Origin of the sequence: Cryobacterium sp. MP_M3 (assembly GCF_015752155.1) — a bacterium.
GTDB lineage: Bacteria > Actinomycetota > Actinomycetes > Actinomycetales > Microbacteriaceae > Cryobacterium.
The window spans coordinates 511,484-567,379 of record NZ_JADOVI010000001.1 but is presented as its reverse complement, the minus strand read 5'-3'; the positions used below and the strand labels follow the sequence as shown (position 1 = coordinate 567,379).

General features: G+C 69.1%; 56 protein-coding genes and 1 pseudogene (2 of these 57 only partly in view). 14 read left to right on the top strand and 43 right to left on the bottom strand.

The annotated features are described in order from the left end of the window. From IWX89_RS02600 to IWX89_RS18740, 4 genes are all read right to left on the bottom strand, one after another. Positions 1-68: the 5' portion of a DUF6350 family protein gene (locus IWX89_RS02600; RefSeq protein ID WP_231382758.1), read on the bottom strand. 1,186 nt of this gene lie to the left of the window's left edge; 68 of the gene's 1,254 nt are visible here — the first part of the coding sequence; the start codon lies at positions 66-68; its stop codon lies beyond the left edge, outside the window. Between the two features lie 227 nt (positions 69-295). Continuing rightward, positions 296-1,183, bottom strand: a complete 888-nt coding sequence (gene sucD, locus IWX89_RS02595) for a succinate--CoA ligase subunit alpha (protein ID WP_196901989.1) — start codon at positions 1,181-1,183, stop codon at positions 296-298. Positions 1,184-1,196: 13 nt separating this feature from the next. Next, positions 1,197-2,366: an ADP-forming succinate--CoA ligase subunit beta gene (sucC, locus tag IWX89_RS02590; protein WP_196901988.1), complete on the bottom strand. Its 1,170-nt coding sequence runs from the start codon at positions 2,364-2,366 to the stop codon at positions 1,197-1,199. Between the two features lie 112 nt (positions 2,367-2,478). Next, positions 2,479-2,604 (bottom strand): hypothetical protein, encoded by a 126-nt coding sequence (locus tag IWX89_RS18740; RefSeq protein ID WP_255548457.1) that lies wholly within the window; start codon positions 2,602-2,604, stop codon positions 2,479-2,481. On the opposite strand from IWX89_RS18740, the gene IWX89_RS02585 reads away from it, so the two are divergent. Beyond that, positions 2,603-3,313 carry a VIT family protein gene (locus IWX89_RS02585; protein WP_196901987.1) on the top strand — a complete coding sequence of 237 codons (711 nt, stop codon included), beginning with the start codon at positions 2,603-2,605 and terminating at the stop codon, positions 3,311-3,313. The genes IWX89_RS18740 and IWX89_RS02585 overlap by 2 nt on opposite strands. Positions 3,314-3,348: 35 nt before the next feature. After that, on the top strand, positions 3,349-3,738 hold the full coding sequence (locus tag IWX89_RS02580; protein WP_196901986.1) for a DUF3054 domain-containing protein: 390 nt from the start codon (positions 3,349-3,351) through the stop codon (positions 3,736-3,738). A gap of 66 nt (positions 3,739-3,804) precedes the next feature. Here the strand turns inward: IWX89_RS02580 and IWX89_RS02575 are convergent, their stop codons facing one another. Then, a complete protein-coding gene (locus tag IWX89_RS02575; RefSeq protein ID WP_196901985.1) occupies positions 3,805-4,455 on the bottom strand; it encodes a DUF6518 family protein in 651 nt (216 codons plus the stop codon). A 71-nt stretch (positions 4,456-4,526) separates the two neighbouring features. Here IWX89_RS02575 and IWX89_RS02570 point away from each other — a divergent pair. Further along, positions 4,527-5,895 (top strand): annotated as a pseudogene (locus tag IWX89_RS02570) (MFS transporter). A gap of 125 nt (positions 5,896-6,020) precedes the next feature. On the opposite strand, the gene IWX89_RS02565 reads toward IWX89_RS02570, so the two are convergent. The 7 genes from IWX89_RS02565 to IWX89_RS02535 all read right to left on the bottom strand — a co-directional run bounded on the left by IWX89_RS02565 (position 6,021) and on the right by IWX89_RS02535 (position 13,747). Then, positions 6,021-6,257, bottom strand: a complete 237-nt coding sequence (locus IWX89_RS02565; RefSeq protein WP_196901983.1) for a hypothetical protein — start codon at positions 6,255-6,257, stop codon at positions 6,021-6,023. Between the two features lie 97 nt (positions 6,258-6,354). After that, the gene (locus tag IWX89_RS02560; RefSeq protein WP_196902130.1) at positions 6,355-7,077 is read right to left on the bottom strand and encodes an FAD:protein FMN transferase; all 723 of its coding nucleotides are present in this window, start codon (positions 7,075-7,077) and stop codon (positions 6,355-6,357) included. 82 nt (positions 7,078-7,159) lie between these two features. After that, positions 7,160-7,669 carry an FMN-binding protein gene (locus IWX89_RS02555; protein WP_196901982.1) on the bottom strand — a complete coding sequence of 170 codons (510 nt, stop codon included), beginning with the start codon at positions 7,667-7,669 and terminating at the stop codon, positions 7,160-7,162. Beyond that, positions 7,666-9,081, bottom strand: coding sequence for a ferric reductase-like transmembrane domain-containing protein (locus IWX89_RS02550; RefSeq protein ID WP_231382757.1), 1,416 nt, complete (start codon positions 9,079-9,081; stop codon positions 7,666-7,668). Before IWX89_RS02550 ends, IWX89_RS02555 begins: the two co-directional genes overlap by 4 nt. Before the next feature lie 87 nt (positions 9,082-9,168). After that, positions 9,169-10,218 (bottom strand): FUSC family protein, encoded by a 1,050-nt coding sequence (locus IWX89_RS02545; protein WP_307836359.1) that lies wholly within the window; start codon positions 10,216-10,218, stop codon positions 9,169-9,171. 1 nt (position 10,219) lies between these two features. Next, on the bottom strand, positions 10,220-12,673 hold the full coding sequence (locus tag IWX89_RS02540; protein WP_196901981.1) for a UvrD-helicase domain-containing protein: 2,454 nt from the start codon (positions 12,671-12,673) through the stop codon (positions 10,220-10,222). A 57-nt stretch (positions 12,674-12,730) separates the two neighbouring features. Next, a complete protein-coding gene (locus IWX89_RS02535) occupies positions 12,731-13,747 on the bottom strand; it encodes a glycerophosphodiester phosphodiesterase family protein (RefSeq protein WP_196901980.1) in 1,017 nt (338 codons plus the stop codon). Between the two features lie 38 nt (positions 13,748-13,785). Here IWX89_RS02535 and IWX89_RS02530 point away from each other — a divergent pair, with 38 nt between their 5' ends. Both IWX89_RS02530 and IWX89_RS02525 read left to right on the top strand, forming a co-directional pair. Beyond that, positions 13,786-14,316 (top strand): hypothetical protein, encoded by a 531-nt coding sequence (locus IWX89_RS02530; protein WP_196901979.1) that lies wholly within the window; start codon positions 13,786-13,788, stop codon positions 14,314-14,316. A gap of 68 nt (positions 14,317-14,384) precedes the next feature. Next, positions 14,385-15,194, top strand: coding sequence for a Bax inhibitor-1/YccA family protein (locus tag IWX89_RS02525; protein ID WP_196901978.1), 810 nt, complete (start codon positions 14,385-14,387; stop codon positions 15,192-15,194). Between the two features lie 66 nt (positions 15,195-15,260). Here IWX89_RS02525 and IWX89_RS02520 read toward each other — a convergent pair whose 3' ends face one another. After that, the gene (locus tag IWX89_RS02520) at positions 15,261-15,698 is read right to left on the bottom strand and encodes a hypothetical protein (protein WP_196901977.1); all 438 of its coding nucleotides are present in this window, start codon (positions 15,696-15,698) and stop codon (positions 15,261-15,263) included. A 127-nt stretch (positions 15,699-15,825) separates the two neighbouring features. After that, a complete protein-coding gene (locus IWX89_RS02515; protein ID WP_231382756.1) occupies positions 15,826-17,625 on the bottom strand; it encodes a polysaccharide deacetylase family protein in 1,800 nt (599 codons plus the stop codon). A gap of 391 nt (positions 17,626-18,016) precedes the next feature. Between IWX89_RS02515 and IWX89_RS02510 the strand changes: the two genes are divergently transcribed. Next, the gene (locus IWX89_RS02510; protein ID WP_196901976.1) at positions 18,017-19,246 is read left to right on the top strand and encodes an NAD(P)/FAD-dependent oxidoreductase; all 1,230 of its coding nucleotides are present in this window, start codon (positions 18,017-18,019) and stop codon (positions 19,244-19,246) included. Positions 19,247-19,284: 38 nt separating this feature from the next. Here the strand turns inward: IWX89_RS02510 and guaA are convergent, their stop codons facing one another. The 7 genes from guaA to IWX89_RS02475 all read right to left on the bottom strand — a co-directional run bounded on the left by guaA (position 19,285) and on the right by IWX89_RS02475 (position 27,137). Next, positions 19,285-20,874 carry a glutamine-hydrolyzing GMP synthase gene (guaA, locus tag IWX89_RS02505; protein ID WP_196901975.1) on the bottom strand — a complete coding sequence of 530 codons (1,590 nt, stop codon included), beginning with the start codon at positions 20,872-20,874 and terminating at the stop codon, positions 19,285-19,287. Further along, a complete protein-coding gene (locus IWX89_RS02500; RefSeq protein WP_196901974.1) occupies positions 20,871-21,314 on the bottom strand; it encodes a DUF3817 domain-containing protein in 444 nt (147 codons plus the stop codon). The genes guaA and IWX89_RS02500 overlap by 4 nt, the downstream gene beginning before the upstream one ends. 9 nt (positions 21,315-21,323) lie before the next feature. After that, positions 21,324-22,085, bottom strand: coding sequence for an SURF1 family protein (locus IWX89_RS02495; protein ID WP_231382834.1), 762 nt, complete (start codon positions 22,083-22,085; stop codon positions 21,324-21,326). Positions 22,086-22,090: 5 nt separating this feature from the next. Next, the gene (locus tag IWX89_RS02490) at positions 22,091-23,521 is read right to left on the bottom strand and encodes a cation:proton antiporter (RefSeq protein ID WP_196901972.1); all 1,431 of its coding nucleotides are present in this window, start codon (positions 23,519-23,521) and stop codon (positions 22,091-22,093) included. A gap of 3 nt (positions 23,522-23,524) precedes the next feature. Beyond that, positions 23,525-24,052 carry a cation:proton antiporter regulatory subunit gene (locus IWX89_RS02485; protein ID WP_134505768.1) on the bottom strand — a complete coding sequence of 176 codons (528 nt, stop codon included), beginning with the start codon at positions 24,050-24,052 and terminating at the stop codon, positions 23,525-23,527. A 194-nt stretch (positions 24,053-24,246) separates the two neighbouring features. After that, positions 24,247-25,977 carry a glycerol-3-phosphate dehydrogenase/oxidase gene (locus tag IWX89_RS02480; RefSeq protein WP_196901971.1) on the bottom strand — a complete coding sequence of 577 codons (1,731 nt, stop codon included), beginning with the start codon at positions 25,975-25,977 and terminating at the stop codon, positions 24,247-24,249. A 41-nt stretch (positions 25,978-26,018) separates the two neighbouring features. After that, positions 26,019-27,137 carry a GuaB3 family IMP dehydrogenase-related protein gene (locus tag IWX89_RS02475; protein ID WP_134508146.1) on the bottom strand — a complete coding sequence of 373 codons (1,119 nt, stop codon included), beginning with the start codon at positions 27,135-27,137 and terminating at the stop codon, positions 26,019-26,021. Between the two features lie 112 nt (positions 27,138-27,249). Between IWX89_RS02475 and IWX89_RS02470 the strand changes: the two genes are divergently transcribed. Further along, positions 27,250-28,392, top strand: a complete 1,143-nt coding sequence (locus IWX89_RS02470; protein WP_196901970.1) for a MalY/PatB family protein — start codon at positions 27,250-27,252, stop codon at positions 28,390-28,392. A 113-nt stretch (positions 28,393-28,505) separates the two neighbouring features. Here IWX89_RS02470 and guaB read toward each other — a convergent pair whose 3' ends face one another. Further along, positions 28,506-30,008 carry an IMP dehydrogenase gene (guaB, locus tag IWX89_RS02465; RefSeq protein ID WP_196901969.1) on the bottom strand — a complete coding sequence of 501 codons (1,503 nt, stop codon included), beginning with the start codon at positions 30,006-30,008 and terminating at the stop codon, positions 28,506-28,508. Between the two features lie 309 nt (positions 30,009-30,317). On the opposite strand from guaB, the gene IWX89_RS02460 reads away from it, so the two are divergent. The 4 genes from IWX89_RS02460 to IWX89_RS02445 are packed head-to-tail and all read left to right on the top strand — an operon-like array spanning position 30,318 to position 34,266. After that, positions 30,318-31,595, top strand: a complete 1,278-nt coding sequence (locus IWX89_RS02460; protein ID WP_196901968.1) for a branched-chain amino acid ABC transporter permease — start codon at positions 30,318-30,320, stop codon at positions 31,593-31,595. A gap of 14 nt (positions 31,596-31,609) precedes the next feature. Further along, on the top strand, positions 31,610-32,590 hold the full coding sequence (locus tag IWX89_RS02455) for a branched-chain amino acid ABC transporter permease (RefSeq protein ID WP_134508358.1): 981 nt from the start codon (positions 31,610-31,612) through the stop codon (positions 32,588-32,590). After that, complete coding sequence (locus tag IWX89_RS02450) at positions 32,580-33,503, top strand: ABC transporter ATP-binding protein (protein WP_196901967.1); 924 nt, start codon at positions 32,580-32,582, stop codon at positions 33,501-33,503. The genes IWX89_RS02455 and IWX89_RS02450 overlap by 11 nt, the downstream gene beginning before the upstream one ends. Further along, the gene (locus tag IWX89_RS02445; protein WP_196901966.1) at positions 33,490-34,266 is read left to right on the top strand and encodes an ABC transporter ATP-binding protein; all 777 of its coding nucleotides are present in this window, start codon (positions 33,490-33,492) and stop codon (positions 34,264-34,266) included. Before IWX89_RS02450 ends, IWX89_RS02445 begins: the two co-directional genes overlap by 14 nt. Before the next feature lie 213 nt (positions 34,267-34,479). Here the strand turns inward: IWX89_RS02445 and IWX89_RS02440 are convergent, their stop codons facing one another. From IWX89_RS02440 to groES, 4 genes are all read right to left on the bottom strand, one after another. Next, on the bottom strand, positions 34,480-35,775 hold the full coding sequence (locus IWX89_RS02440) for an ABC transporter substrate-binding protein (RefSeq protein ID WP_196901965.1): 1,296 nt from the start codon (positions 35,773-35,775) through the stop codon (positions 34,480-34,482). A gap of 126 nt (positions 35,776-35,901) precedes the next feature. Continuing rightward, entirely contained in the window at positions 35,902-36,627 is a 726-nt protein-coding gene (locus IWX89_RS02435) for an ABC transporter substrate-binding protein (protein ID WP_196901964.1), read from the bottom strand. 38 nt (positions 36,628-36,665) lie between these two features. After that, positions 36,666-37,607 (bottom strand): EamA family transporter RarD, encoded by a 942-nt coding sequence (gene rarD / locus IWX89_RS02430; protein WP_196901963.1) that lies wholly within the window; start codon positions 37,605-37,607, stop codon positions 36,666-36,668. Positions 37,608-37,693: 86 nt separating this feature from the next. Beyond that, positions 37,694-37,990 (bottom strand): co-chaperone GroES, encoded by a 297-nt coding sequence (gene groES, locus IWX89_RS02425; RefSeq protein ID WP_066597535.1) that lies wholly within the window; start codon positions 37,988-37,990, stop codon positions 37,694-37,696. A 129-nt stretch (positions 37,991-38,119) separates the two neighbouring features. Here groES and IWX89_RS02420 point away from each other — a divergent pair, with 129 nt between their 5' ends. Next, positions 38,120-39,319 carry a class I SAM-dependent methyltransferase gene (locus tag IWX89_RS02420; RefSeq protein ID WP_196901962.1) on the top strand — a complete coding sequence of 400 codons (1,200 nt, stop codon included), beginning with the start codon at positions 38,120-38,122 and terminating at the stop codon, positions 39,317-39,319. 43 nt (positions 39,320-39,362) lie between these two features. Here the strand turns inward: IWX89_RS02420 and IWX89_RS02415 are convergent, their stop codons facing one another. From IWX89_RS02415 to glmS, 10 genes are all read right to left on the bottom strand, one after another. Continuing rightward, a complete protein-coding gene (locus IWX89_RS02415) occupies positions 39,363-39,791 on the bottom strand; it encodes a hypothetical protein (protein ID WP_196901961.1) in 429 nt (142 codons plus the stop codon). 8 nt (positions 39,792-39,799) lie between these two features. After that, entirely contained in the window at positions 39,800-40,384 is a 585-nt protein-coding gene (locus tag IWX89_RS02410; RefSeq protein ID WP_196901960.1) for a DUF4190 domain-containing protein, read from the bottom strand. A 55-nt stretch (positions 40,385-40,439) separates the two neighbouring features. Next, the gene (locus tag IWX89_RS02405; protein WP_231382754.1) at positions 40,440-40,835 is read right to left on the bottom strand and encodes a DUF4190 domain-containing protein; all 396 of its coding nucleotides are present in this window, start codon (positions 40,833-40,835) and stop codon (positions 40,440-40,442) included. 142 nt (positions 40,836-40,977) lie between these two features. Further along, positions 40,978-42,045: a tRNA (adenosine(37)-N6)-threonylcarbamoyltransferase complex transferase subunit TsaD gene (tsaD, locus tag IWX89_RS02400; protein ID WP_196901958.1), complete on the bottom strand. Its 1,068-nt coding sequence runs from the start codon at positions 42,043-42,045 to the stop codon at positions 40,978-40,980. Beyond that, positions 42,042-42,557 carry a ribosomal protein S18-alanine N-acetyltransferase gene (gene rimI / locus IWX89_RS02395; RefSeq protein ID WP_307836356.1) on the bottom strand — a complete coding sequence of 172 codons (516 nt, stop codon included), beginning with the start codon at positions 42,555-42,557 and terminating at the stop codon, positions 42,042-42,044. The genes tsaD and rimI overlap by 4 nt, the downstream gene beginning before the upstream one ends. 1 nt (position 42,558) lies before the next feature. Then, the gene (gene tsaB / locus IWX89_RS02390) at positions 42,559-43,191 is read right to left on the bottom strand and encodes a tRNA (adenosine(37)-N6)-threonylcarbamoyltransferase complex dimerization subunit type 1 TsaB (RefSeq protein ID WP_196901957.1); all 633 of its coding nucleotides are present in this window, start codon (positions 43,189-43,191) and stop codon (positions 42,559-42,561) included. A gap of 9 nt (positions 43,192-43,200) precedes the next feature. Next, on the bottom strand, positions 43,201-43,752 hold the full coding sequence (tsaE, locus tag IWX89_RS02385) for a tRNA (adenosine(37)-N6)-threonylcarbamoyltransferase complex ATPase subunit type 1 TsaE (protein ID WP_196901956.1): 552 nt from the start codon (positions 43,750-43,752) through the stop codon (positions 43,201-43,203). Between the two features lie 8 nt (positions 43,753-43,760). Beyond that, positions 43,761-44,906: an alanine racemase gene (gene alr, locus IWX89_RS02380; protein ID WP_307836355.1), complete on the bottom strand. Its 1,146-nt coding sequence runs from the start codon at positions 44,904-44,906 to the stop codon at positions 43,761-43,763. Between the two features lie 13 nt (positions 44,907-44,919). Further along, the gene (locus tag IWX89_RS02375; protein WP_196901954.1) at positions 44,920-45,276 is read right to left on the bottom strand and encodes a holo-ACP synthase; all 357 of its coding nucleotides are present in this window, start codon (positions 45,274-45,276) and stop codon (positions 44,920-44,922) included. Positions 45,277-45,310: 34 nt separating this feature from the next. Beyond that, the gene (glmS, locus tag IWX89_RS02370; protein WP_196901953.1) at positions 45,311-47,161 is read right to left on the bottom strand and encodes a glutamine--fructose-6-phosphate transaminase (isomerizing); all 1,851 of its coding nucleotides are present in this window, start codon (positions 47,159-47,161) and stop codon (positions 45,311-45,313) included. Positions 47,162-47,194: 33 nt separating this feature from the next. On the opposite strand from glmS, the gene coaA reads away from it, so the two are divergent. Next, complete coding sequence (coaA, locus tag IWX89_RS02365) at positions 47,195-48,151, top strand: type I pantothenate kinase (protein WP_196901952.1); 957 nt, start codon at positions 47,195-47,197, stop codon at positions 48,149-48,151. A gap of 118 nt (positions 48,152-48,269) precedes the next feature. On the opposite strand, the gene glmM is transcribed toward coaA, so the two are convergent. From glmM to IWX89_RS02345, 4 genes are all read right to left on the bottom strand, one after another. Next, positions 48,270-49,631, bottom strand: a complete 1,362-nt coding sequence (glmM, locus tag IWX89_RS02360) for a phosphoglucosamine mutase (protein WP_196901951.1) — start codon at positions 49,629-49,631, stop codon at positions 48,270-48,272. A gap of 20 nt (positions 49,632-49,651) precedes the next feature. Continuing rightward, positions 49,652-50,137: a 30S ribosomal protein S9 gene (rpsI, locus tag IWX89_RS02355; RefSeq protein ID WP_134522619.1), complete on the bottom strand. Its 486-nt coding sequence runs from the start codon at positions 50,135-50,137 to the stop codon at positions 49,652-49,654. 48 nt (positions 50,138-50,185) lie between these two features. After that, positions 50,186-50,632, bottom strand: coding sequence for a 50S ribosomal protein L13 (gene rplM, locus IWX89_RS02350; RefSeq protein WP_196901950.1), 447 nt, complete (start codon positions 50,630-50,632; stop codon positions 50,186-50,188). Between the two features lie 191 nt (positions 50,633-50,823). Continuing rightward, the gene (locus IWX89_RS02345) at positions 50,824-51,657 is read right to left on the bottom strand and encodes a tRNA pseudouridine(38-40) synthase TruA (RefSeq protein ID WP_196902125.1); all 834 of its coding nucleotides are present in this window, start codon (positions 51,655-51,657) and stop codon (positions 50,824-50,826) included. Between the two features lie 143 nt (positions 51,658-51,800). Between IWX89_RS02345 and IWX89_RS02340 the strand changes: the two genes are divergently transcribed. Beyond that, on the top strand, positions 51,801-53,708 hold the full coding sequence (locus IWX89_RS02340) for an acyltransferase family protein (RefSeq protein WP_231382753.1): 1,908 nt from the start codon (positions 51,801-51,803) through the stop codon (positions 53,706-53,708). Between the two features lie 84 nt (positions 53,709-53,792). Here IWX89_RS02340 and rplQ read toward each other — a convergent pair whose 3' ends face one another. The 3 genes from rplQ to rpsK all read right to left on the bottom strand — a co-directional run. Beyond that, positions 53,793-54,323, bottom strand: a complete 531-nt coding sequence (gene rplQ / locus IWX89_RS02335; RefSeq protein ID WP_196901949.1) for a 50S ribosomal protein L17 — start codon at positions 54,321-54,323, stop codon at positions 53,793-53,795. A gap of 47 nt (positions 54,324-54,370) precedes the next feature. Beyond that, a complete protein-coding gene (locus IWX89_RS02330) occupies positions 54,371-55,360 on the bottom strand; it encodes a DNA-directed RNA polymerase subunit alpha (RefSeq protein ID WP_134508190.1) in 990 nt (329 codons plus the stop codon). A 173-nt stretch (positions 55,361-55,533) separates the two neighbouring features. Continuing rightward, positions 55,534-55,896, bottom strand: the 3' portion of a protein-coding gene (rpsK, locus tag IWX89_RS02325; protein WP_055821293.1) for a 30S ribosomal protein S11. Its footprint extends 36 nt past the window's final position; the window shows 363 of its 399 coding nt (coding positions 37-399); its start codon lies beyond the right edge, outside the window; the stop codon is at positions 55,534-55,536.

Genomic DNA, 55,896 nt, shown 5'->3' with positions numbered 1-55,896 from the left:
CCGACGCCGATGGCGACGACAATGACCGCCTCGAGAGCGGCGAGCAGGGCTGTCGTTATGCGGTTCATCGGCCACGAGCCTACTTGGCCGGGCAGGCTGCGGGTTTCGCCCTCGCCGCCCCTGTCGAATTCGACGGAGATTTTGCCCGTTCGGCCGCTGAGCTGACGATTCCGGGCCGTTTCCGGCAATATCTCCGTCGAATTCGACAGGGCGAGAGAGCAACGTGGGCCAGCGCTACCCCGGAGACGACGAAGGGCCCGCCTGGTCTGGCGGGCCCATCGTGCGGATGCTGGTCCTACAGTGCGGCGAGAACCTCGCGCAGCAGGGTGGCGGTCTCGCTCGGCGTCTTGCCGACCCTGACCCCGGCGGCCTCGAGGGCCTCCTTCTTGCCCTGGGCGGTTCCGGCCCCGTTGGAGACGATGGCGCCGGCGTGGCCCATGGTCTTGCCCTCGGGAGCGGTGAAGCCGGCGACGTAGCCGACGACAGGCTTGGTGACGTGGGCCTTGATGTACTCGGCCGCCTTCTCCTCGGCGTCGCCGCCGATCTCGCCGATCATGACGATGGCGAGCGTCTCGGGGTCAGCCTCGAACGCCTCGAGCGCGTCGATGTGCGTGGTCCCGATGATGGGGTCGCCGCCGATGCCGATGGCGGTGGAGAAGCCGAGGTCGCGCAGTTCGTACATCATCTGGTAGGTCAGGGTGCCCGACTTGGAGACGAGGCCGACCGGGCCCTTGCCGGTGATGTTCGCCGGCGTGATGCCCACGAGGGCCTCACCGGGGGTGATGATGCCGGGGCAGTTCGGACCGATGATGCGGGTCTTGTTGCCCTTGGCGATGTTGTAGGCCCAGAACTCGGCTGAGTCCTGCACCGGCACGCCCTCGGTGATGATGACGAGCAGCGGGATGCCGGCGTCGATGGCCTCGATGACGGCGTCCTTGGTGAAGGCCGGCGGGACGAACGCGATGGAGACATCCGCGCCCGTCTTCTCCATGGCCTCGGCGACCGTGCCGAACACGGGCAGCTCGACGCTGCCATGCACGACGGTGGTGCCGGCCTTGCGGGCGTTCACGCCGCCGACGACCTGGGTGCCGGCCTTGAGCATGAGGGCGGTGTGCTTGGTGCCCTCACCGCCGGTGATGCCCTGCACGATGACCTTGGAGTCCTTGTTGAGGAAGATTGACATGTTCGAAAATCCCTTACTTCGCGGCGTGGGCGAGTTCGGCGGCCTTGTCGGCGCCCTCGTCCATGGTGGCGGCCAGTGTGACGAGCGGGTGGTTGGCCTCGGCGAGGATGCGACGGCCTTCCTCGACGTTGTTGCCGTCGAGGCGCACAACGAGCGGCTTGTTGGCGGCGCTGCCGAGTTCGGCGAGCGCACCCACGATGCCCTTCGCGACGGCGTCACAGGCGGTGATGCCGCCGAAGACGTTCACGAAGACGGCCTTGACCTGCGGGTCGCCGAGGATGACGTCGAGGCCCGCGGCCATGACCTCGGCGGATGCTCCGCCCCCGATGTCGAGGAAGTTGGCCGGCTTGACGCCGCCGTGGTTCTCTCCGGCGTACGCGACGACGTCGAGGGTGCTCATGACGAGCCCCGCGCCGTTGCCGATGATGCCGACCTCACCGTCGAGCTTGACGTAGTTGAGGTCGTTCTCCTTGGCCTTCGCCTCGAGCGGGTCGGCGGCGGCCGCATCCTCGAGGAGAGCGTGCTTCGGGTGGCGGAAGCCGGCGTTCTCGTCGATCGTGACCTTGCCGTCGAGCGCGATGATGTCGCCCTCTTCGGTGAGGACGAGGGGGTTGACCTCGACCAGGGTCGCGTCTTCACCCGTGAACACGGTGTAGAGCTGCACGAAGACCGGTGCGACCTTGTCGACGAGTTCGGCCGGGAATTTCGCCGCGATCGCGATCTCGCGGGCCTTCGCCAGGTCGATCCCGGCGATCGGGTCGATCGCCGTGTAGGCGAGCGCTTCGGGCTTCTCGACGGCGAGAACCTCGATCTCCACGCCACCCTCGTAGCTCGCAAGCGAGAGGTAGGAGCGGTTGGTGCGGTCCAGCAGCACGGAGAAGTAGAACTCCTGCTTGATTCGGGCTCCCCCGGCAACCATGACCCGGTTGACGGTGTGGCCCTTGATGTCGAGGCCGAGGATGGCCCGTCCGGCGACTTCGGCATCGTCGGGGGTCTTGGCGACCTTGACTCCGCCGGCTTTTCCGCGACCGCCGACCTTCACCTGGGCCTTGACGACGACGACGCCGCCGAGCTTCTCCGCGGCCGCGCGCACCTCTTCGGGGGTGTCCGCGATGATGCCCGGCAGAACCGGGACTCCATACTGTTCAAACAGGTCTCTGGCCTGGTATTCGTAAAGATCCACGCTGCTCTTTCCAATCCGCGTCTTGGCGTTCCTGCTGGGTACGAGGGGGTGTGGGCACAGTGTGCAGAGCCGAATGTAGCTCGACATCAAGACATACTGGCCAGTTCAAACTCTAGCGTCCCACATCGCCATCGCGAACTCTGGCCGGGGCAGCGGATTCCCGGCCGAGCCGGGCCGCGGGAAAGACCAGCCAGCCCTTGGTAGCGCCGGCGACCGGGGGATGCTTGGATGCAGACATGACTGAACCGGAACACGGCACCGATCCCCACTCCGCGGGCCACGCCTCGCGCCTCAACTGGCTCCGCGCAGGAGTGCTCGGCGCCAACGACGGCATCGTCTCGGTCGCCGCCCTCGTCGTGGGCGTTGCGGCCGCGACTCCGGATGCCGCCGCCATCCTGATCGCCGGCGTCGCCAGCCTCCTCGCCGGCGCCATCTCGATGGCCCTGGGCGAATACGTGTCGGTGAGCAGCCAGCGCGACACCGAGCGCGCCCTGATCGCGAAGGAACGCTGGGAGCTCGAGCACATGCCGGATCAGGAGCTGGCCGAACTGGCCGGCCTTTATCAGGCGAAGGGGCTCAGTTCCGACACCGCCCGGCAGGTGGCGCTCGAGTTGACCGCGCACGACGCGCTCGGCGCCCACCTCGAGGTGGAACTGCACATCGGCACGGAGGAGCTGTCGAATCCGTGGCATGCGGCGTTCGCCTCCGCCCTCGCCTTCACGGTGGGCGCCATCCTGCCGCTGCTCGCGGTGCTGCTGCCGCCGCCCGCCTGGCGGCTGCCGGCCACGTTCCTCGCCGTGGCGATCGCCCTCGTCATCACGGGCTGGCTGAGCGCCTACCTCGGCGGCAGCCCGAAGACCCGCGCGATCTCCCGGGTGGTCGTCGGCGGCCTGCTCGCCCTCGGGGTGACCTGGGCCATCGGCGCCCTGATCGGCACGTCGATCTAGCGCACGCCGCCGAGCCCGGCCCGTAGGCTTGCGGGATGAGCGCACAGCGAGCAGTCCCGGCATCCGTCATCGTGCCGGCATCCATTGACGCCGTTCTCGTGCTGGTCTTCGCCCTGATCGGCCGGGCCAGCCACGGCGAGGGTCTCCTCGGTGTGCTGACGACGTGGTGGCCGTTCCTCGGCGGGCTCGCGATCGGCTGGCTCGTGCTGCGCGTCTGGCGCAGCCCCCGGCGGATCGTCTGGACCGGTATCGGCGTCTGGTTGTGCACGGTGGCCGGCGGGATGCTGTTGCGGCTCGCGAGCGGGCAGGGCGTCCAGCCGACCTTCATCCTCGTGGCCACGATCGTGCTCGGCCTGTTCCTGCTCGGCTGGCGTGCGATCGCGCTCCTCGCGACGAGGCTGCGGCGTACGCCCTCGGGCGCCTGAGCCCGCGCGGCTCGCCCGCGCCGCATCCGGCCCGCAGTCGGCTGCCCGGTCTCCCGCCGCTGGCGGTCAGCCGGCCGCGATCGCGTCGTAGGCCACGAATGCGCCGAACAGGGCTCCGGCCACGAGCACCGCCCCGGCGAGCGCCACCGCCCGGTCACGGGGCGCGGGCCCCCAGGCGAGCGCGAGTGCGGCGCCGACGGCCGCCTCCAGCCACCACTGCGGGCCGCCGATCAGCAGGATGCCGTAGACGCCTTCCCCGAGGACGACCCCGCCGATCGCCGCGGCCGCGGAGCGCCGGAGCACGGGTCCGCTTCGCCGCACCAGTCCGCCGGCGAGGCCGCACAGTGCCCCGGCGACGACCCCGACGACTCCCCACAGGGCCACTTCCCGCAGGGTCGGCGGCGCGGGGGCGAGGAGCACCCAGACGGCGACCATCGCGGCCAGGCACAGTGCTCCGGCGACCGCCGCGCGACGGGCTCGGACCCGAAGGGCTGCCACGGCGAAGAAGGGCACGAGCCCCCACAGGGCGCTCGTGTTCGCGAGGGTGCCCCACGGGCCGGGCAGGAGCAGGAAGAGCAGCCGCGCCGCGCCGCCCGCGAGCGCTCCGCCGGCAACCATCAGCGCCAACTGGGCAGGAAGCCGTGCCCCGGCCGCCGGGGTGCGCGAAGGCTCCGCGGCATCCGTGGCCTGGGGCTCGGGGCGCGGAATCGGGGTCACGGGCCCAGCCTAGGTGCGCCGGATGTCTGGCGCCGGGCCTCGCGCCGGCGCATCATGGTCTGGACGGTGCCCTGACCCGCACAGGAGGATTCCCTGATGGAGGACGACCCCGCCGACCTCGGGCCCGATCCCCGCGCCCGGCGGCTGCCGCGTGCCGCCCAGCCGTTCCGCGAGCCCCGATACCGGGTCCTGGTCGCGTCGATGACGCTGTCGCTCTTCGGCGCGGGCATGTGGATCGTGGCCGTGGCCTGGCAGGTGATCGCTCAGGGCGGCGGGCCGGCGGAGTTGTCGATCGTGGCGACCGGTGCTGCGACCGGGCTCATCGCCGCAGTGCTCGTCGGCGGCGCCCTGGCCGACCGCATCCCCCAGCGGCGGATCATGATCGCGGTCGAGGGAGCCAAGGCCCTCTCCCTCGGGGTGGCCTCCGTGCTGACCCTGACGGGCGGGATCGAGATCTGGCACCTGGCCCTCGTCTCCGTCGTGCTCGGAATCGCCGACGGCTTCTACTATCCGGCCTACTCGGCGCTGCTGCCGGCGATCCTGCCGGCCGGGCAACTGCTCGCCGCGAACGGCGTCGAGGGCATGCTGCGGCCGATCATCATGCAGGCCGCCGGGCCGGCCGTGGCGAGCGCCACGATCGCCGTCGCGTCACCCGGAGCGGCGTTCGCGCTCATCGCGACCGCCCAGGTGCTGGCGATGGGCTTCCTCGTGGTGATGCGGGCGGCCCCGTCGCGCCGCGAACCCGGGGAACCGGCTGGCGGCTCGGCCCGGCGGCATCCGATCATGTCGATGCTCACGGATGTCCGTGACGGCTTCGCCTACATGCTCCGCACGTCCTGGCTGCTGGGAACGCTCTCCTACTTCACGCTGCTCGTGCTCGTGCTGATGGGTCCGATCGAGGTGCTGCTGCCGTTCGCCGTCAAGGACCAGGCCGGCGGCGGACCGGCCGGGTTCGCGCTCGCCCTGGCCGCGTTCGGGATCGGCGGAGCGGCCGGGTCGCTGCTCGTCGCCTCCCGGGTGCTGCCGCGGCGCTACCTCACGGTGATGAACCTGCTCTGGGGGCTCGGTTGCGTGCCGATCGCCCTGATCGGGGTGACGAACGACCTGTGGGTCATGGTCGCCGCCCTGTTCGTGGCCGGCTTCGCCTTCGAGGCAGGCACCGTGATCTGGGGCACCCTGCTGCAGCGCAGGGTGCCCGCATCGCTGCTCGGCCGGGTGTCGAGCCTGGACTTCTTCGTGTCGCTCGCGCTCATGCCGGTGTCGATGGCCGTGGCCGGGCCGGTGGGCGAGGCGATCGGCCTCGCTCCCGCGTTCCTGGTCGCGGGGCTGGTACCGCCGGTGCTCGCGATCGCCGCGATCGTGCTGTTCCGGATGCCGCGCGACGAGATCGCGCATCCGCTCGCCGACACCGGACCGGCCTCCGGCCTCGACACCGACTGACCACGGTGACCCGCCCCAGGCCGCGCCCCGTTCCGCAGCCCGCGGCCGCGGCCGCGGGCGCGCCCTGCCGAAACCGGCGCGCCGAGCCCTGAGTCGCCCCCGCCGGCTCCCGTCGCCCGCCCGAGCTAGCTCCGGTACTCCTCCGCATCCAGGTCGGCGTCCCGGTCGGCATCCCGGTCGTCGGCGTCGTCGAAGTCGACAGCGCGGTCATCGGCGTCGACGGTCCAGTCCTCGGCGTCCGGGTCGATCGGCAGATCCTCGTCGAGGGTGAGGGCGATGTCGTCAAGGTCGCGATCCTCGTCCAGGCCGTCGTTCGCCGCGTCCGCTCGACGCGGCCAGAGCCCATCCGGGTCCATTGTCATGATCGTTTCCTCCCCGCCAGGCGAAGGGCCGGGTGCCCCCGCGCCAGCCACGGTACGCTCTTCGCCAACCCCCGACAAGGGTGCCGGCCGGGCCGGGTCAGGCGCGCAACCCAGGGGTGGCCAGGAGCGACCCGTCCCGGAGCACGGCGAGCACCTCCACGGGCCAGGTCTCGGTGCTCCGGTTCAGGGTCGCCTCCCCGCCGGCGATGATGGACGTGGCCAGCACGTCGGCGGTCACGACGTCACGGGCGAGAACGGAGACCTGCCGGTATGGCGACGGCCCCCCGCCGGCGGAAGACCAGATGTGGTCGCCGCGTTCGGCGCTGCCGGAGGTCGCGACCGCCCGGAGCGGCAGCGCCAGGGGGACGACGGCCAGCGTGCGCGCCCGGTCCTCCGGGTCGACGATGCCGGCCACCCAGTCGAGCCCCGGCGCCTGGTCCCCGGCGACGAGGATGTCCCCGCCCGCATTCAGCGACCAGTCCCCCTGACCGAGGGCGTGCAGCGCTCCCCCGGCCTCGTCGATGGCGAGGGCCTTGACCACTCCGGACAGGTCGAGCACGCCATCCGCCCGGTGCGGGGTGAACACCCCGTCGGTGCGGTCGCGCCAGTCGAGGGCCAGCGCGTAGCAGTCCCGCAGCGCCGGGCTCGCCTGGGTGAGGCGGAGTTCGCCCCGGTTGATCCGGCTCAGCTCCGAGTCGTCGCGGTACAGGCTGAACCGGGCGTCCCACCGTTCGAACACGCGGGCGACCGCCTCGCGGGCGGCCTCGCGGGCGGCAGGGTCGACCGGGCGGCCGAACCGGATGCTCAGCACCGTCCCCATGGACGTCACGGTGAGCGCGCCTGTTCCGGCTCTGTCCTCGGGCGAGACCTGGGCGGCGGACGGCATCACGGTGCCGGACCGGCTAGAACTGGGCGGCGTCGAGGGCCGCCTGCAGTGAGGTGAGATAGCCGCCGGACGTGTAGGTGGCACCGCTCACGTTCTGCACCTGGGCCGACTGGGCGGCGAGCACCTCGCTGCGGAGGATCGGCGCCGCCTGGTTGCTGATCATCACCGAGCGGCCGCCGTCGTTGGTCAGCTGGAGCGCCGTGACCTCGGTGATCGTCCCGTTCGCGATCGTCACGGACACCTGCACGGGTCCGAACCGGGTTTGCACCACCGAGCCGTCGAAGGTGCCGCTCGGCGTGGCCGGGGCGGGCGCCGGAGCGGCGGCGGTGGCCGCCGCCGGGGCGGCCGGCTGCGTGGCAGACGGGGCCGCCGCCGAGCCCGTCGCGGCGGCGGTGCTCGTCGCCGCAGCCGGCACCGACGAGGCCAGGGTCTGCTGGGATGCCGTGAGCTGGGCGCCGAGCTGCCAGCCGATGCCGACCACGGAGACGGAGGCCAGCGTGGCCAGGGTTATCGCGCGGAATCTCACCAGTCGAACCTTTCGAAGTGGATTTGCCGTGTCGGCAGGCCGGCCGCCCGGGCGTCGCGCACGACCTCGTCGGTCCAGCGCCGGGGACCGCAGATGTAGACATCCGCCTCCCGAACCTGGGGCACGAGCGTGGCGAGGGAGACCCTGGCCCGCACGGCGTCCGCCGGGAGCCAGCTGCTCACGCCGGGTGAGCGCTTGCCGGCGACGATGCGCAGTTCGGCGCCCCTGGCGCGGCAGAGGTCGGCCAGTTCGTCGACGAGGTAGGTGTCGTCGGCGGTGCTCGACCGGAGGATCACGGTGGCCTGGCCCGGGGCGAAGGTCGCCGTTTCGAGCAGCGACCTGATCGGGGCCACCCCGATGCCGGCGGCGATCAGCACGATCCGGGGAGAGGTGCGGGCGAAGTCGGTGAAGAGGCCGTAGGGGCCTTCGAAGCTGACCCTGGTGCCCTTGGGCAGCGCCGACAGGGCCGAGGAGGCGTCGCCGAGGCCGCGCACGGTGATCCGCAGCGCGTTGCCGGTCGGTGCGGCCGACAGCGAGAACGGATGCGCCTGCCACCAGAGCTTCGGCGTCCAGAACCTCCAGATGAAGAACTGGCCTGAGCGGGCCTTGAGCCGGCGCAGCTGACGCCCGGACAACCGGATCGAGACGACGCCGCGGGCGACGGGGTCGACCCCTTCGACCACGAGCCGGGACCGGAGCGAGCGCACGATCGGCACGATGAACCGGAACAGCAGGATCGAGCCGGCCACCCCGATGTAGAGGGCGAGCCAGTAGTAGCGCTGCACGGAGCCTTCGCGGAACAGGGTGCCCACGCTCAGCTGATGCGGGATGGACACGAGCACGGCCACGTAGGAGAGCAGGTGCACCAGGTGCCACGCCTCGTACCGGAAGCGGTGCCGCACCACGACGAGGGAGGTGACCACGACGGTCACGAGCAGCCCGAGGCCCACGAACGCGAGCGGCATGTCAGGGAGGGTCGTGAGCATGATCCACACCTCGGCGAACACCGTGGCCGGCTGCACCATCGCGTAGCCGATGGTGAGCAGGACGCCGTGGCCGAGGATCAGGTAGAGGGCAGGCTTTCCCAGCGACTGGTGCAGCTCCATCGCGCTGTCGTGCCCGAAGGCGCGGTCGATCGAGGGGAGCCGCGCGGCCAGCAGCATCATCAGGAGCAGGAGATCGGTGCCGACGAGGCCGGTCACCACGCCGAGTGAGGTGATCGCGTCGGCCGGGGTGCCGAAGCGGGATGCCCCTCCGTCGGCGAGGAAGATCGCGATCACCAGGGCGACCGAGACCACCGCGATGATCTGAAGTCCGTCGGCCAGGCGCATCCGCCGGTGGTAGTTCGGGTGGATGCGCGGCACCGAGGTGTGGCGCTGGACGCGCTGGGTGGGACGGGTGTCGAGGCTCATACTTGGAGCTTTCCGGCCGATTCAGTTGAATCCCTATCGAGAAGCTGAGAACAACCTGTGCGCCTCCAATGCGTCCTGCACGAGCTCTCAGGAAGGCTGCCGGGTTCGCGCGAGGAGCACGATCAGGATGGCGATCCCCCCGCCGAGCGCCGTCTCGACGACCCGGTCGACCAGCAGCTCGGGCACCGGCACCGGGCTGGTCAGGTGCACGACGGCCAGCGCGAGCGGAGTGATGAAGAGCAGGGCGGCACCGTAGTGCTTCCCGATCAGGATTTCGGCGCCGAACTGGCCGATCGCGATGACCAGGATCAGCACGAACACGCCGGGCCCCGGCCACAGCACGAGTCCGGTGACGACGACACCGAGCGCGGTGCCGAGGATGCGGTGCACGGCGCGGGAGATCGAGTGCGCGGCCCGCGGCGGGGGCAGCACGGCGACCACGCTGACCACGGCCCAGTACGGATGCCCGATCCCGGCTGCGACCGCCAGACCGCCGGCGGCCAGCACGCCGGCCACGTTCTGGGCGATGGTGAACCAGACCTGCCGGTCCCGGTACGCGGCGGCGTGCAGGCGCGGCCGGCGCGGGAGCGGCTTGAACAGGTCGGGGGACCGGTCGCCGGCCAGCCGGCGGAGCGCCCAGCCCGACATGGTGAGCAGCCAGGCGAACGCCGCCGCCCCGCCGGCGACGAGCAGCCGGACCCAGACCTCACCGGGCGGGGTGGGCACCTGGGCGCAGACCGCGTAGGCGAACACGAAGAAGATGGGGGTGCCGGGGAACAGTCCCCAGGTGGACGCGACCAGGATCCCGGCCACGATCACGCCGAGCAATCCGAGCACGAGCAGGGGCAGGGCCGCCCCCGTGACGGCCATCAGCACGCCCAGGGCGATGCTGCCGAGCATGCAGGCCGCCGCGACGCTGACCGTGCGGGCCCGCAGCCGGTAGCGTTCGCCGCGGCCGTAGAGGGAGGTCATCGCGCCGAACGACGCGTATGCCGCCCAGTCGACGTGCCCGGCCGCGACGAGCAGCACCAGCGGGATCACGACTGCCGCGCTGGCCCGGGACGCCACTTCGACGTCGAGGGCGCGAAGTGAGCGCAACCGTTCGAGCAGGGTCTCCGGTTTCCCGGCCCCGGGCACTCTAGATCTTCTCGATCGGCGCGATCTTGATCAGGAGCTTCTTCGCGCCCGCGGTGTCGAACTGCACGTGCGCGATCCGTTTGGTGCCGTCGCCGGTGACCTGGTTGACCCGGCCGTCGCCGAAGTCCACGTGGCGGATGCGGTCCCCCGCCGCCAGGGTCAGGTCGCCGTTGTCCCGCACCTGCGACACCCGGTTCGTCCACTCCGTCTTCGGCTTGGGCGCGGGTGGCAGGGCCTGCGGTTCGCCGCGTTTGGCGAACCCGCCGCCGAAACCGTCCCGGCGGGCGTTGAGCGCGCGCGGCTGGGTGCCGCCGCGGGAGTTCGCCATGCCGGGCGACTGCTTCCAGTCGATCAGGTCGACCGGGATCTCCTGCAGGTAGCGGCTGGGCATCGCCACGTTGATGTCGCCGAACTGCGCGCGGGTCATCGCCAGCGACAGGTACAGCCGCTGCCTCGCCCGGGTGATCCCCACGTAGAACAGCCTGCGCTCCTCGGCCGGGCCGCCCGGCTCGTTGGCCGACATCTGGTGCGGCAGCAGCCCCTCCTCGACGCCGGTGAGGAACACCGCCTCGTATTCGAGCCCCTTGGCGGTGTGCAGGGTCATCAGCGAGACCGTGCCGGACGCGTCGTCGAGGTCGTCGGCCGCGGCGACGAGCGACACCTGGGTGAGGAAGTCGACGAGCCCCGAGTCGGGGTTCTCCTTGTTGAAGTCCTTCGTTTGGGCGACGAGTTCCTCGATGTTCTCGGCGCGGGCCTCATCCTGCGGGTCCCGGCTGTTGCGGAGCAGGGTGAGCAGGCCGCTGCCGTCGAGCAGGAAGGTGAGCAGTTCGGAGACGTTCGCCTGCCCGGCCGGGTTTGCCGGGTCGATCTTCAGCGCCGCCTCGTCGAGCAGGGCGGCCAGCTTGAGGATGGCCCCGGTCACCTTCGGCCCGAGGCCGAGAGATGCGCAGTCGCGCATGGCCTGCCGGAAGCTGATCTGGTTGGCTTCGGCGAAGCTGGCGAGCCCGGTCTCGGTGGCCGGCCCGATCCCGCGTTTCGGGGTGTTCAGGATGCGGCGGAGAGCCAGCTCGTCGTTGGGGTTGGCGACGGAGATGAGGTAGGCGAGCGCATCCTTGATCTCGGCCCGCTCGTAGAACTTCGTGCCGCCGACCACCCGGTAGGGCACGGCGGAGCGCACGAGGATTTCTTCCAGCGCACGGGTCTGCGCGTTGGTGCGGTAGAACACGGCCATGTCGCGGTAGGCCATGCCCGCGGAGTGCAGCACCTCGATCTCGTCGGCCACGAACTGGGCCTCGTCATGGCCGGAGTAGGCGGTGAAGCCGACGATCTTCTCGCCGTCGCCGCCCGCGCTCCACAGTTTCTTGTCCTTGCGGTCGAAGTTGTGGCCGATCACCGCGTTGGCGGCGGAGAGGATGTTCTGGGTGGACCGGTAGTTCTGCTCGAGCAGGATCACCTTGGTGCCGGGGAAGTCCCGTTCGAACTCGGTGATGTTGCGGGTGTCGGCGCCGCGGAAGGCGTAGATCGACTGGTCAGAGTCGCCCACCACGGTGAGCGACGCACCGGGGATGCCGCCGGTGGCGTCGCGCAGGTTGCGCACATGCACACCGGTGTCTTCCATCTCGTCGGCGAGTGCGGGTTCGACCGGACGGGTCAGCTCCCGCACGAGCGAGTACTGGGCGTGGTTCGTGTCCTGGTATTCGTCGACCAGGATGTGCCGGAACCGGCGCCGGTAGAGGGCGGCGACCTTGGGGAAGGCCCGGAACAGGTAGACCGTCTCCCCGATCAGGTCGTCGAAGTCGAGGGCGTTGGCGGCGCGGAGGCGCTGGGTGTACTGCCGGAAGATCTCGACGAACATGACCTCCTGCGGGTCGCTCATGTTCGCGTTGCGGGAGTAGGAGTCCACGTCGGCGAGCTCGTTCTTGAGCTTGGAGATCTTCGCGGACGCGTTGCCGGGGGTGAAGCCGAGGGTGTCGGCGTCGAGCGACTTGATGATTCGTTTGAGGGTGACCTTGGTGTCGGCCGAGTCGTAGATGCTGAAGCTGGCGGAGAGGCCGGCGTTCTCCGCCTCGCGGCGCAGGATCCGCACGCAGGAGGAGTGGAAGGTGGAGATCCACATTCCGTCGGCGCCCTGGCCGAGGATGGCCTTGACCCGGTCGCGCATCTCGGCGGCGGCCTTGTTGGTGAACGTGATCGCGAGGATCTGGCTGGGCCAGGCCTCGCGGGTCTCGAGCAGGCTGGCGATGCGCCGGGTGAGAACGCTCGTCTTGCCGGAGCCTGCCCCGGCGATGATCAGCAAGGCGGGGCCGCGGTACTCGACCGCCTCGCGCTGCTGGGGGTTGAGCCCCTCCAGCAGCGGGCTCTCGTAACCGCCGGGCCGTTCGCCGTCCATGATGATCGGCCCCCCGGGCGGGGCCTGGTGGGCGGGCGTGTTGTCCGGGTCGAAAAGCGTCATCATCTCGCTGACAATCCTAGGCGCTGCGTCTGACACCCGGCCGGGCCGGGTGCGGGGCGGTCACTCCTCGGCGGCGAGCTCGTCCCGCACGGTGACCGCGAGGTCGGGGTGGTCGGCGAAGACCCCGTCGATTCCGGTTCCCATGATGGTGCGGAACTCACTCCGCCAGTCGCCGAAGTCGGCCCTGAACCGCCCGCGCCGGAAGGTTTTGGCGAGGAACCGGTTCTCGGGGCGGAGGGTCCAGCAGTAGATCTCCAGGCCGGCGGCGTGGGCGGCGTCGACCAGGTCGGATGCCCCGGAGACGTGGCCGTCGGCATCCGTCTCGAGGATGAGCGATTTGGGCACGCTGATGCCGTCGACCTTACCGCTCAGCGCATAGAGTCCCTGCTCGGACAGGAAATCGGCGTAGTGCGGCGCCTTCGGCCCGTGGAGTGCGACCTCGTCGAACGGTTTGCCACGCGCCTCGAGGAGGAAGATCCGCTTGCCGTAGATGCCGCGGGCGTACACCTTGTCGAGCAGGCTCTGTTCGAAGCTTTCAAGGGTGAGCCGGCCGTCCCCGGCGTTCCAGCCCGCCGTGTTGACCTCGGCCGCGAACAGTTCGTCGAGGGGCAGGCCGATCGACTCGAAATACGAGGCGTGCTTGATCTCGGCGACGACGCCGATCGGGCGCCTGGCCCGGCCGGCGACGCGATCGATGAGTTTGAAGACGTCCCGCAGCCGCAGCAGGGGGAACCGGTCGTCGAAGGTGGCACTGGACTTGCGCAGCTCGGGCAGTCGCTCCCTGGCGCGGAGGGTGCGCAGTTCCGCCCAGGTGAAGTCCTCGGTGAACCAGCCGGCGAGACGGATGCCGTCGATCACCTTGGTCGTGCGGCGTCCCGCGAACTCCGGATGGTCGACGACGTCGGTGGTGCCGGAGATCTCGTTCTCGTGGCGCACGATCAGCACGCCGTCGCGGGTGGCCACGATGTCGGGTTCGACGGCATCCGCCCCGAGGGCGACCGCCAGCTCATAGGCGGCACGGGTGTGTTCCGGCCGGTACCCGCTCGCCCCGCGGTGGCCGATCACAATGGGGTGCATGTGCCCAGAGTACGCGCGCAACTGCCAGACTCGAGGCGATGACACCCTGGATCACCCCTGTCACGCGGCCGACCGCGTGGGGAAACGCGCGCGCCCGCTCCCTCACGGGCCTGGGCCTGATCATGCTCGGCGTCGCCGCGACGGTTTTCACCAGCACCTACAGCATGTTCTTCCTCCTGATCGGGCCTTCGCTTCACCTGCTCGGCTGGCTGGTGATGCCGGGGGCGCTCTGGCGCCGCCTGGTCGTGGTGCTGCCGTGCCTTCTGGCCGGCCTCACCCTGCTCGGCGGGCCCGATTTCGCCGGCGCCTTCGCCGTGCTCCTGGCAGGCTGGCTGCTCGTGCGACACCGGCCGCTGCCGAGCTACCTGGTGCTGCTGTTGCCGATCGGCGTGAGCTTCCTCATCAAGGCGTTCCTGCACGGTTACGCGCAGAACTGGGTCGGCGACCTGTTCGGCACGGCCACCGTGATCGCATCGGCGTGGCTGGCCTGGTGGATCGCCGACCGGCTGGACGTCGAGGCCGGTCAGGTCGCAGAAACAACTCGGCGGATACCCAGCAGATCTGAATAGACTTTCCCCAGTCACCAGCGCCGTTCGGCGCTGGCCGCAACCTCAGTCGATTGTGAGTTACGAAAACCATGGCATCCTCCAACCCCGCATTCTCCCGAAACGCCGCCTTCGGCGCTCCTGGCGCCGTTGCAGCGGGCAAGGTGCTCTCCGACAGTGACCTCCAGGGCATGTTCAACGCCCCATCCGCCGGGTCGCAGGACACCGACCGGATGAGCTACGAAGACACCATCGCCAAGACGGTCCTCAGCTTCGCGCTGCTGCTCACTGCGGCCGCCGCCTCCTGGCTGTTGACGCCGACGATGCCGTTCCTGCCGTTCCTCGGCATGATCGTCGGCCTCGTGCTCGGCCTGGTGAACACCTTCAGGAAGCAGCCGTCACCGGCCCTGATCCTCACCTACGCGGCAGCCGAGGGGCTCTTCGTCGGCGGGATCTCGCAGATCTTCGAGCTGATCTATCCCGGCGTCGTCGTGCAGGCCGTGCTTGCCACGCTCGTCGTCGTCGGCGTGACGCTCGCGCTGTTCGCCAACGGCAAGGTGCGCGCCTCGAAGAAGGCCACCAAGGTCTTCCTGGTCGCGATGGTCGGCTACATGGTGTTCTCCCTGGTCAACTTCGGCCTGGTCGCGTTCGGCGCGATCGACAGCCCTTTCGGCCTCAGCGGCAGCGTCGAGATCTTCGGCATCAAGCTCGGCCTCGTCATCGGCGTCCTCGCCGTGCTGATGGCCGCGTACTCGCTGGTGCTCGACTTCGACTTCATCCAGCGCGGCGTCAACAACCGGGCGCCCCGCAAGTTCGGCTGGTCGGGTGCCTTCGGCATCATGGTCACCGTCGTCTGGCTCTACGTCGAGCTGCTGCGCCTGTTCGCCATCGCCCGCAACTAGCGGACACGAATGCGGAAGGGCCGCCCCTCAGGGGCGGCCCTTTCCGCATTCCCGGGTCAGGTCCTGTCAGTTCCCACCCTGGCCGTACCGCCGGTTCCCGACGCCGATGATCGCCTCGGTGGGGATATTGTGCGTGACCCGCCATTTGTCGAATTGGTTCGTGGTCCGGAGCGGAGCGAGGCCGTCGCTGGGATACCCGGCCTGATTCAGATCGGCGGCGACGCGACGCCCGAGAATATTGACCCGGTGAACGGCCACGACCAGGGCGATCAACGCGGGGGCCACCACCACCAGGGCGACGATCAGGAGCGAGTTGACGCTCGACCCGGCCAGCGCGGGAATGGCGATCGCCATCAGCAACAGCGCCACGGGTAGGGCGATCGCGGATCGCACAAGGAAGAGCCAGACCGGGTAGTACAGCCGGCAGAACCCTTCGCCGATTCGCGGTCCCCAGGTCGCGGACATCCGTCGTGCGCCGGTCGATTCCGGCATTTCGGTCGTCACCAATGCACCCTGCCTTCGGTCGTGGAAATCGGTCCTGGGCGCCCGTGTCGAGCGCGGTCACGGCCGCCCAGCCTCATCCCAGATTATCTCCTTGGTTGGGGCGGGAAGGCCGGGCGCGCTCACCCCGTCAGAGCGCCGGCGCCCCGACCGTGTCGTACAGGGCGTAGTCGTCGGTGACGAGCGTTCCGTTGCTGAACAGGTTGAGCCCGAAGCTGATCGCCGTGGCGCCCGCCGGCAGCACCGGGGTCGTGAGACTGGCCTGGGTGTACGCGGCGGCCGCGGCCAGCCAGGGGCCGGAGGTCCAGTAGACCCAGGTGCCCGCGGCGTTGCGGTAGTACGCCGTGAACTGGGTCACGGCCGTCGAGGTGTACCAGGCCCGCATCGAGTAGGTGTGGCCGGCGATTGCGGGCGGCGCGCACCCGCCGCTGTCCAGGGTCTGCAGCAGCTTCGCATCGCCGCTCGCGTAGGCCGAGACGACCAGCCTCTCGGCCTTCGTCCCGGTGTGCGCGGTGGCTACCGTGCTGAAGGCGGCGGTGTTCGTGCCGTAGCCCGCCGGCTGCCAGCACTGCGGTGCCGTGCCGGTGCCGGCGGTCTCGAGGCCGGCGTTCTGCACGAGGTTGGTTCCGGCGGCCGGGGGCGGCGGCGGCGTCACTGTGGCCGCGTCGAACATCTCATAATCGTCAGCGGTGAGGGTGCCGTTGCTGACCAGGTTCAGTCCGAAGCTGATCGCGCTGGCTCCGTCGGGCAACGCCGGGGTGGTCCAGGATGCCTTCTGGTAGGTCGTGGAGCCGGCGAAGAACGGGCTGGCGGTCCAGTAGGTCCACGAGCCCAGTCCGGTGCGGTAGTAGACCTCGATCTGGGTCGGGACGGTGGACTTGTACCAGGCGCCGAGCGCGTAAGCGTGGCCGGGCGTGGCGGGCGGTGAGCATCCGCCCAGGTCGAGCGCCGGCAACCATTTGGCGTCGCCGTTGACGTAGCCGGTCACCCGCAGCTGAGTCGCCCGGGTGCCGGTGTGGCCGGGCGTCACGGTGCTGAAGGTCGGCGTGTTGGTGCCGTACGATCCCTTCTGCCAGCACTGGGGCACCCCGGCGGTCAGCGTTTCCACGCTCGGGTTGGTGATCAGGTTGCTGCCGGCGGGCTTGGGCGCGACGACCGGTCCCGAGACGGCCGGCTTGACCGTGCCGCCGATGACCTGGTCGACGGTCTTGACCGTCGTCGTGGCCGGGCGCGCCTTGAGCCAGGCGGCGAATTGGCTGAACAGCGTCGGCGAGACGGTGAGCGGGTCCGCGCCGGCAGGCCCGATGTGGTGGAAAGTGAGGACGATCCAGCCGCCGGCTGTTTCGGCCTGGGTCACGGTCTTCTGCAGGTCGGCAAGGGTCCAGGTGTTGTCGACCTCGTCCGGCGCCTTGAGCTCGAACGGGTCTGCGGGCGGAATCGCCTCACTCAGGGCGCAGCCGGCGCAGCCGAAGCGGGTCTGGATGTCGCCGAGCCCCCTGGCGCTGTTGTAGCCGCAGTTGCTGACGATGGTCTTGGTCGCCGGGAGCAACGAGGCGAACGGGTAGGCGAAGTTCGTGACTCGGAATCCCCAGTTGGTCAGGTTGACCCTGTCGTTGCAGATCTGCCGGGTGGCCTCGTCGGTCGGCAGCGTCGCGAGGTCGGGGTGGGTGACCGTGTGCCCGGCGATCTCGTTGCCGTCGGCGACCAGCCCCTGCAGGTTCGCGACGGTCAGGTAGCCGGGCTGGTTGACGTAGCCGGAGGGAGTGTAGAACGTGCCGTGCAGGCCGTTGGCCTTCATGGTCGCGGCGGCGGTCAGCTGGTCGGCGTTGGCGTCGTCGAAGGTCAGCGTCACCACGGCGGGAACGGCCGCCCGCGCCGGGGCCGCGGCAATGCCGTCGGCGACGCCGGCGAGGGCCACCACAACGGCCATCGTGGTGATCCACGCCAGCCACCTCCCGGAGTTCGACCGGCGGGACGATGCCGGCTGCGGGGCAACGCGGCCGGAATTCAGCTGGGTTTCCATCACAAATGACCCCGTTCTGGGCTGCCGTCTGCGGGACGCTTCGGGTCGCGTTCCGCAGAGAACCGACAGGAACTCAAGAAATCATTAACCACCTCGGTAGCGCCCCCTGTCAAGACGCGAACACAGAGCCATTCCCGCGGACTTACCTTTCGACTCGCGGCGGCCGGCGCCGGGAGTCGCGAGATCTCCGGCGGGGCGGATGCCGCCCTCCGTGCCCGCCGGGGTCGACCAGCCCGGGCATCGGGGGCAGACTCCACCATGAGAGCACCAGGACAGCAGCGAACGAGGAGGCACCTCCGTGTCGAAGGAACAGGATTTCGTCATCGTCGGCGCATCGCTGGCCGGGGCATCGGCCGCCAGGGCGCTCCGCGAAGAGGGCTTCACCGGCAGCATCCGGCTGCTCGGGGCCGAAGCCCACCATCCGTACATCCGTCCCCCGTTGTCCAAGGAGTTCCTCGCCGGCAAGGCCGAGCGCGGCACGGTCTTCGTCGAAGCGGACGACTGGTACGCCGCCAACCAGGTCGAATTCCGGCCGTCCACCCGAGTGGTCGGGTTCGACCCCAGGGAGCACAGCCTCACCCTCGACGGCGGCCAGACGCTCCCCTGGGACCGGCTGCTGCTGGCCACCGGCTCGTCCCCGCGCCGGCTCTCGATTGCCGGTGCCGACCTCGCCGGGGTGCATTACCTCCGCACCCTCGACGACTCGGAGACCCTCCGCGGGCTGCTGGCCGGCGGAGGCAAGCGGCTCGTCCTGATCGGCTCAGGCTGGATCGGCATGGAGGTCGCCGCGACCGCGCGCACGCTCGGCAACGACGTCGTCATCCTCGAGCGCGACCCGATCCCGCTCGCGAACGCGCTCGGCGACGAGCTCGGGCAGATGTTCGCCGACCTTCACCGCGAGCACGGCGTCACCCTGCGCACCTCCGTCGTCGTCGACAGCATCGCCGGTGCCGACGGCCGGCTGACCGGCGTGGTCCTGCAGGGTGGCGAGGTGGTGCCGGCGGACCTGGTCCTGGTCGGCGTCGGCGCCGTCCCGAACGTGGGCCTTGCCGAGGACGCCGGGCTGCAGGTCGACAACGGGATCGTGGTGAACGAGAGCCTGCAGACGAGCCACCCTGACATCTACGCGGCCGGTGACGTCGCCAACGCCTACCACCCGATCGCAAGGATGCGGCTGCGCAGCGAACACTGGGCGAACGCCCTGCACGGCGGGCCGGCGGCGGCGCGCGCCATGCTCGGGCAGTCCGTGTCGTTCGACGCGATCCCGTACTTCTACACCGACCAGTTCGACCTTGGGATGGAGTACTCGGGATTCGGGCCGCTGACCCGCGGGGCGGACCTGGTCTTCCGCGGCGACCGCGGCAGCCGCGAGTTCATCGCGTTCTGGCTGGCCGGAGGCACGGTGGTCGCCGGGATGAACGTGAACGTGTGGGACGTGAATGAGGCCGTGCAGGCCCTCATCCGCCGCGGCGCCCCGGTCGAACCGAGCCGCCTGGCCGACGGATCGGTTCCCCTCGAGGCCGTCTAGCGTCTAGCCCCGGCCCGCTCGTTCCCGAGCGGAGGGCCCTACTCCCACTCGATGGTCCCCGGCGGCTTCGACGTGACGTCGAGCACGACCCGGTTGACACCGTCGACCTCGTTGGTGATCCGGTTGGAGATCTTCGCGAGCAGGTCGTAGGGCAGGCGGGTCCAGTCGGCGGTCATCGCATCCTCGGACGACACCGGGCGCAGCACGATCGGGTGGCCGTAGGTGCGGCCGTCGCCCTGCACGCCCACCGAGCGCACGTCGGCGAGCAGCACGACCGGGCACTGCCAGATCTCGCGGTCGAGGCCGGCGGCCGTCAGTTCGGCGCGCACGATCGCGTCCGCGTGGCGGAGCAGGTCGAGCCGGTCCTGGGTGATCGAGCCGACGATGCGGATGCCGAGGCCGGGTCCGGGGAACGGCTGGCGTTGCACGATCTCGGCCGGCAGCCCCAGCTCGGCGCCGATCGCGCGCACCTCGTCCTTGAACAGGGTGCGGAGCGGTTCGATCAGTTCGAACTGGAGGTCGTCGGGCAGGCCGCCCACGTTGTGGTGGCTCTTGATGTTGGCGGTGCCGCTGCCGCCGCCAGACTCGACGACGTCGGGGTAGAGGGTTCCCTGCACGAGGAAGCGGATGGGGTCGCCGTCGATTGCGGCGGCCTCCTTGATCAGCTCGGCCTGGGCCTGCTCGAAGGTGCGGATGAACTCGCGGCCGATGATCTTGCGCTTGGTCTCCGGGTCGCTCACGCCCTCGAGGGCGGTGAGGAACTGCTCTCGCACGTCCACGGTCACCAGGCGCACGCCGGTGGCTTTCACATAGTCTTCTTCGACCTGGCGGCGCTCGTCCTGGCGGAGCAGGCCGTGGTCGACGAACACGCAGACGAGCTGGTCGCCGATGGCCTTGTGCACGAGGGCCGCGGCCACGGCCGAGTCCACTCCGCCGGAGAGCCCGCAGATGACCTTGCCAGTGCCGACCTGGGCGCGGATGCGGGCCACCTGCTCGGCGATGACGTTGCCGCTGTTCCAGTCGGCGGGGATTCCGGCGGCGCGGTGCAGGAAGTTCTCGAGCACGTTCTGGCCGAACTCGGAGTGCTTGACCTCGGGGTGCCACTGCACTCCGTACAGCCGGCGTTCGTCGTTCGCGAACGCGGCAACCGGGGTCGACACGGTGGAGGCGAGCACGCTGAACCCCGCGGGGGCCTCGGCCACCGAGTCGCCGTGGCTCATCCACACGGTCTGCGCAGCCGGCTGGCCGGCAAGGAGCACGTTGGCGCCGTCTGAGACGGCGACCGGGGTGGAGCCGTATTCGCGGGCGCCGGTGTGGGCGACGGTGCCGCCGAGGGCGGTTGCCATCACCTGGAAGCCGTAGCAGATGCCCAGCACGGGGATACCGAGGTCGAAGATGGCGGGGTCGAAGCTGGGGGCACCGTCGGCGTAGACGCTGGACGGTCCGCCGCTGAGCACGATGCCGAGCGGGTTCTTCGCCCGGACCTCGGCCGCGGTGATCGTGTGCGCGACGATCTCGGAGTAGACGGATGCCTCGCGCACGCGCCGGGCGATCAGCTGCGCGTACTGCGCGCCGAAGTCGACCACGAGCACAGGGCGGGCGCCGGTCTGGGCGGCGACGGCGCTCATGAACGAGCCTCCGCGGTCGCGGCCGACAGGTCGGCGCCACGGGCGGCCAGGAACGCCTTCACCTCGCGCGCGATGCGCACCTCGAGGAAGAACGACAGGGTGGGGATGATGCCACCGAGCGCGATCAGCAGGAAGCGCGGGAACGACCAGCGCATCAGGCTCCACAGCCGGAAGTCGGCGAACAGGTACAGCACGTAGAACCAGCCGTGCACGATCAGGATCGCGGTGCTCAGGTTGAACGCGGTCACCGTCTCCCGCGGCACCAGGGCGAGGAGCCCGTTCGGTCCGCCTAGTTCGAGCTCGTACTGGAAGACGAATTTCAGGATGACTTCGACACAGAGCAGCAGGAGGAAGACACCGGTGATGATCGACGAGACCTGGTAGAGCCGGAGCGCACCGGGGATGCTGGGGATGTCGGCGGGCTTGGGTTCAAGTGGCATGCGCCAATTCTATCGGGCCTCCGCGGCGTCGATGGCGGCCTGCTCCTCCTCACGCTCCCAGGCGTCTCGCACGAGGCGGTACCAGAGGAACACGGCGAAGCCGGCGAAGACCGCCCATTCGAGGGCGTAGAAGATGTTGAGCCAGTTCAGCGATGCGTCGGATCCCGGCTCAGGCGAGTCGATCACGAGCAGGCCGGTCGGGCTGGTGGAGTCCACGATGTAGCCCGCGTAGACGGACTGGTCGGTGAAGCCGGTCCACAGGTTGATCAGCGCAGCGGTCGACACCGTCGTCTGGGTGTGCGGGTCCCGCCCGTCGGCCGGGACGGCCGGGGCCTCGGAGGGGACGAAACGGCCGGTGAGGGTGAGCGACTGCCCGGCGGGAAGGCCGGCCAGCGACTCGATCACCTTGTCGGCCGCGGCCCGGTCCGCGGTCCAGCCGCGGGCGACCGGGATGTTCGCGGCATCCGTCGTGACGAACCGGCTGACCACCCAGAACCCGCTGGCGCCCGCGTTGAGCCGGTCGCTGATCAGCTGTTCGTCACCCGGCACGAAGGAACCGTCCACCGTCACCATCTGCCCGGTCGCCGCCTCGCGGGGCGGCCCGTCAGCATCCACGGTCTGGTCGAGCGGGCGCACGGTCTCCGTGCTGCGCTCGACGACCTGGCCGGAGGCGACGGCGCGTTCCAGCTGCCACCGGCCGAGGAGGGCGAAGGCCGCCGCCACCGCGAGGGCGAGCAGCAGGGCGAGGATCCAGCGCGGCCGGAGCATCATTCTGATCACGAGTAGTCTCCTGTGCCGGTGTCCCTGGGCGGTTTCGCTGCGGGGCCGGCCTCGGTGGTGAAGCGCTCGGCCACGAAGTCGGCCATCGAGTCGCCGCCGCCGGATGCCTTCTCCGCGCCGGCGCGTTCGGTCATCCGTTTCACGGCGTGCTCGGTGTCCGCGTCGGTGGGCTTGCCACTGTCTCGCGTGACCGCCTCGACCAGGGCGATCTCCTCGTCGAGCATCGGGTTGCGCGGGGGCCGGGCGGCCGGCTTGGCCCGGCGCAGGCGACGGCCGACGGCCGCGCCGATCTTCTCCGAGTTCGCGGTGAACAGCGGGCCGAGGATCGCCATGGTGAGCACGTAGAGACCGGCGAACGGCTGCAGCCGCTGGTCGAGGCCCGCGCTCACCGACAGCGTCGCCAGGATCAGGGTGAACTCGCCGCGGTTGACGAAGATCGCGGCGGTGTTCAGGCCTTCCCTGGGGCCCATCCCATGCAGCCTGGCCATCAACATGCCGGAGACCACGCTGAGCACGAATGTCATCGCCACGGCCAGCAGCACGATCGTGATGACCGAGCCGAACTCGGCGACGTTGAGTGCGAGGCCGAAGTTGAGGAAGAAGAAGGCGCCGAAGACGTCGCGGAGGGGCACGGCGACGCGCTCGATCCGGCCGCGGTAGGTGCTGGCGCCGAGCACGACCCCGATCAGGAACGCGCCGATCGCATCCGTCACCCCGATGATCTCGCCCACCCCGGCGAACAGCACGGCCAGGCCGAAGAAGAGGATGGTGAAGAGTTCGTCGTCCTTGGTGCGCATCAGGCGGGAGACGACCCGGCCACCCCAGCGGGCGACGGAGAACATGACCACGAGGAATAGGAACGCGATGCTCAGCTGCAGCACGATCGGCCAGATCTCGGTCTTGCCGCTGAGCACGACGGAGACGATCGCGAGGTAAACCGCGATGAAGATGTCGCCGACGACGGTCACGCCGAGGATCATCGGGGTTTCCTTGTTGGCCAGGCGGCGCAGTTCGATCAGGAGTTTGGTGATGATCGCGCTCGAGGAGGTGCCGGTCATCCCGGCGATCACGAGGGCCTCCCTGGTTCCCCAGCCGACCATCAGGCCGAACGCGAAGCCGAGACCCATGTTGATCAGCACGTAGGAACCGCCGGAGATGAGCAGTTTCCCGGCGTCGCCGAAGAACGCCTCCTGGTCGAATTCGAGGCCGAGGCTGAACAGGAGCAGGATCAGCCCGAAGATGGCGATCAGCTCGATGTCCGCTGAGTGGAAGTTCAGCGGGAACCAGCCGCTGTTCGGGCTGGCGAGCAGGCCGACGATCATGTAGATCGGGATCGACGGGAGCCCGATCAGCTTTCCGGCGCGCCCCAGGATGTAGGCGACGACGAGCAGGATGCCAAGAGTGATGAGGTCTTCGCCGAGGTTCATCGGCTAGCCCCCGGGCGGTGCGTCGACGGTCTTGGCCTTCACTTCGCCGGTGCGGAAGAACGCGAATGCCTTCGCGACCTTCTCGGGAGAGCCGGCGACGACGAGCGTGTCCCCTGGGAAGACCCGGAAGTCGTGGGCGGGCGCCGGGTTGGCGGACTCCCCGCGCACGACGGCGACGACCGTGAGGCCGGCGATGCCGCGATCGGCCGGGTTGCCGAGGGTCTGGCCGGCGATGTGGTCCTCGTAGTCGACCGTGAACCAGTCGATGCTGAGGCCGGGGATCTGGTCGAGTGCGGTGAGCGACTCGGTGATCTGGGTGCCGCCGAGGAGTTCGGCGAGGGTGTGCGCCTCGTCCTCGTTGAGCCGCAGGGACACCTTGGCCGCGTCGGGCCCGCCCTCGTCGTCGGCGAAGGTGATCAGGTCGCTGTGGCCTGAACGGTGGGCGATGACGCCGACCTTGCCACCGTCATCCGTGATGAAGGTGTGCAGCACACCGACTCCTGGGAGCTTGACCCGACGAACGTCAACCATGGTGAGGACTCCTGAGGCTTGTGGGCTGTCCGCCCAGTGTACCGGAGCCGAATTGTGCGCCCACCGGATGCCGCCCTCCGCGCCCGGCTCGCGCCCCCGCCCGGCAACTGTTGCCGGGGCGGACGAGTGTTGCCCGCACACCGGCGACAGTTGTCCGCTCCGGCATCACTTCTCTGCCGGCCGGCCGCCTCCCGCTACTTGGTCGCGACGATGTCCGGCGCCTCGAGCCGGGCGCGGTCGGCGGACTCGTCGTCGGGCTCGAGCTGCGACGCACGCTCGGCGGCGACCCGCTTGAGGTAGTACGCCACCTCGCGTTCCTCCCGGTCGGTGTCCCAGCCGAGCACCTCGGCCATCAGCCGGGCTGCGACCGGCGCCGCCGAGACGCCGCGGTCCCAGGCCTCGATCGAGATCCGGGTGCGCCGGGCGAGCACATCCTCGAGGTGCAGCGCGCCCATGTGGCTGGCGGCATAGACGACCTCGGCCTTGATGTAGTCGTCGGCCCCGGGCAGCGGATCGGCGAGTTCCGGTGTCGCCTTGATCAGGTCGAGCAGTTCGTCGGTGAGGGTGCCGTACCGGTTGAGCAGGTGCTCGATCCGCACCGTGTGCAGCCCGAACGCCTTGGCGATCCGGCCGCGCTTGTTCCACGCGGCCCGGTACCCTTCCGCGCCGAGCAGCGGGATCTCGTCGGTGGTCGAAGCCGGGATCCGGCCGTCGAGGGCATCGACGGCCGCATCGATCGCATCCTTCGCCATCACGCGGTAGGTGGTCCACTTGCCGCCCGCGATCACGACCAGGCCGGGCACGGAGTGGCCGACGAGGTGCTCTCGCGAGAGCTTCGAGGTACTCTCGGATTCCCCGGCCAGGAGAGGGCGGAGGCCGGCGTAGACGCCCTCGACGTCTTCCCGGGTGAGCGGCACCCGCACGACGGCGTTGACGTGTTCGAGCAGGTAGTCGATGTCGGCGGCCGTGGCCGCCGGGTGCGCCTTGTCCAGGTGCCAGTCGGTGTCGGTGGTGCCGATCAGCCAGTGCCGGCCCCACGGGATGACGAAGAGCACGCTCTTCTCGGTGCGCAGCAGCAGCCCCATCGCCGACTGGAACCGGTCCCGCGGCACGACGAGGTGGATCCCCTTCGACGCGCGCACCTTGAACGTGCCGCGTTCGCCGACCATGCGCTGGGTGTCGTCCGTCCACACCCCGGTCGCGTTGACGACCTGCTTGGCGCGCACCTCGAAGCGTTCGCCGGTCTGCAGGTCGTGCGCGTGCACTCCGACCACCCGTTCGCCGACCTTGATGAAGCCTTCGACCCGCACCCGGCTGGCCGCGTGGGCGCCGTAGAACGAGGCAGTGCGCACGAGCGACGCCACGTAGAGGGCGTCGTCGACCTGGGCGTCGTAGTAGGTGATGCCACCCACGATGGCATCGGTGTTGAGGCTGGGCAGCAGCCCCTTGACCTGGCGCTTCGACAGGTGACGGTGGTGCGGCACGCCGGGCGGGCGCCCGCCGGTGTAGGAGAAAATGTCGTAGAGCAGCATGCCGGCGCCCACGTAGAATCGCTCGGTGATGCGCTTCTTGAGCGGGTAGAGGAACCGCACCGGCTTCACCAGGTGCGGCGCGATGCGCTGCAGCAGGAGCCCTCGCTCGGTGAGGGCCTCGCGCACCAGCCGGAAGTCGAGCTGTTCCAGGTAACGGATGCCGCCATGCACGAGTTTGGACGACCGGCTCGAGGTTCCGGAGGCCCAGTCCCGCGCCTCGAGGATGCCGACGCTCAGCCCGCGAGTGACCGCGTCCAGGGCGCAGCCCGCGCCGACGATTCCCCCGCCGACCACCAGGATGTCGAGCTCCTTGCCCTTCAGCCGCGCGAGCGCGGCCGCGCGTTCGTCAGGACCCAGTTTCGTGGACCGTGACACCGAGTTACCTGTGGCCATGTGCTCACTCCCATCCTGATGGTGTGGTGCTTACCTTGACGCTAGTTCGTTCGGTACGGCGCGACAACCACTTCGACGCGCTGGAATTCCTTGAGGTCCGAATACCCGGTGGTCGCCATCGAACGGCGCAGGGCTCCGACGAGGTTGGCCGTGCCGTCGGCGATCGGGGTCGGACCGTAGAGGATGGTCTCCAGCGGGGCCAGGGCACCCACCTCGACCCGCTTGCCGCGGGGCAGCTTCGAGTGGTGAACCTCGGGGCCCCAGTGGAAGCCGCCGCCGGGGGCATCCGTCGCCCGGGCCAGCGCTGTGCCGAGCATGACCGCGTCGGCGCCGCAGGCGATGGCCTTGACGATGTCGCCGGAGGTGTTCAGGCCGCCGTCGGCGATGACGTGCACGTAGCGGCCGCCGGACTCGTCCATGTAGTCGCGGCGGGCGCCGGCGACGTCGGCCACGGCGGTGGCCATGGGCGCGTGGATTCCGAGCGAGGCCCGGGTCGTGGAGGCGGCGCCGCCGCCGAAGCCGACGAGCACGCCTGCCGCGCCGGTGCGCATCAGGTGGAGGGCCGCGGTGTACGTGGCCGCGCCGCCGACGATGACGGGCACGTCGAGCTCGTAGATGAACTTCTTGAGGTTGAGCGGCTCCTGGTTCTGGGAGACGTGCTCGGCGGACACCGTGGTGCCGCGAATGACGAACAGGTCGACGCCGGCGGCGACGACGGTTTCATAGAGCTCCTGGGTGCGCTGCGGAGACAGGGCACCGGCCACGGTGACGCCGGCCGCGCGGATCTGGGCGAGGCGCTCGGTGACGAGGGCGGGCTTGATCGGCTCGGCGTACATCTCCTGCATCCGTGCGGTCGCCCGGTCGGCAGGCAGGTCGCGGATCTCCGCGAGAAGCGGTTCGGGGTCGTCGTAGCGGGTCCACAGACCCTCGAGGTCGAGCACGCCGACTCCGCCGAGCTGGCCCATCATGATGGCCGTCGTCGGCGACACCACGGAGTCCATCGGCGCAGCGAGGAACGGGATGGAGAACTGGTACGCGTCGATCGTCCAGTTGATCGAGACATCCTCCGGGTCGCGAGTGCGCCGGCTGGGCACAATCGCGATGTCGTCGAAGGCATATACGCGGCGAGCGCGCTTGGAGCGGCCGATCTCGATTTCCATGGTCCCAGTTTAGGTGCCGCCCGCCGACACCGCCCACCTGGCACCGGGAGGGACGGATGGCAGGGCGGCGGGCACCCTCGACGGCGCCGGTCGGAAGGTGCATCCTGAGGGAATGGACGTGACCGCCGAACCACTGACCCTGTTGCGCGAACGCACGAGCATGAAATGGCGCAACTACCCGGGCGACGTCCTGCCGCTGTTCATCGCCGAGATGGACTACCCGCTCGCCGAGCCGATCGCGGAGGCCCTGCACGACGCCGTGCGCCGCAGCGACACCGGCTACGCCGCCCCGGCCAACGATCTCGGCGAGGCGTTCGCCGGATTCGCGGGAAACCGGTGGGGCTGGCGGGTCGACCCTGACCAGGTGGCCAGCACCACGGATGTCAGTGTCGCCATCGTCGAGACCCTCCGCGGACTGATCCTCCCGGGCGACCGGGTCGTGATCACTCCCCCGGTCTACCCGCCGTTCTTCGACCTGGTCGCCGAGGCGGGCGGGCGGGTGGAGCCGGTGCCGCTCCTGCACGGTCAGACCGGCTGGACGCTCGACCTCGACGCGCTCGAGCGGGTCTTCCTGGGCGGCACCCGCTTCATCCTGCTCTGCAACCCGCACAACCCGATCGGGCATCCGCACGGGATCGAGGACCTCATCGCCCTGGCCGAACTGGCCGCCCGCCACGGCGTGACCGTGGTCAGCGACGAGGTGCACGCGCCGCTCACGCGGGCCGGCGCCGTGTTCACGCCCTACCTGACGGTGTCGCCGGAGGCGGCGGAGCACGGCGTGTGCCTCACCTCCGCGAGCAAGGCCTGGAACCTCGCCGGGCTCAAATGCGCTCTCATCGTCACCGCGTCAGAGCGGATGCGCCGGGTCGTCACCGCCCTGCCGCAGGAGGTGTCGTGGCGCACGAGCCAGTTCGGCCTGATCGCCGGGGTCGCGGCATACCGGCACGGGCAGCCCTGGCTCGACGGGGTGCTCGCCGCGCTGGACGCCAATCGCGGCCTGCTCGGCGACCTGCTCGACGCACAGCTTCCCGGCGTGCCCTACTCGCCGCCCGACGCGGGCTTCCTGGCCTGGCTCGACCTTCGCAGCCTCGGCTGGGGCGACGACCCGTCGGCCGCAGCCCTGGAGCGGGCGAAGGTGGCGCTCAGCCCCGGCCCGATGTTCGGGACTCCCGGCCAGGGCTTCGCCCGCCTCAACTTCGCCTGCTCGCCGGAGGTGCTCTCCGAGGCGATCTCGCGCCTCGCCGCCGCGATCTGACCCGCCGCGGTGGTCGAGCCGCGGTGGTCGAGCCTGTCGAGACCGGGGATCTCGACAAGCTCGATCAACGGACGGCCCGATCACCGGACGGCCCGATCACCGTCGCCGGTCGATCAGCGCCGGTAGTTGGGTGCCTCGACCACGATCTGCACGTCGTGCGGGTGCGACTCCTTGAGTCCGGCAGCCGTGATCCGCACGAACTTGCCCTTCTGCTTGAGCTCGTCGATCGTGCGCGCGCCCACGTAGAACATCGACTGGCGCAGCCCTCCGATCAGCTGGTACGCCACCGCGGACACCGGTCCGCGATACGGAACCTGGCCCTCGATGCCCTCGGGGATGAGCTTGTCGTCGGACGGGACATCCGACTGGAAGTAACGGTCCTTCGAGTACGACGTCTTCGTGCCGCGGCTCTGCAATGCGCCGAGTGACCCCATGCCACGGTAGGTCTTGAACTGCTTGCCGTTGACGAAGACGAGTTCGCCGGGGCTTTCGTCGCAGCCGGCGAGCAGGGAGCCGAGCATGACGGTGTCCGCCCCGGCCACGAGCGCCTTGGCGATGTCGCCCGAGTACTGCAGGCCGCCGTCGGCGATCACGGGGATACCGGCCTCCCGGGCCGCGAGCGATGCCTGGTACACGGCGGTGATCTGCGGCACCCCCACGCCGGCGACGATGCGGGTGGTGCAGATCGAGCCGGGGCCCACGCCCACCTTGATGGCGTCCGCGCCGGCGTCGACCAGGGCCTGGGCGCCGGAACGGGTCGCCACGTTGCCGCCGATCACGTCGACGTCAGCGAAGGCCGGGTCGGTCTTCAGACGACGGATGATGTCCAGCACCCCGGCGCTGTCGCCGTTGGCGGTGTCGACCACGAGCACGTCGACCCCGGCCTCGAGCAGCGCGGTGGCGCGCTGCCAGGCGTCGCCGAAGAAGCCGATCGCCGCGCCCACGCGCAGGCGTCCGGCGTCATCCTTGGTCGCGAAGGGGTATTCCTCGCTCTTGTCGAAGTCCTTGACGGTGATCAGACCGGTGAGCCGGCCCGCTTCGTCGACCAGCGGAAGCTTCTCGATCTTGTGGGTGGCGAAGATGGCGACGGCGTCCATCGGCGCCATCCCGACCTTGCCGGTGATCAGGGGCGCCGTCGTCATGACCTCGCGCACGCGGGTCGTGTGCTTCTTCGTGCCGGAGACGAAGCGCATGTCGCGGTTGGTGATGATTCCGACGAGCACGCCGTCCGAGTCGATCACCGGGAGGCCGCTGATCCGGTACTGGCCGCAGAGCGCGTCGACCTCCGCAACGGTGGCGTCGGGCGAAGTTGTTACCGGATTGGTAATCATGCCGGATTCGCTGCGTTTGACCAGGTCGACCTGCTCGGCCTGGTCCGAGATCGAGAGGTTGCGGTGCAGCACGCCGAGGCCGCCTTCGCGGGCCATCGCGATCGCCATCCGGGTCTCGGTGACGGTGTCCATGGCGCTGGACAGCAGCGGTGTGGCCACGCTGATCCGCCGCGTCAACCGAGACATAGTCTCGGCTTCACTGGGAATGACGTCCGTGTGCCCCGGAAGGAGGAGCACGTCGTCGTAGGTGAGCCCGGTGAAACCGAACGGATCTGGCTGATCCATGAAACCCCTTTTGCGTGAGCTGAAGAATGGAAGAAGTCCGGGAATCCCAGGGATGCGACCGGTTCATCAATGTTAAGCGAGATTGACCCCCGCGCATTCCGGTGGGATTAAACAGCGCGACTCGCCGAACCCGCTGAGCGAAATCGTCGTCAGGGGGAACATTGCCGAAACATATGAGACATAATCGGCACGTACTGTCGACAATGATGTTGGCAGGTGAGACCCGGGGCAGGCTCGGAGACAGACCCAGCATGCCGCCATGGAGGTGCAGTGAATTCCACTGAAGCTGTTCGCAGATACTCACCCAGGATGCTGGTGATCTTCCTCGGCCTGCTCTTCGCAGCCCTGACGATGTCCACATTCTCCACACTGTCGGCAAGCCCGGCGCACGCGGACGAGGTCGGCACCGACCAGTACGACTACGTGCTGGCCGGGAACGTCCAGTTCAATCAGAAGCCGCTCGACGGCGTGCTGATCACGGTCAAGGGCTCCGGCTACGAGGCCGAGGTCAAGACCGGCGTCGACGGCAAGTGGAAGGTCGGCGTCCCTGAGAAGGCCACCTACACGGTCAGCCTCGACGAGAAGACCCTGCCCAAGGGCGTCATCGTCGCCAAGGGCGGGAGCGTCATCAAGGCCGAGTTCGGGCTCACCAAGGTGAAGTCGGTGAACTTCTTCCTCGGCGAAGGCACCCGGGTCACGGTCAGCTTCTTCGACCAGTTCCTCAACCGGTTCGTGAACGGCCTCAACTTCGGGCTCCTGCTCGCCCTGGCGGCCATCGGCCTGTCCCTGATCTTCGGCACCACCGGGCTGAGCAACTTCGCCCACGCCGAGATGATCACCTTCGGTGCCCTGATGACCCTGGCCTTCTCGGTCACGCTGGGCCTGCCGGTCTGGCTCGCCATCATCATCGCGCTCGTGCTCAGCGCCGGCCTCGGCTGGACTCTCGACGCAGTGATCTGGAAGCCGCTGCGCCGCAAGGGAGTGGGCCTGATCCCGCTGATGATCGTCAGCATCGGCCTGTCGCTCGCGCTGCGCTACGTCTTCCAGTTCTTCGTCGGTGGCGGCACCAGCCAGCTGCCCGGTTCCGGCCTGGCCGACCTTCAGTTCGGCCCGGTCCGGCTGTCCCTGATCGACCTGGGCAGCATGGGCATCAGCATCGTGGTGCTGCTGGCAGTGTCCTACTTCCTGTTGCGCACCCGCATCGGCAAGGCCACCCGGGCCGTGTCGGACAACCCCAGCCTCGCCTCCGCGAGCGGGATCGACGTGGACGGCGTCATCCGCATCGTCTGGGTCGTCGGCGGCGCGCTGGCCGGCCTCAGCGGCATCCTCTGGGCCTACTTCCGCCCCGGCGTCAGCTGGGACATGGGCTTCCAGATCCTGCTGCTCGTCTTCGCCGCCACCACCCTCGGCGGCCTGGGCACGGCCTTCGGCGCCCTGGTCGGCTCGATGATCGTCGGCCTCTTCGTCGAACTGTCGACGCTGTGGCTTCCCTCCGACCTCAAATACGTCGGTGCACTCGTTGTGCTGATCCTGGTGCTGCTGCTTCGGCCGCAAGGCATCCTGGGTCGCAAAGAAAGAATTGGCTAGAAGGGCATCCGATGATCGACTGGGGAGCAATCTTTAGCAACGCGGCCGTCGAGCTGATCAGCCCGACCACCGCCGCCTACGCCCTTGCGGCGCTGGGGCTGGCGGTCCACTTCGGCTACACCGGCCTGCTCAATTTCGGCCAGGCCGGCTTCATGGCCCTCGGCGCCTACGGGTACGCCATCTCCATCCTCAGCTTCGGCTTCCCCGTCTGGGGCGCCGTGCTGGTGGGGATCGGGGCATCCGTGGTCTTCGCCCTGGTCCTGGGCATCCCGACCCTGCGCCTGCGCGCGGACTATCTCGCGATCGTCACGATCGCCGCCGCCGAGATCGTGCGGCTGCTGTTCACGACCAACACGTTCGAGCCGCTGACCGGTTCGGCGAACGGCCTGAGCGGGTACAAGGGCGGCTTCGCGGCGCTGAACCCGATCCCCGAGGGCAGCTACGGCTTCGGCCCGTTCGAGTACAACGCCTACGACTGGTGGCTGCGCATCGTGGCCTGGACGATCGTGGTGCTGGCCTGCCTGTTCACCTGGCAGATCATGCGCAGCCCGTGGGGCCGGGTGATCAAGGGCATCCGTGAAGACGAGGATGCCGTGCGCGCCCTGGGCAAGAACGTCTACTCCTACAAGATGCAGTCCCTCGTGCTCGGTGGAGTGTTCGGCACGATCGCCGGGATGATCTTCGTACTCCCCCGCGCGGTGGTGCCGTCGAACTACCAGACGTCGCTCACGTTCTTCATCTACGCGATCCTCCTGCTCGGAGGCGCGGCCACGATCCTCGGCCCGGTGATCGGCTCGATGATCTTCTGGGTGCTGCTCTCGTTCTTCTCGGGTTTCATCGCCCGTGCCGTCGAGGCAGGCTGGCTGCCGTTCATGACCAGCATCCAGGCCGGACAGTTGCGCTTCATCCTCGTGGGTGTCGCGATCATGCTCATAGTCATCTTCAGACCGCAGGGCATCTTCGGAAACAAGAAGGAGTTGGCCTTTGTCAAGTAACCCAGTTCCCAGCAGCAAGCCGGTCAAGTCGATCGACCTGCACATCGGCGAGGCCGCACCCGGGTGCAAGAAGCGCGACCCGATCCTGGTCGCGGACGGCGTGAGCCGCACCTTCGGCGGACTCAAGGCCGTCGACGTCGACCACGTGGAGATCCCCCGCGGCGCCATCACCGCCCTGATCGGGCCGAACGGCGCCGGCAAGACCACGCTGTTCAACCTGTTGACCGGCTTCGACAAGCCCGACACCGGGTCGTGGACCTTCGAGGGCCGGTCCCTGTCCGGGATGCCGGCGTTCAAGGTGGCCCGGATGGGCCAGGTGCGCACGTTCCAGCTCACCAAGGCGCTCGGCCTGCTCACCGTGATGGACAACATGCTCCTCGGCGCGAAGGGCCAGTCCGGCGAGAACCTGTTCCGGGCGATGCTCCCGTTCTTCTGGCGCAAACAGGAGGAGGACAACAAGGCCAGGGCCATCGACATCCTCACCCGGTTCAAGCTGGACACCAAGAAGGACGACTACGCCGCCAGCCTGTCCGGCGGGCAGCGCAAGCTCCTCGAAATGGCCCGCGCCCTGATGAGCGAGCCGACCCTGGTCATGCTCGACGAACCGATGGCCGGGGTGAACCCGGCGCTGACCCAGTCGCTGCTCGACCACATCCTCAACCTGAAGACCCAGGGCATGAGCGTGCTCTTCGTCGAACACGATATGCACATGGTGCGCCACATCGCCGACTGGGTCATCGTGATGGCCGAGGGCAAGGTGGTCGCCGAAGGCGACCCGCACGAGGTCATGCGCAACCCCGCTGTGATCGACGCCTACCTGGGCCAGCACCACGATGAAGACCTCGGCGCGGATCCCTCCGCCGAGAAGGAACACGTCGTAGCGATCAAGGAGCTGCTCGATGACGAACTCTAGCCCGACCACAGTCCCGGCGCCCTCACCCGCGCAGACGGGCGTGCCCGTCGTCGACGTGAAGACGGTCACCGCCGGCTACCTGCCCGGGGTGAACATCCTCAACGCCTGCTCGCTGACCGCCTACGACGGCGAGCTGATCGGCATCATCGGCCCGAACGGCGCCGGCAAGTCGACGCTGCTCAAGTCGATCTTCGGCCAGGTGAAGGTGCGCGAGGGCGAGATCCTGCTCCGCGGGGAGAACATCACCAACCTCAAGGCGAACAAGCTGGTCTCCAAGGGGGTCGGCTTCGTCCCGCAGACGAACAACGTCTTCCCCACGCTCACCATCCAGGAGAACCTGGAGATGGGCATGTTCCAGAAGCCGAAGGGCCTCGCTGAGCGCCTCGAGTTCGTCACCGAGATCTTCCCCGAGCTGAAGAAGCGCCTGCAGCAGCGGGCCGGATCACTGTCGGGCGGTGAACGGCAGATGGTCGCCATGTCGCGGGCGCTGATGATGGGCCCGCACGTGCTGCTGCTCGACGAGCCGAGCGCCGGGCTGTCCCCGGTGCGCCAGGACGAGGCGTTCCTGCGGGTCAAGGAGATCAACAAGGCCGGCGTGACCACCATCATGGTCGAACAGAATGCGCGCCGCTGCCTGCAGATCTGCGACCGCGGCTACGTGCTGGACCAGGGCCGGGACGCGTACACGGGAACCGGCCGTGAGCTGCTGAACGACCCCAAGGTGATCGGCCTGTACCTGGGCACCCTCGGCCAGGACGACTAGCCTCTCAGAGCCCGTCAGCCGGGCACAGAAGCGGCGCCGGAGGACATCCTCGGGCGCCGCTTCTCTGTGTGCCCGGCGCCCCCACTCGCGAGCGTGATGGCGGATCGGCGAACGGACGGATGGTCGTGGACGACCGGCAACGAGAGGAACGGATGCGGAACGACAGTGGGGCCCCGACCGAAGTCGGGGCCCCACTGTCGTTCGCTTCAGTGACTAGTTGATGCGCTTGTACGTGTTGTCAGCCTTGTACTCGTAGACGCCGATGGTCGCCTCGGTCGGGTCGCCGTTCTCATCGAACGTGACCGGGCCGGAGAAGCCGTCGTAGTTGACCTGCTCACCCTTCGCGAGGGCCTTGGCGGCCGTCTTGAAGTCGGTGACCTTGGTGCCGTCGCCCGTGCCGCCCGAGACCTGGCGGAGGTAGTCGGCGATGGACGTGCCCTTGACGTCGTTCGCAGCGTAGGCGGCGAGCGCGATCAGCACGACGGCGTCGTAGGACTCGGCCGCGTAGCTGAAGTCGGTCAGGGTCGGGTCGATCTCCTTCAGGCGCGTGGTGAAGTCACCCAGCGTTCCGACGTCGAGTCCGGGCAGCGTGCCCTTCGCGCCGGTGATGAGACCGGGCGCGAAGTCCTTGCTGTAGTCGGACAGGTTGCCGTCGACGAAGTAGAGCTTGCCGCCCGGGTAACCGGAGCCGACGAGCGCGGGCGTGATGACCTTGGCCTGGTCGAACGTGATCAGGGCGATCGCATCCGGCTTGGCGGCGGTCACCTCGGAGATCTGGGCGGCGAAGTTGGAGTCGCCCTCGTTGAACAGCGACTTGGCGACGACCTTGCCACCGGCGGCTTCGAACGCCTTCGTCGTGGAGTCGGCCAGGCCGGTGCCGTAGGAGTCGTTGAGCACGATCAGCCCAAGGGTGCTGTTCCCGTCCTCGGCGATCTGGTTGCCGAGCACCTCGCCCTGGAGCAGGTCGGACGGCGCGGTGCGCCAGTACAGGCCCTTGTCGTCGTACTTCGTGAAGTCCGCCGAGGTGTTGGCCGGGGAGAACTGCACGACGCCGGCGCCGGTGATCTGGTCGATCACGGTCTTGGAGACGCCCGACGAGGCGGCGCCAATGATGGCCGAGACGTCCTGGGACAGGAGGTCGGTCACCGACACGGTGGCGGTGTCGGTCGTGGTGTCACCCGAGTCGCGGTAGACGGGATCGATGGTGAGCCCGAGCTTCGCGTCGTTGATGTCCTTGACGGCGAGTGCGACACCGGCTTCTTCGGGCGGGCCGAGGAAGGCGAGAGCGCCACTCTGGGGAAGGATCGTGCCGATCTTGAGGGTGAGGTTGCGGTCGCCGGCCTTGATGGCCTTCGCGTCTCCACTCGCAGCGGGCGTCTCCGATGCAGTCGGGGCAGCGGAATTGCTGCTGCATCCGGTGAGCAGAAGTGCGCTGACGCCGACCATGGCGACGCCGGTGATGACTGCCCGGACTGAGCGGGAGGCCGAGGCCTTCGCGAATACGCTCATGTTGCTCCTTGGGAATAGGAAGTGAAAGGTCACGGCGATCGATTGACCGCCGTGCTGTCACATTATTGACAGGAATCGCGCGAAACAAGACAACCGGGTTACATCCGTGTAACGCGACCCAAATCGTTACGATCGGCGGCCGGTGACACCCTCATAGGCGATCTGTTGCGTCTCGGCCAGCGCAGCCGCACATTCTCCCCAGGAGCCGCAGACCGTAGGGCCCGAACTCACCCGGTCGAGGGCCGCTGCGATCGACGGCCCGCCGTCGTCGCCGGCCTGCACCGCTGCCAGCGCCGTGAGGATCACGCCGTCGTAGGCCTCGCCTCCGCCGGCCGTTTCCTCCATCCCGGGGTCCATGGTGCCCAGGCGCGCCGCGAACTCATCGCCGGCGGCGAGCGGGGTGCCCCCGTTCGCGAATTCGGCGAGGGGGACCAGCGCGACCCGGACGGCGGCAAGGGCGGATGCGACCTCCGGCGGCACCGGGCTGGTCGCGTCCCAGAGCACGGCGTCGACGCCGCGGGCCAGAAGATCGGCCACCGCTCCCGGCGCGTCGCGGACGGAGTCCCGGTGCACGATCACGACGGGGTGGCCGAGCACGAGGCCCTGTTCGGAGATCTCCCGGGCAGCCAGCTCGGCGCCGGCGACCTGGGCTGCCCCGGAGGCGGCGGCATACCCCGTCATCGGGAAGAGTGAGCCCAGCAGCAGCGTCCCGTCACCGGATGCCGCCACCCGCGGCGCGACGCCGGGCGGCGCCGTGGCCGGGGCGGCCACGGTCGTCGGCGCGCAGCCCGTGACGGCGACCAGGAGCAGCCCGGCGAACATGAGCGATGCGGCAATGCAGCGGCGGGGCATCCGGATTCCTTTCACGAATGCCCCGAGCGTAACGCGGGTCAGGCCGGCTCGAGGGACGCTCGCCGCGGTGCGCGCCCGCTGACGACCATGTCCGTGGTCAGGATGACCAGCGCCACCCAGACCAGGCCGAAACCGACCCAGCGTTCCGGCGGCATCGGTTCGTGCAGGATGAACACCCCGACCAGGAATTGCAGGATGGGCGCGATGAACTGGATCAGCCCCAGGTAGGTGAGCGGGAGACGCCGGGCCGCGGCGGCGAAGAAGAGCAGCGGCACGGCCGTGACGACGCCGGTGGTGAGGAGACCGACCGTGTGCCACGGCGAGATGGCGCCGAAGGTGAGTCCGGAGACGGCACCGACGACGATCAATTGCACGATCGCGATCGGGGCGAGCCAGATGGTTTCCAGGGTGAGCCCGGCCAGGGCGTCGACGCTGTGGCCGACGCGTTTCTTGATCAGCCCGTAGAAGCCGAATGAGAACGCGAGCACAAGGGAGATCCAGGGCAGTGAGCCGTAGCCGACGGTGAGCACGACCACGGCGGCGAGGCTGATGCCCATGGCCATCCATTGCAGCGCCCGGAGCCTCTCGTGCAGCACCACGACGCCGAGCAGCACGGTCACGATCGGGTTGATGAAATAGCCGAGCGCGGCCTCGACCACATGGCCGGACAGGGTTCCGAAGACGTAGGTCTGCCAGTTGACGAAGATCAGGATGCCGGCCAGGCCCATCGTCCAGACGATCCGCGGGCGGCGCAGGACCGCAAGGAACTGACCCCACTTCTTCGTGACCGTGATCAGCAAAACGCAGAACACGAGGGAGAACAGCACCCGCCACGCGACGACCTCGAATGCTCCGGTGGGGGCGAGCAGGAGGAAGTACAGCGGCAGCATCCCCCAGAGTCCGTAGGCGAGGACCGCGTAGATCAGCCCGGTGCTGTGCGCGCTCCGCTGCGGGCGTCCTGCTGCGATGTGGGTGTCCATGGTCTGCCCATCCTCCGGGACGGCCCCGGAAACGACAAATCCCGGACGGCCATGGCCGTCCGGGACTTGCTGCGTGGTGCGTCTGACTAGCGGACGACGACCGCGAGTACGTCGCGGGCCGACAGCACGAGGAGATCCTCGCCACCGAACTTGACCTCGGTTCCGCCGTACTTGGAGTAGATCACCTTGTCGCCGACGGCGACGTCGAGCGGGATGCGGTTGCCGTTGTCGTCGATGCGGCCGGGGCCGACGGCGACGACTTCGCCCTCCTGGGGCTTTTCCTTGGCGGTGTCAGGAATGACCAGACCTGATGCGGTGGTCTGCTCTGCGTCGACCTGCTTGATGACGATGCGATCCTCGAGCGGCTTGATGGAGACCGACACGGTTGACCTCTTTCTTAGCTAAGACTTGGTTGGCAGACTCACAGCGAGAGTGCTAGCTCGAGTTTAGGGCGCATCTGGCACTCACGCAACGTGAGTGCCAGATGCGCGCATGGTTGGTAAGTTTGCGGGATGGATCGCTCAGAGCTCGTCGAGCTGTTATCGCCGGACGGCTTGCGCCTGCTGGACTCCCTGCCGCCCTATGACCCGACGGGCGACGTCGTGCGGATGGTGAGCGACCTCCGCAAGGCCGGCCACGCCCCCGGCCTGGTCACCGCCGTGCTGAACCAGTCCCGGCTGCGCGCACGCGCCGTGCCCAAGTTCGGCGAGTTCGCCGGGCGGATGCTGTTCACCGAGGCAGGCCTGGAGCAGGCCACCCGGTTGCGGGTGGCCGCACTGCACGCCGGCCGATTCGTGGGTGCCTCCCTGGGCCGGGTCGTCGACCTCGGGTGCGGGATCGGCGGCGACGCGATGGCCATGGCGGCGATGGACCTCGCCGTGACGGCGGTGGACACCGACGAGGTGACCGCGACGGTCGCCAGCTTCAACCTTGCCCCGTTCCCGAACGCCGCGGTGGCGCACGGTGACGCCGAGACGTTCGACCTCTCCGTCTTCGACGCGGCCTGGCTCGACCCGGCCCGGCGCACCGCGGGCCACAACAACACGTCCCGGCTGACCCGTCCGGAGGACTACTCCCCCAACCTCGATTTCGTGTTCGGCCTGAGCGAGCGGATGCCGATCGGCGTCAAGCTCGGCCCGGGGCACGACCGTGACCTCATCCCGGCCGGTGCGGAGGCGCAGTGGGTGTCCGTCGACGGAAAGCTGGTCGAGATGGGACTGTGGTTCGGCGCCCTGGCCCGCGAGGGCATCCGCCGGTCGGCCCTGCTCCTGGACCGGGACGGAACCCACGAGCTGAACGCGCCCTCCGACAGCGAGGACGTGGAGGTGGGGGTGCTCGGCGACTATCTCTACGAGCCCGACGGTGCGGTCATCCGTGCCCGGCTGATCGGCGATCTCGCCCGCTCGCAGGATGCCCTCATGTTGAGCGAGGGAATCGCCTACCTCACCTCCGCAGCCCTGCGCCCGACCCCGTTCGCCACGGCCTTCCGGGTGCTCGAGGTTCTTCCGTTCGACGAGAAGAAGCTCCGCGTGGCCCTGCAGGATCGCCGGATCGGCACACTGGAGATCAAGAAACGCGGCGTGGACGTCGACCCGGCCACGCTGCGCATCCGCCTGCGGCTGAAGGGGTCCGAGTCCGGCACGCTCGTGCTCACCCGGGCCGCCGGCCAGCGCGTTGCACTGCTCGTGGAGCGTGTGCGCACACTGGCCTGAGCCGGCCGAGGCTGTTCGGCGGCCCGGAGCCGGTAGGCGATCGTCAGTACGCGATCCGGCCCAGAGCCTGGCTGATGATCACGCACCAGCCCATCACGATGGCCAGGCCGGCGAGACCGGAGACCAGCCCCCAGGCCCACAGTGCGCCGCCGAGGCGTTCGGACCGGCGCGCCATGATCGCCAGCACGACGGCCGCCAGCGAGAGCGGCGCGCCCCAGACGCCGAACAGGGCGACGAGCAGTCCGGCCAGTCCGAATGTGAGCGCTGCGACCGAGAGCCCGCGCCCACCCTCGCGCGATTGCAGCTCGGTGTCGGTGTAGACGTACGGGACCCACTCGGTGGGGGCCGTGACGGTCGACTCGTAATCCAGTTCGCCGTCGACGGTTCCGCGCGGTCGCGTGAGGTCCAGCCGGAAGTCACCGCGTCCGGCGGGCGGGGCGGGCTGGTCCCCGTCCGGGCGTTCGGCCTCCATGGAGCGGTTCAGTAGCTGTATCCGGTGTTCGGGATGTTGGCGAAGACGACGGCCCAGATGACGATGCTCAACAGAGCCAGGGCAACGCCGATCGCCCCGCTGATGATCCCGGTCAGCCAGAAACCCTTCGCACTCGGTTCCTTGGTGCGCCCGAGGAACCCGAGAACGACGGCCGCCGCGGGAATGAACAGGCCGAAGATACCGCCGGCGATCGGGATGAACACCACCGGGGAGCCGAGGATTCCGATGATTCCGGCGACGAGCGCCAGGATGCTGAGAATCGGCTGCTTAGTGGCAGGCCGCCCCGGATAGGGAGCATACGGCGCACCAGAGGCCGGGGGCGGCGGGCTGCCGTAGGGCGGCGGGGCGGAAGGACCGGAACCGTAGCCGGGCGGCGGCGTCGCGGCAGAGCCGGCACCGTAGCCCGGCGGGGGTGTGGCTGCGGCATAGGCGGGCGCGACCGGGGGCGCGGTTGACGTGTTCGGAAAATCGGGCACCTGCGGCACATCCGGCACCTGCGGCACATCCGGCACCTGCGGGACATCCGGCACGTGCGGCACCCCCGAGAGGTCTGGTGTGTTCGAGTCGCTCATGAGCAGTTTCCTTTCCACTTCATTCATTCCGAACCGCGGCCTCGCCGCGGGAGGATCAGTAGCCGGAAATGGAGCCGTCGTTGACCGCGGCGGCGATGACAACGAACCAGACGATGATGACGATGATGGTCGCCAGCACGCCGAGATAGCCGAGCACGAGGCCTCCGATGGCCAGGCCGCGGCCCTTTTCGCCGGTCTTCTTGATCTGGCTCAGGGCGATGTGCCCGGTGATGATCGCGACGAGGGAGATGAAGAACGCCGACACGAGCGAGACGATAGCCAGCACGTTGTACTTGTCCGAGGGCGCCTGGGCGTAAGGCTGCGCGTAGGCGCCGCCCTGACCGTAGGCCGGCGCGGACGGGGCTCCGTAGGCCGGGGCTGCGGGCGGCTGGAAGATCGGCGGCTGGCTGGTCGGGGGCGGGGTCACCGGCGGCAGGTTCGGGTCGGTCATGTCATGCGCTCCTTCAGGAAGTGGGTCGTGTGGCGGTGCCATAGTGGCAGCGCGGGCCGCGAGGTGTCAACGTGTGTGACGAACAGGGTCCCACTTGCACAGAATATCCCTTCCGGCAAGGAACCTCGGATGAGACGGGGTTTCAGACCTGAATCTCCGAGACCGGCAGCGTCGAGTCCGCCCCGAACTCGAGCGACGAGGGCTCGTGTCCGGCCATGATCAGCTGAGCGCCGAGGGCGGCGATCATGGCGCCGTTGTCGGTGCACAGCGACAGGGGCGGGATGCGGAGGGCGATGCCGGCGGCATCCGTGCGCTCCACGGCCACCTGGCGCAACCGGGCGTTGGCGATCACGCCGCCGCCGAGCAGCAACCGCGGAACCTCGAAGTCGACACAGGCGGCCACGGCCTTGGTCAGCAGGATGTCGACGACGGACTCGCGGAAGCTGGCCGCCACATCGGCGATCGGCACGGGTTCGCCCGCATCCTGCCGCTGCTCGACCCACCGGGCCACCGAGGTCTTCAGCCCGGAGAAGGAGAAGTCGTAGCGGTGCCTGGCCATGTCCTTGGTCCGGCTGAGGCCGCGTGGGAACCGGATGGCCGCGGGGTTTCCTTCCAGCGCGGCCCGGTCGATCTGCGGACCGCCGGGGTAGGGCAGGCCCAGGATGCGGGCGACCTTGTCGAACGCCTCCCCTGCCGCGTCGTCGATGGTCTCACCGAGGAGTTCGACATCGGAGACGAGGTCGCGCACGAGCAGCAGGGACGTATGTCCGCCAGAGACGAGGAGCGCGATTGTCGGGTACTCGAGCGGCGCATCGGTCCGGTCGTCGTCGATGCGCAGCAGGTCGGCCCCGACGTGACCGACCAGATGGTTGACCGCGTAGATCGGTTTGCCGAGCGAAATCGCCAGGGCCTTCGCCGCCCCGACTCCGACCATGAGCGCTCCGGAAAGCCCGGGGCCGCAGGTGACGGCGACAGCGTCGATCTCGGAGAGGCTGATGCCTGCCTCGGCGGTTGCTGCGCGGATCGCCGGCACGAGCTCCTCGAGGTGGGCTCGGGCGGCGACCTCCGGCACGACGCCCCCGTAGCGGGCGTGTTCGTCCATCGACGACGCGATCGTGTTGGAGAGCAGGCTGGTACCGCGCACGATTCCGATCCCGGTCTCGTCGCAGGAGGTCTCGATCCCGAGCACCAGCGGGTTCGTGCGGTTCATTCGGTCGCCTCCGGGCGTTCGGGTTCCGACGCGGTCGGGGCCATCTCCGGGTCCGTCAACCGCACCCGCATCACCAGGGCGTCGACATTGTCGGGCTGGTAGTAGCCGCGGCGCACGCCGAGCTCTTCGAAGCCGAGCCGCCGGTAGACCCGCTGGGCCCCCGGGTTGTCGGCGCGCACCTCGAGGAAGACCTCGCGGGCGCCGCGCTTGCGGGCCTCGACGAGCAGGGACTGGACGAGCGTGCGCCCGAGGCCGTGCCCCCTGGCTTCCTCGGTGACCGCAATCGTCTGGATGTCGCCCTCGGTCGCCCCGCGGGGTGCCCGCAGGCCGGCGTAGGCGTCGATCTGGGTGGGAGCGTCGGGCGGGAAGGCGACGAGGTAGTAGCAGTCCGGGTCGGTGACGTCCCTGGCCATCGCTTCTCTCGACCAGGCGTCATTCTCGAAGATGCGGGTTTCGAGCGCCATGATGGCGTCGACGTCGTCGCGGGTGGCGCGCCGCAGTTGCCAGGTCACGTCAGCTCACCCGTTTGGGGCCGTTGGACATGGTGACGTCCGGCGACCGCAGGTAGAGCGCTTCGTCGGCGGCGAAGGCGCGCTGGTGGGCCCAGCTGAGCTCGGCGACCAGCCCCAGCTCGCCGGCGGACACCGTCGCCGCGTCGAAACGGGGCAACCCCGCGTGGGCCCAGTCGGGCTCCTGCAGCACGGCCGGCTTCGCCACCCCGGGCGGGTCGATGCGGACCGGCAGGCCGACGGCATCCGCCCCGCTGTAGGCGGACCAGTTCACCTCCCGGCGTCGCGCGTCGGTGACCACGACGAGGCCGCCGGCGTGGCCGGCCCGGTACCGGCCGAAGGCGATGGCGTCGTGGCTGACGATCGGCACGAACGGTTTGCCGGCGCCGAGAGCGAAGACACGTGCGGCGGCGATTCCGACCCGCAGCCCGGTGAACGGGCCGGGGCCCATTCCCCCGACGACCGCGGAGAGGTCGCCGACGGTGACGCCGGCGGCGGCGAGGCAGTCTCTGATCAGCCGGCCGACCACCTCGGCGTGGCGCATGGTGTCGTCGGTGCCGAGTTCGGCGAGGATGCCGCGCTCGAGGTCGACGACGGCGACACTCGTGCCGGCGGAGGTATCGATGGCGAGAAGCACCTCACCAGCCTATTCGCTGAGCCGCGCGTGCCCGGCCTCGTCGGCGGCGGGGTCGAAGCCGGCGACGCCCGCCCAGCGCGGACCGTGGGCCGTGATCGTTACCGTGCGGGGCTCGTCGAGGTCGAGGCCGTCGTCGTCGAGCCCGTCGTCGTCGGGGCCGGCCGGCGCGGCCTGCGACGCCCCGAGCGGGCGCTCGATCTCGATGTCCAGCCACGATTCGGTGATGCCGTCGAGCATGCCGCGGCCCCATTCGACGACGACGACCGAGTTCGGGAAATCAATGTCGAGGTCGTCGAGTTCGACGGCGCTGGCCAGGCGATAGGCGTCGACGTGCACGAGGGGCGGACCGCCGATCGTGCTGGGATGCGTGCGGGCGAGCACGAAGGTGGGGCTGGTGACGGAGCCGCGAACCCGCAGGCCGACGCCCAGGCCGCGTGTGAACGTGGTCTTCCCGGCGCCGAGCGGCCCGGTGAGCACGACCAGGTCGCCGGCCCGCAGCCGGCCGGCGAGGGCGGCGCCGAAATCGTGCATGGCGTCGGCGTCGGGGATCACGGTGCGCATGAGACCGATCAACCCTCCGTGCCGGACTGAGCAGCCTCTCCCGGCTGCCGGTAGCTGCGCGGAACGCGGTGCCCGATCCGGGTCACGATCTCATAGTTGATGGTGCCGGCGGCGTCCGCCCAGTCGGTGGCGCTCGGCGCGCCGGTCGCGGGATCGCCGAACAGCACCACCTCGTCGCCGACGGCGACGTCGACCTGGCCGACGCTCACCACGAACTGGTCCATCGCGATCCGGCCGACGATCGGATGCGTGCGGCCGCCGATCCGCACGGCCGCGGCCCCGGACGCCTGCCGGGGCACCCCGTCGGCATAGCCGAGAGGGACGAGGGCGAGGTTGCCGTCTTCGGGCGCCCGCCAGAGGTAGTCGTAGGACACCCCGGCGCCGGCGGCGACCCGGCGCACGGCGGCGACCCGCCCGCGCAAGGTCATCGCGGGGACGAGGCCGAGGTCGTGCGAGTCCTGGTCGTCGAACGGCGACAACCCGTACAGGCCGATTCCGATCCGCACCATCGAGAACCGCGCTGCCGGCAGCCGGAGCGCGGCGGCCGTCGAAGCCAGGTGGATCAGGTTCGGGGTCAGTCCGGCGTCGGCGGCCAGCCGAACGCCGCGCTCGAACCGGCCGACCGCATCCGTGTCGTCGGCGGGGGACGCGTTCGAGAGATGGCTGAAGAGCCCCCGCACGCGGAGCAGTCCGGCCCGCTCGAACCCGGCGGCCAGCGCGAACACGTCGGCCCAGTCCGGTTCGTGCACGCCGTTGCGGTTGAGCCCGGTCTCGAGTTTGAACTGCACCGAGGCAGTGCGGCCGAGGGTTGCCGCGGCATCCGCCGCCTGCCGCAGTTGGCGTGCCGACGACAGGCCGAGGTCGATGTCCTGGCTGATCGCCGCCCCGAAGTCGACGTCAGGGTCGTGCAGCCAGGCCAGGATGGGCGCGTCGATCCCGCCGGCGCGCAACTGGAGCGCCTCCTCGACGTCGGCGACCCCGAGCCAGTCCGCGCCGGCGGCGAGCGCCGTGCGGGCCACCGGCAACGCGCCATGGCCATAGGCGTTCGCCTTCACCACCGCCATCAGGTGCGGAGTGCCGATCACTGTGCGCAGGTGGGCGACGTTCGCCGCGATGGCGCCGAGATCGACGACCGCCTCCCTGAAACCCGTCACGAGCGGACGCCCGTCATGAGGTGCTCTCGGCGACCACGAAGGCGCAAGCCACGCCGGCATCGTGCGTCAACGTCAGGTGCACGGTGTCGATCTTCCTCGCCCGCAACGCCTCGGCCACTCCGCCGGAGAGCTGGAAGCCGGGGTTGCCGTGTTCGTCGGCGATGACTTCCATCTCCTGCCAGGTTGCCCCCGCGCTGTCCCCGAGCGCCTTGATCAGGGCCTCCTTGGCGGCGAACCGGGCGGCCAGCGAATGCACCGGCAGTTCTCGTTCGGCGGGCGTGAACAGCCGCGGCACGAGCCCGGGGGTGCGCAGAACCTGGCGTTCGAAGCGTGCGAGGTCGACGATGTCGACCCCGATGCCTCGAATCATGCGGCGACCTCGCCCATTCCGTTCCCGACGACCGCTACTCGACCGTGACGGACTTCGCCAGGTTGCGCGGCTGGTCGACGTCGAGGCCCTTGACGGTGGCCAGCTCCATCGCGAAGATCTGCAACGGCACCACGGCCAGGAGCGGCTCGAACAGCGGCGCGGCGAGCGGGATCCGAATGACGGTGTCCGCATAGGGAAGCACCGCCACGTCGCCCTCTTCGGCGATGGCGATGATCCGGGCACCGCGGGCGCGGATCTCCTGGATGTTGGAGACGACCTTCGGGTGCAGGTGCGCCGACCCGCGGGGGCTCGGCACGATCACGAACACCGGCTGGCCGGGTTCGATCAGGGCGATCGGGCCGTGCTTGAGCTCTCCGGCGGCGAAACCCTCCGCGTGGATGTAGGCCAGCTCCTTGAGCTTGAGCGCGCCTTCCAACGCGATCGGGAAGCCCACGTGGCGGCCGAGGAACAGCACCGCGCGGGTGTCCGCCATCCAGCCGGCCAGCTCGTGCACGGTGGATTCCTGGAGCAGGGTGGTGGCGATCTTCTCGGGGATGGCCTGCAGCTCGAGGACCTGTTCGGCCGACTCGGCGGCGCTGAGGCTGCCGCGCACGCGGGCCAGGTGCAGTCCGAAGAGGTAGAGGGCCGCGATCTGGGCGGTGAAGCCCTTCGTCGACGCGACGGCAACCTCAGGGCCGGCGTGCGTGTAGATCACGGCGTCGGATTCGCGCGGGATGGTCGCACCCTGGGTGTTGCAGATGGAGATGGCCCTCGCGCCGCCCTCGCGGGCGTACTTGACCGCCATCAGCGTGTCCATGGTCTCGCCGGACTGGCTGATCGAAATGACCAGGGTCTCCGGGCTGAGCACCGGGTCGCGGTAGCGGAACTCGTGGCTGAGTTCCACATCGACCGGAACCCTGGTCCACTTCTCGATCGCATACTTGGCGACGTAGCCGGCGTTGGCCGCGGTGCCGCAGGCGACAATGATGATCCGGCGGATGCCGGCGAGCACGTCATCGCCGAAACCGGTCAGCTCGGGCACGACGGCCTGGCCTTCGTGGATGCGCCCGCGGAGGGTGTTGGCCACGGCATCCGGCTGCTCGGAGACCTCCTTGGCCATGAAGCTGGACCAGCCGCCCTTTTCGGCCGCCGACGCGTCCCAGGCGATGTCGAACTCCTCGATCTCGACCGGGGTGCCGTCGAAGTCGGTGATGGTGACCAGGTCGGGGGTGATCGTGACGATCTGGTCCTGGCCGACGGCCACGGCCCGGCGGGTGTACTCGACGAAGGCGGCGACGTCGGAGCCGAGGAAGTTCTCCCCGTCGCCGAGCCCGATCACGAGCGGGGAGTTGCGGCGGGCGCCCACGACCACTCCGGGCTGGTCCTGGTGCACGGCGAGGAGGGTGAAGGCCCCGTCGAGGCGGGAGACGACCGATCGGAAGGCCTCGCTGAGGTCGCCGATGCGCTGGTATTCGCGGCCGAGCAGCACGGCGGCGACCTCGGTGTCGGTCTCGCTCTCGAAGTCGAAGCCTTCGGCCACGAGCTCGTCCTTGAGGACGGCGAAGTTCTCGATGATGCCGTTGTGGATCAGGGCGAGCTTACCGTTGTCGCCCAGGTGAGGGTGCGCGTTGGCGTCGGTCGGGGCGCCGTGGGTGGCCCAGCGGGTGTGACCGATGCCGGTGCGACCGTTGTTGATCGGGCTTGCATCGAGCGCGGCCGCCAGGACAGCCAGCTTGCCGGCGCGCTTGGCGGTGTTGAGCACGCCGTCGGCGTCGATGACGGCGATGCCCGCCGAGTCGTACCCTCGGTACTCCAGCCGGCGCAGCCCTCCCATCAGAACCTCGACGCTTTTATCTTCTCCGACGTATCCCACGATTCCGCACATGGACCCGATTTTAGTCGGACTAAGCTTGGGGAAATGTCCGATCCGGTTGCGAGCCCCTGGAAGAACGGCCACGGTACCCCGTTCGTCGAGCTGGACCGGGCCGACTGGGCCGCTCTCGCTCCCACGACGATGCTGCCGCTGCGGGAGACCGAGATCGTGCAGTTGCGGGGCCTCGGCGAACCGCTCGACCTCAGTGAGGTGACGGATGTCTACCTCCCCCTGAGCCGGCTGCTCAACCTCTACGCCGCGGGGGCCAGGCAACTGCACCGGGCCACCAGCGACTTCCTCGGCGAGCGGGCGCAGCGCACGCCGTTCGTGATCGGTGTGGCCGGATCCGTCGCGGTCGGCAAGTCCACCATCGCCCGCCTGCTGCGGGAGCTCCTCGCCCGTTGGGAGGACACCCCCCGGGTGGAACTCGTGACCACCGACGGTTTTCTCTTCCCCAACGCCGAACTGGGCCGGCGCGGCCTGATGGACCGCAAGGGATTCCCTGAATCGTACGACCGGCGCGCTCTGCTCCGCTTCGTGTCCGCGATCAAGAGCGGCGCGGCCGAGGTGCGGGCGCCCTTCTACTCGCACCTGAGCTATGACATCGTCCCTGACGCCCAGATCGTGGTCCGCCAGCCCGACATCCTGATCGTCGAGGGACTCAATGTGCTCCAGCCTCCCGGGCCGGGCCACGGGCTGTCGGTCAGCGACCTGTTCGACTTCACCGTGTTCGTCGACGCCCGCACCCAGGACATCGCCCGCTGGTACGAGGAACGCTTCCTCAAGCTCCAGCGGGGAGCGTTCACGAACCCGAAGTCGTACTTCCACCGTTTCTCCACCCTGACCGAGGCGGAGGCGCGCAGTCGGGCCCGGTCGATCTGGACCGAGATCAACGAGCCCAACCTCGTGCAGAACATCCGCCCGACCAGGTCACGGGCGACTCTCGTGCTGCGCAAGGATCCCAACCACGCCGTCTCGAAGGTGCTCCTGCGCAAGGTGTGACCAGGCGCCCTCGCGCTTCCCGCCGAGTTCGACCTTTTCGGTCGAGACCGACTCGCACGCCGGTCGGTCTCGACCGAAAGGGTTGATCTCGACGCGCGTCCGGGCCTGGACTCTGCGGCTAGAGGGCGAGGCACTCCCGCACGACGCCGGCCAGGGCGTGGGCCAGCCGGTCGGCGGTTGCCTGGTCGGCGGCCTCGACCATGACGCGCACCATCGGTTCGGTGCCCGACGGGCGCAGCAGAACCCGCCCGGTCTCACCGAGTTCGGACTCGGCCGCGAGCACCGCGGAGGCGATGGTGTCGTCGTGCCCGAGCGCGTGGTGGTTGACGCCGCGCACGTTCACCAGGATCTGCGGGTAGACCGTCATCACGGATGCCAGTTCGGCGAGTGTCTTGCCGGTGCGGGCCATCTCGGCCACGAGGTGTAGTCCGGTGAGGATTCCGTCACCGGTCGTGGCGAATTCGGTCATGATCACGTGGCCGGACTGTTCGCCACCGAGGGAGAGACCGTGTTCATTGAGCGCTTCGAGTACGTACCGGTCGCCGACCTTGGTCTCGATCATGCGGATGTCGTTGGCGGCCATGGCCTTGCGCAGTCCGAGGTTGCTCATCACCGTGGCGACGAGGGTGCGGTCCTTGAGCACGCCGCGTTCGGCCATGGAGACCGCGAGGATCGCCATGATCTGGTCGCCGTCGACGATGTTGCCGTCGCGGTCCACCGCGAGGCATCGGTCGGCGTCGCCGTCATGGGCGATGCCGATGTCTGCTCCGTTGGCGAGCACGGCGGCGGCGAGGTTGTCGAGGTGGGTCGAGCCGACGCCATCGTTGATGTTGAGGCCGTCGGGGTCCGCGCCGATCACGGTCAGACGCGCGCCGGCATCCGTGAAGACCTGCGGCGAGACGCCGGCCGCGGCGCCGTGGGCGCAGTCCAGAACGACGTGGAGGCCGTCGAGGCGGTTCGGCAGCGTGCTGAGCAGGTGCACGACGTAGCGGTCTTCGGCGTCGGCGAACCGGCGGATGCGACCGACGTCGCCGCCGATGGGCGTGAGGTTGGGTCCCTCGAGGTGTTCCTCGATGCGGTCCTCGACGTCGTCGGGAAGCTTGGTTCCGCCGAAGGCGAAGATCTTGATGCCGTTGTCGGGGGCAGGGTTGTGCGAGGCGGAGATCATCACGCCGAAGTCAGCGCCGATGTCGGCGATCAGGAACGCGGCAGCGGGCGTCGGGATGACACCGGCGTCGAGGACATCCACGCCGGAGCTGGCCAGACCGGCGGCGACGGCGGCGGAAATGAACTCGCCGGAAATGCGGGGGTCTCGGGCCAAGACCGCTACGGGGCGGCGGCCTTCCGCGAGGCGCAGTCCAGCGCGACGGCCCTGCGTGAGGACCGCCGCACTGGCCTGAGCGAGTGACAGGGCCAGGCCGGCCGTGAGATCACGGTTGGCCAGGCCCCGAACACCGTCGGTACCGAATAGTCGAGGCATCTACGGTACCGACTATCGACTTAGCGCTTGGAGAACTGAGGCGCCTTACGGGCCTTCTTGAGTCCGGCCTTCTTGCGCTCCTTGACGCGAGCGTCACGGTTGAGGAATCCGGCCTTCTTGAGGATGGCGCGGTTGTTCTCTTCGTCGATCTGGTTGAGCGAACGCGCGATGCCGAGACGCAGGGCGCCGGCCTGGCCGGACGGGCCACCACCGGTGATGCGGGCGATGACGTCGTAGCTGCCGAGAAGGTCGAGCACCTTGAACGGGTCGTTGATCAGCTGCTGGTGCAGCTTGTTCGGGAAGTAGTCCCCGAATTCGCGGCCGTTCACCGTGATGGTGCCCGAGCCGGGAACGATGCGCACGCGGGCGATGGCCTGCTTGCGACGTCCCACGGCTGCGCCGGGAACGTTGAGGATGGCGCGGGGCGCCTTGGTTACGGTTTCGGCGGGAGTCTCGGTCGAGTAGCTCTCCGGAGCCTGGTCAATCTGGTCTGCGATCTTCGCCACGATGTAGTGAATCCTTTTTCTTAGAGTCGAGAAGTCTGGTGGCCGGCGCTACTGAGCGACCTGGGAGAGGGTGTACGGCTTCGGCTGCTGGGCAGCGTGCGGGTGCTTCGGACCGGCGTAGACCTTCAGCTTGGCCAGCTGGGCGCGGCCGAGCGTGTTCTTCGGCAGCATGCCACGGATGGCCTTTTCCACTGCACGGGTCGGGTGCTTCTCGAGCATCTCCGAGTAGTTGGTGGCCGTGAGGCCGCCCGGGTAACCGGAGTGGCGGTACGCCATCTTCAGGTCGAGCTTCTTGCCGGTGAGGGCGATCTTCTCGGCGTTGATGATGATGACGAAATCGCCCATGTCCATGTGGGGAGAGAACGTTGCCTTGTGCTTTCCACGAAGGAGAACGGCGGCGTGGCTGGCAAGACGACCGAGAACGATGTCTGTGGCGTCGATGACGACCCAGTCGTGCTGGACTTCGCTTGCCTTGGGAGTGTAAGTGCGCGTCACTATTGAGCTGCTTTCTTGTTCGAACGGAGGTGTTCGTGAATCCCGCTCCGGGTGTGTTCCAAATCTGGGAACACGATCGATGGAGGGCTCACGTTCGTGTGCCTGGCTGCAACGCACAGACACCAAAGGTCAATAGTAGTGTCCCCGAACACCGGAGCGCAATTCCCCGTCGTCGGACAGGGCCTATTCCGTTATTCCGTGTCGTCGATGAGTTCGCGGCGCGCCCTGGTCTCCCGGGCCCGGGCCGCCAGCTGCTCGTCGGCAGGGTAGGCGACCTCCATCAGGGTCAGCCCCTGGGGCGGCATCACCTTGAATTCGCTGGTCCTGGCCCGCTCGATCCGCAGGTCGACCAGCCGGTCCCCGGCCAGCCGGCCCTCGCCGACGGCGACGCAGGCTCCGACCAGGGCCCGCACCATGCTGTGGCAGAAGGCGTCCGCCTGCACGGATGCGACGAGCACGCCGTCCGGGTCCCGTCGCCAGTGGAACTCCTGCAGGGTGCGGATGGTCGTCGCGCCTGGGCGCGGCTTGCAGTAGGTGGCGAAGTCGTGCAGGCCGATCAGCGTCGCCGCGGCTTCCGCCATCTTGTCCACATCGAGCCGGAACCCGTGCCACGTGGTGCGGAACCGTTGCAGCGGGTCGTGGCCGAGCACGGAATCCGCGATCCGATACTCGTACCGCCGCCACAGGGGTGAGAAGCGCGCATCGAAGCCGGGCGGGGCGATGGTCGAGGACTTGAGCACGATCTCGGGCTGGGTGACGAGGATGCCGCTCAGCCGCCGCTGCACCATCACCGCGAGCGGCGTCGGCGGGCGCCCCTTGCCCCGGCTGACGCGCACGAGGCTGTCCGCCTGCTCGGCGTTCAGGTCGAAGTGCGCGACCTGCCCGGCGGCGTGCACCCCGGCATCCGTTCTTCCCGCGACGGTCAGGACCGGGGTCGGCGGGTGGCTGTGCAGGATGCCGGCGAGCCCCGCCTCGATCTGGCCCTGCACGGTGCGCAGGCCCGGCTGGGTGGCCCACCCGGACATGCCGGTGCCGTCGTAGGCGATGTCGAGCCTGATCCGGGTGGTCTCCGGCGGAGGGGTCTCGTCGAACACCGGGGGAAGAATCACGGAGGTAAGTGTATGGGCCGGGCCGGGTTATCGTTGAACCCGGACAGCGTCCGCCCGCCATGAATCCCAGTCGCCCCAACCCCACAGTCACCCGCCCGGACTCCGTGGGCACCATGCCGAAGCGCCTCGCCGGGCTGGACGGACTGCGCGGGATAGCGGTCACCCTGGTCGCGGTCTATCACTTCTTCCCGGCCGCATTGCCCGGCGGGTTCGTCGGCGTCGACGTCTTCTTCGTGATCAGCGGTTTCCTGATCACCGGGCTCCTGATCGCCGAGCACCGGCGCACGGGCAGGTTCGCCCTCGGCCGATTCTGGCAGCGGCGGGCCCTGCGCCTCCTGCCGCCGTTGGTCCCCCTGGTCCTGGTGGGCTGCACCGCCGCCTGGCTCATCGGCGGGGACGTGCTGGTCGGGCTCGGCTGGCAGGTGCTCGGCGCGCTGACCTTCGGCTACAACTGGGTGTCGATCGCCGGGTCGACGAGCTACTTCGACACTGCCCAGCCCGAACTGTTCCGCAACCTGTGGTCGCTCGCGGTGGAGGAGCAGTTCTACCTGGTCTGGCCGTTCGTGCTCTTCGCCGTGCTGCTGATCCGCTGCCCCTGGCGCCGAGTGGCCCTGGTCGGCGGGCTCGCCGTGGCCGCCATGCTGTGGATGGCGGTGCTCTACCACCCGGGGAGCGACCCGACCCGGGTGTACTACGGCTCGGACACTCACAGCTTCGGTCTCTTCGCGGGTGCAGCCCTCGCGCTCCTGCTCGCCCCCGGCGCACGCGCGATGCCACTCCCCCGGCTCCGGGCGGTGCTCGGCCGGGCCCGGCCCTGGCTGGGACTGGCCGCCTTCGCGGGGCTCCTCGCCGCGGCCTGGGCGCTGCCCGCGACCGGCGCGGCGACCTATCGCGGCGGACTGGTCGCGGTCAGCCTGCTCAGTGCGGTCGTCATCTGGGCTGCCGTTCGCGGGCGCCGGTTCGGACGGTCCCTCGACGTGGCTCCCCTGCGCTACCTCGGCGAGCGGTCGTACGGCATCTACCTCTGGCACTGGCCCGTGCTCGTTCTCGTGCAGGTGGCCTGGCCCGCGGCCGCCGGGCCCGATGGGCTGGCGGTGGTGCCGGCCGGGCTCGCCGCGGGGATCGTTGCCGGAGCGCTCACCCTCTCGGCAGCGGCGACGTCGTACCGGTGGCTCGAGCGACCCGTACGGGCCTCGGGGGTGCGGGCCGGCATCCGTCGGCTGTCCGCCGCGGCGTCCGGCTCGGTACCGCGCCGCGCACTCGTCGCCGTCGGCATGGTCGCCGTGTTGCTCGTCGTGGGAGGCACGGCGTCGGCGCTGGTCACCGCGCCCCGCGAGACCAGCGCGCAGCAGGAGATCGACCGCGGGCAGAAGGCAATGGATGCCGCGGCCGCGGCCGCCAAGGTCGCCGCCAGGCGCTCCGCAGACTCCAGCCACCGGCCACTGCCCGGCGGCAGCATGATCACCGCGGTGGGCGACTCGGTGATGCTGGCATCCGCCCCCGAGCTCCAGACCAGCTTCCCGGGGATCTCGATCGATGCCGCGGTGAACCGGGGCATGCGCTCCGCCCCCGGCATCCTCGCCGCCCTCGACCAGGCCGGCGCCCTACGCTCGGTCGTCGTCGTCGGCCTCGGCACGAACGGGCCGATCGACGAGGACGAGCTTGCCGCTATCCAGGCCGTGACCGGACCGAATCGACAGTTGATCATGGTCAACGCCTTCGCGGAGCGTGACTGGACTGCCGGCGTCAACGCCGCCCTGGCCGATTTCTCCGTCGAGTATCCGCTCGTGGAACTGGCCGACTGGCACGACGCGATCGCTGCGCACTCCGACGTGCTCGCCGAAGACAACATCCACCCGGGCCCGACCGGCGGGCAGATCTACGCCGACACGATCTCGACGGCGATCCGGCTCCTCGCCACGCACCCGCCGCGCGGCCCCCTCGACGTCTACCGCCTCGGCGAGTAGCCGGCCTCGAGCACGAGCCTCCGGGCATGGAAAAAGGGGCCCGACCGAAGTCGAACCCCTTTCAGGCAAGCGTGGGACTCGTGCTTACTTGGCTTCCTCAGCGTCGGCCGGGGCAGCGACGTCGGCCTCTGCCGCGGCGTCAGCCTCAACGACCTCGACCGGTGCGGCGTCGGCTTCAACGACCTCAACCGGTGCAGCCTCTTCAGCGACAGGCTTCGCGGCCTTGGCGGAGGAGGACTTCTTGACCTTCGGGGTCAGCGGCTCGAGGACGAGCTCCATCTGGACCATCGAGGCGTTGTCGCCCTTGCGGAAGCCGAGCTTCGTGATGCGGGTGTAGCCGCCCTCGCGAAGTGCAACCTGCGGCGCGATCTCGGTGAAGAGCTCGTGCACGACGGTCTTGTCGCCGATGGTGGCGAGGACGCGACGACGAGCGTGCAGGTCGCCCTTCTTCGCGAACGTGATCAGTCGCTCGGCGACCGGACGCAGGCGCTTGGCACGGGTCTCGGTCGTCTTGATCGACTTGTGGGTGAACAGGGACGCGGCCAGGTTGGCGAGCATCAGGCGCTCGTGGGCCGGTCCGCCGCCGAGGCGGGCTCCCTTAGTGGGCGTAGGCATTGGTAATCTCCAGTATCAAAAGTCGAAAGTCAGTCTGAGCGACTGCTTTAGATGGTTTCTTCGTCGTAGCCGCTGTAGAAGTGGGCGCCGTCGAATCCGGGCACCGAGTCCTTGAGCGACAGGCCCAGCTCTACGAGCTTGTCCTTGACCTCATCCACCGACTTCTGACCGAAGTTGCGGATGTTCATCAGCTGGGTCTCCGAGAGGGCGACCAGTTCGCTGACGTTGTTGATGCCTTCACGCTTGAGGCAGTTGTACGAACGAACCGACAGATCGAGGTCTTCGATCGGAATCGACAGCTCGGTCGACAGCACGGCGTCGACCGGCGCGGGGCCGATTTCGATGCCCTCAGCGGCGGTGTTCAGCTCGCGGGCCAGACCGAACAGCTCGGTCAGCGTGCGACCGGCGGATGCGATGGCGTCACGAGGCGAAATCGCCGACTTGGTCTCCACGTCGACGACGAGGCGGTCGAAGTCGGTACGCTCACCGGCACGAGTTGCCTCGACGCGGTAGGTCACCTTGAGCACGGGCGAGTAGATCGAGTCGACCGGGATCTGGCCGGCCTCTGAGTACTCGTTGCGGTTCTGGGTGGCCGACACGTAGCCACGGCCACGCTCGATGGTCAGTTCGAGTTCGAACTTCGCCTTGTCGTTCAGCGTGGCGATGACCAGCTCGGGGTTGTGCACCTCGACCCCGGCCGGAGCCGAGATGTCAGCGGCGGTGACCTGGCCGGAGCCCTGCTTGCGCAGGTACGCGGTGATCGGCTCGTCGTGCTCGCTGGAGATGACGAGACCCTTGATGTTCAGGATGATCTCGGTGACATCTTCCTTGACACCGGGAACGGTGCTGAACTCGTGCAGCACACCGTCGATCCGGATGCTGGTGACAGCGGCTCCGGGGATCGAGGACAGCAGGGTGCGGCGCATCGAGTTGCCGAGGGTGTAACCGAAACCAGGCTCGAGAGGTTCGATGACGAACCTGGATCGGAACTCCGAGATGTTCTCTTCGGTGAGCGTGGGGCGCTGTGCGATAAGCACTATTGATTCCTTTCGGCTAAGTGTCCGCTATATGACACTTGCGTGGCGAGGTAATGAGTGTGAAAGAAAACGGTGACCCGGCAGCGACAGGCTCGAATTCGAGCCTGTCGCTGCCGGGGGTGGCGGTGATCGAGCCGGTCGAGAGCTCGACGAACTCGATCACCGCGAGGGAGTTAGACCCGGCGACGCTTGGGCGGACGGCATCCGTTGTGAGCCTGGGGCGTCACATCGTTGATCGAACCGACCTCGAGGCCCGCGGCCTGAAGCGAACGGATCGCCGTCTCGCGTCCGGAGCCGGGGCCCTTGACGAAGACGTCTACCTTCTTCATGCCGTGCTCCTGCGCCTGGCGGGCGGCCGACTCGGCTGCCAGCTGTGCGGCGAACGGGGTCGACTTGCGCGAACCCTTGAAGCCGACTCCACCTGAGGACGCCCAGCTGATGACCGCACCGGTGGTGTCGGTGATCGAGACGATGGTGTTGTTGAACGTGCTCTTGATGTGGGCCTGGCCCACAGCGATGTTCTTCTTTTCTTTCTT

Coding starts and splice junctions, on each gene's coding strand:
- IWX89_RS02405 (WP_231382754.1), bottom strand. CDS start 40,835: ATGACCGACCCGAACCTGCCGCCGGTGACCCCGCCCCCGACCAGCCAG.
- glmS (WP_196901953.1), bottom strand. CDS start 47,161: ATGTGCGGAATCGTGGGATACGTCGGAGAAGATAAAAGCGTCGAGGTT.
- tsaD (WP_196901958.1), bottom strand. CDS start 42,045: ATGAACCGCACGAACCCGCTGGTGCTCGGGATCGAGACCTCCTGCGAC.
- IWX89_RS02375 (WP_196901954.1), bottom strand. CDS start 45,276: ATGATTCGAGGCATCGGGGTCGACATCGTCGACCTCGCACGCTTCGAA.
- IWX89_RS02410 (WP_196901960.1), bottom strand. CDS start 40,384: ATGAGCGACTCGAACACACCAGACCTCTCGGGGGTGCCGCACGTGCCG.
- IWX89_RS02535 (WP_196901980.1), bottom strand. CDS start 13,747: ATGCACCCCATTGTGATCGGCCACCGCGGGGCGAGCGGGTACCGGCCG.
- IWX89_RS02530 (WP_196901979.1), top strand. CDS start 13,786: ATGACACCCTGGATCACCCCTGTCACGCGGCCGACCGCGTGGGGAAAC.
- IWX89_RS02480 (WP_196901971.1), bottom strand. CDS start 25,977: ATGGCCACAGGTAACTCGGTGTCACGGTCCACGAAACTGGGTCCTGAC.
- IWX89_RS02500 (WP_196901974.1), bottom strand. CDS start 21,314: ATGCCACTTGAACCCAAGCCCGCCGACATCCCCAGCATCCCCGGTGCG.
- IWX89_RS02495 (WP_231382834.1), bottom strand. CDS start 22,085: ATGATGCTCCGGCCGCGCTGGATCCTCGCCCTGCTGCTCGCCCTCGCG.
- tsaE (WP_196901956.1), bottom strand. CDS start 43,752: ATGCGCACCGTGATCCCCGACGCCGACGCCATGCACGATTTCGGCGCC.
- IWX89_RS02525 (WP_196901978.1), top strand. CDS start 14,385: ATGGCATCCTCCAACCCCGCATTCTCCCGAAACGCCGCCTTCGGCGCT.
- IWX89_RS02345 (WP_196902125.1), bottom strand. CDS start 51,657: ATGTCCGGGTGGGCCACCCAGCCGGGCCTGCGCACCGTGCAGGGCCAG.
- IWX89_RS02580 (WP_196901986.1), top strand. CDS start 3,349: ATGAGCGCACAGCGAGCAGTCCCGGCATCCGTCATCGTGCCGGCATCC.
- rarD (WP_196901963.1), bottom strand. CDS start 37,607: ATGGACACCCACATCGCAGCAGGACGCCCGCAGCGGAGCGCGCACAGC.
- IWX89_RS02560 (WP_196902130.1), bottom strand. CDS start 7,077: ATGGGGACGGTGCTGAGCATCCGGTTCGGCCGCCCGGTCGACCCTGCC.
- coaA (WP_196901952.1), top strand. CDS start 47,195: ATGTCCGATCCGGTTGCGAGCCCCTGGAAGAACGGCCACGGTACCCCG.
- IWX89_RS02585 (WP_196901987.1), top strand. CDS start 2,603: ATGACTGAACCGGAACACGGCACCGATCCCCACTCCGCGGGCCACGCC.
- IWX89_RS02445 (WP_196901966.1), top strand. CDS start 33,490: ATGACGAACTCTAGCCCGACCACAGTCCCGGCGCCCTCACCCGCGCAG.
- IWX89_RS02515 (WP_231382756.1), bottom strand. CDS start 17,625: ATGGCCGTTGTGGTGGCCCTCGCCGGCGTCGCCGACGGCATTGCCGCG.
- IWX89_RS02470 (WP_196901970.1), top strand. CDS start 27,250: ATGGACGTGACCGCCGAACCACTGACCCTGTTGCGCGAACGCACGAGC.
- IWX89_RS02435 (WP_196901964.1), bottom strand. CDS start 36,627: ATGCCCCGCCGCTGCATTGCCGCATCGCTCATGTTCGCCGGGCTGCTC.
- IWX89_RS02550 (WP_231382757.1), bottom strand. CDS start 9,081: ATGAGCCTCGACACCCGTCCCACCCAGCGCGTCCAGCGCCACACCTCG.
- IWX89_RS02460 (WP_196901968.1), top strand. CDS start 30,318: ATGCTGGTGATCTTCCTCGGCCTGCTCTTCGCAGCCCTGACGATGTCC.
- IWX89_RS02565 (WP_196901983.1), bottom strand. CDS start 6,257: ATGACAATGGACCCGGATGGGCTCTGGCCGCGTCGAGCGGACGCGGCG.
- IWX89_RS18740 (WP_255548457.1), bottom strand. CDS start 2,604: ATGTCTGCATCCAAGCATCCCCCGGTCGCCGGCGCTACCAAGGGCTGG.
- guaB (WP_196901969.1), bottom strand. CDS start 30,008: ATGGATCAGCCAGATCCGTTCGGTTTCACCGGGCTCACCTACGACGAC.
- IWX89_RS02420 (WP_196901962.1), top strand. CDS start 38,120: ATGGATCGCTCAGAGCTCGTCGAGCTGTTATCGCCGGACGGCTTGCGC.
- IWX89_RS02485 (WP_134505768.1), bottom strand. CDS start 24,052: ATGGTTGACGTTCGTCGGGTCAAGCTCCCAGGAGTCGGTGTGCTGCAC.
- rplQ (WP_196901949.1), bottom strand. CDS start 54,323: ATGCCTACGCCCACTAAGGGAGCCCGCCTCGGCGGCGGACCGGCCCAC.
- IWX89_RS02490 (WP_196901972.1), bottom strand. CDS start 23,521: ATGAACCTCGGCGAAGACCTCATCACTCTTGGCATCCTGCTCGTCGTC.
- IWX89_RS02540 (WP_196901981.1), bottom strand. CDS start 12,673: ATGATGACGCTTTTCGACCCGGACAACACGCCCGCCCACCAGGCCCCG.
- IWX89_RS02415 (WP_196901961.1), bottom strand. CDS start 39,791: ATGGAGGCCGAACGCCCGGACGGGGACCAGCCCGCCCCGCCCGCCGGA.
- IWX89_RS02440 (WP_196901965.1), bottom strand. CDS start 35,775: ATGAGCGTATTCGCGAAGGCCTCGGCCTCCCGCTCAGTCCGGGCAGTC.
- sucD (WP_196901989.1), bottom strand. CDS start 1,183: ATGTCAATCTTCCTCAACAAGGACTCCAAGGTCATCGTGCAGGGCATC.
- guaA (WP_196901975.1), bottom strand. CDS start 20,874: ATGAGCGCCGTCGCCGCCCAGACCGGCGCCCGCCCTGTGCTCGTGGTC.
- IWX89_RS02475 (WP_134508146.1), bottom strand. CDS start 27,137: ATGGAAATCGAGATCGGCCGCTCCAAGCGCGCTCGCCGCGTATATGCC.
- IWX89_RS02340 (WP_231382753.1), top strand. CDS start 51,801: ATGAATCCCAGTCGCCCCAACCCCACAGTCACCCGCCCGGACTCCGTG.
- glmM (WP_196901951.1), bottom strand. CDS start 49,631: ATGCCTCGACTATTCGGTACCGACGGTGTTCGGGGCCTGGCCAACCGT.